This window comes from Mycobacterium sp., assembly GCF_035274705.1.
In the GTDB taxonomy this organism is placed as follows: Bacteria; Actinomycetota; Actinomycetes; order Mycobacteriales; family Mycobacteriaceae; genus Mycobacterium.
Genome location: NZ_DATENY010000005.1, coordinates 57672 through 102103 on the forward strand (window position 1 = coordinate 57672; position 44432 = coordinate 102103).

Sequence of the window (44432 nt, forward strand, 5' to 3'; positions counted from 1 at the left end):
CCCGACGGAGATGTCGAGGCTTTCGCGCAGGAAGCCCTTGGCCTGCTCGACGAAGACGCGACTGGTCAGCGCCGAGCGCAGCTGCGGCATCACGGTCGAGGGCGTGTGCGCGTGGTCCTGCAGTATCGCCACGGACGCGATGTGGGCCAGGGTCTGGCCGACCAGGAGATCGGCGTCGTTGAGTGCGCCGCTGCGGGTGCCGAACAGACCGAGCGCGCCCATGACGATGCCGGCGGCGCGCATCGGAACGGCATGCACGGAGGCGAAGCCGGCGTCGAGCGCGGCGGAGACGAAGCGCGGCCAGCGCTCGGCTTCGGCCGGGAGGTCGGCGACGGAGACCGGCTGACCGGTGAAATAGCAGTCCACGCAAGGGCCTTCGTCGGCTTGGAGCTGAAAGAGCTCCAACTCCCGGGTTTCCTCCGAGGTGGCCGCGAGCAACCGGAGCTGCTCGAGCGGGTCGGCGAGCAGGAGGCCGGCCGACTCGACATCGAGAAGTTGGGCGCAGCGCTCGGTGAGTTCGGTGAGCAGGTCGACGATGTCGAAGTCGTCGAGCAGGCTGTCGACGAGAGTCACGACCGCGTCCAGTACACGGGTTTCACGAGGGGTCTCGGTCATCTCGTACTCCGTCCTGGGTTTCGTAGGGCGTGCATTAGTCGGCCTCCAGCCGCAGGCGCCGGTCGAGGATGTCGCGGGCGACGTCAGTGGAGCTGCGGCCGGTGGCGTAGGCGTGGGCGCGCAGGCGCACCAGTGCCTCGGCGGGTTCGACGCCGAGTTGGGCGACCAGCATGCCGGTGGCCTGGCTGACCTCGGCGCGGGACAGCGCGTGAAGTTCGGCCCAGGCGTTGCTTTCTGGATCGTTGACCGCGGACTGAATGTCGTCGTTCATGAGGTCGAGCATCGGCACACCGGCGATTTCGGCGGCGACGATGGCGCCGGCAAAGTGTTCGCCCTTGAGTGAACCGGGCTGGGCGCGGAAGAGGTCGAGGGCGCCGACGTGTTCACCGGCCACGAGGACGGGCATCGCGAAGACGCCTCGAATGTGGTGCGAGAGCATGGCCGGGCCGTAGATCGGCCAGCGAGGGTCTTCGGGGTCGGCGAGGTCGGCGACGAGGACAGGGCCGTGATAGGCGACGGAGTCGAGGCAGGGGCCTTCGCCGAGCGTGAACTGGAGCTCGTCGTACATCTGCGCGTGGGCGCCGCTGGATCCGAGCGTTCCGCTGTTGGCGCCATCGAAGACGATCGAGATGGCGGCAGCGTCGATGTCGAAGAGCATCACGCAGGCCTCGCAGAGCCGGTCGGCGGCCTCTACCCCGCGCCGCCCGTCGACGGCGGCGAGGAGTTGGTCATGGATCGCCACATTTAACCGGACGAGGAAGAGTCAGTGTGGCGTGTCATCCCTCCACCCTCCCCTAGTTGGGGCGGTTTGGCGAGGATGGGTGAACATACCCGCCTGTTAGCGACACGTTTTCGGCGAGCCGTTCACGGCGGTGGAACCAATCCGAGAGATCGTTGCAGCATGCGAGTTGACGGACGGGATATCACCGTTTCAGGCAGCTTGCTGCAACCGCTTGCCCGGCGCACCAACGACATCCTGCGGCTGGTCCTCGCGGCAGTCTTTCTGGCCGTGGTCATCACGAGCTCGCTGATCACCCGCAACGACTGGAACGCGCTCGAGAAGTCGATCTCCCAGATCGTCGGGGTCCTGACGCCCACACAGTCCAACTTGGTGTATCTCGTTTACGGCCTTGCGATCCTGGCGCTGCCGTTCATGATCCTGATCGGGTTGATCGTCTCTCGGCAGTGGAAGCTTCTCGGCGCGTACGCCGGCGCGGGGTTCGTCGCGATTCTTGCCCTGTCGATCACCGGCAACGGGATCGCGGCGCCCAGGTGGCATCTCGACCTCTCCGAAAAGCTTGACACGGTCTTGTCGCAATTCCTGGACGATCCGCGGTGGATCGGGATGCTCGCGGCGGTGCTCACGGTGTCGGGTCCGTGGCTGCCCGCTCGCTGGCGGCGATGGTGGTGGGCGCTGCTGCTCGCGTTCGTACCGATCCATCTGGTGGTCAGCGCGGTCATCCCCGCACGCTCGCTGCTGGGTCTCGCAGTGGGCTGGTTCGTCGGCGCGTTGGTGGTGTTGGTGGTGGGGACTCCGGCGTTGGAGGTTCCGCTGGACGGCGCGGTGCGGGCGTTGGGCCGGCGTGGTTTCGTGGTCAGCACGCTGACGGTGGTGCGGCCGGCGGGCCGCGGCCCGCTCGTGCTGAGCGCGGCATCGGTGGACTCGGTGGCGATCGTCGAAATGTACGGCCCGAATCAGCGCAGTGGCGTTGCGCTGCGCCAGCTTTGGCGCAAGCTGCGACTGCGGGGTGGTGAAACCGCACCGCTGCAGGCATCGATGCACCGCGCCGTGGAGCATCGTGCGCTCATGTCGATCGCAATCGGCGCGGCGGGTCTCGCGAACGTGTCGACGATGGCCGTCGCGGCGCTCGACCGGGGATGGATGTTGTACGCGCACACGCCCGAGCGCGGAACACCGATCAGCGAGTCCGCCGCGACCACACCGGTGGCCGACGTCTGGAACGCCCTGTCGGCCCTTCACGACCAGCAGATCTCGCACGGTGATTTGCGCGGCAAGGAGATCACCGTCCACCAGAACCGGGTGTTGTTCGGTGGCTTCGGCTATGCCGAGTACGGCGCCACCGACGCGCAACTCCAGTCCGATCTGGCCCAACTCCTGGTCACCACGACGGCCGTGTACGACGCCAAGTCCGCCGTGGACGCCGCGATCGCCGCCTTTGGCAAGGACGCTGTGCTCACCGCGTCGGGCAGACTCACGAAATCGGCTGTACCCGAACGTGTCCGGGAGTCTGTCGCCGATGCCGGCGTGGTTATTTCCGCCTCACGCGACGAGGTGAAACGCCAAACCGGTGCAGACCAGATCCAAGCCGAGACGATTACCCGGTTCACCCGCAAACAGGTCATCCAGCTGGTGCTACTGGTGGCGCTCGTCTACGTCGCGTATCCATTCATCAGCACGGTGCCGACGTTCTTCCACGAGCTGCGGACCGCGAACTGGTGGTGGGCGTTACTCGGGCTTGGCGTGTCGGCGCTGACGTACGTCGGTGCGGCGATGGCGCTGTGGGCTTGCGCCGACGGGTTGGCGAGTTTCCGCAATCTCGTGATCATGCAAGTGGCCAACACCTTCGCGGCGACAACCACACCGGCCGGCGTGGGCGGCCTCGCGCTGAGTGTGAGGTTCTTGCAGAAGAGCGGCCTCGGCGCGGTGCGGGCCACCGCGGCGGTGGCGCTGCAGCAGACCGTGCAGGTGATCACCCACGTGGCGCTGCTGATTTTTTTCAGCGCCGCCGCAGGCGCCACCGCTGACCTGTCGCACTTCGTGCCGTCCGTGACGATCCTCTACCTGGTCGCCGGTGTGGCGCTGGGTGTCGTCGGCGCGTTCCTGTTGGTGCCGAGGCTGCGGCGCTGGCTCGAGACGGCGGTGCGGCCGCGCCTCAAGGAGGTGCTGAGCGATCTGCGTGCGCTGACGCGGGAGCCGAAACGGTTGGCGATGATCATACTCGGTTGCGCGGCAACGACTCTCGGGATGGCGCTGGCTTTGTGGGCGAGCATCGAGGCGTTCGGCGGCACGACGTCGTTCGTCACCGTGACCGTGGTGACGATGGTCGGCGGGACGCTCGCCGCGGCGGCGCCCACGCCCGGTGGTGTCGGCGCGGTGGAGGCGGCGCTGATCGGTGGACTTGCCGCGTTCGCGGTGACCGCGGCGATCGCCGTGCCGTCGGTCCTGCTGTACCGGGTGCTGACGTGCTGGCTGCCGGTGTTCATCGGCTGGCCGATCATGCGCTGGCTCACCAAGAAGGACATGATCTAGCCGCCTTTGGGGGCGAATTGACGCATCGGTAACGCCAGACGCTCTTGACGCGATTACACCGTCAGCAACTTTCGTCCCAGCTGTGGAGGCCGCGTGCAACACCGATGGAGAGCCGCCGTCGGTGCGATAGCGCTTGCGCTCGCCGCCGCAGTGGGCGGAGTCTCGCCACCGGTTGCGCGGGCTGAGCCTGCGCCGGCCGGGAAGGACTTCACCAGACCGGCGATCGTCATCCTCGGGTACGGCCTCAACCCCGACGGCAGCCCGCGCTGGATTCTGCATACCCGCGTGCTGGCGGGTCTGGCCGTTGCGCAGTTCTTCCCGCAATCGCCGATCATCGTGACCGGCGGCAACCCGAAGAACGGCAATACCGAAGCTGGCGAGATGCGAAAGATGCTGCAGTTCATGGGGTTTCCGGACAACCGAATCATCTTGGAGGACAAGGCCAACAGCACCGTCCAGAACGCGCGGTTCTCGGTGCCGCTCGCGAAGAAGGCGGACACCTCGGGCATCATCCTGGTGACATCCTCGACGCATCAGGGACGTGCCGACGGTGATTTCGTCGATGCGGGCGCCAATCTTCTCGCGACGGTGAGTTTCCCCGACGGGGACGCAGGCGTGAACGTCGCCCAGTTTGTGCGCGACGTTCTCAGCCCGGTCACCAATCTTGGCTAGCAGGCGCTTAGGGCTGCGCGGCGGTCCAGTCGTAGGGCAGGAACTTTCCGTCCAGGGTGACCACGACGCGATCACCGGCTGGATGCGGCTTCTTTTCGACGTTCACGCTGAAGTTGATGGCGCTCATGATGCCGTCACCGAACTGCTCGTGGATGAGTTCCTTGATGGCACCGCCGTAGACCTGAAGGACTTCATAGAAGCGGTAGATCGTCGGGTCGGTGGGCACCGCGGTCGGCAGCCCGCCGCGCATCGGCACGGAGGCCAGAACGGGCACGGCCGACTCGTCGAGCCCGAGCATGTTCAGGAGTGTCTGCGCCGCCTCGGGCGGAATGGGGTGCTGCCCGAGGAGGGCGGCCGTGGTCCAGACGACGGGCTTGCCGATGGCGTCGGCAAGCTGTTGCCACGTCAGGGCTTTCGCCAGACGGGCGGCGACAATCTGTTGAGTGATCTCGTCTCGGGTCATGCACCCATCATCGGCCGGACGCGCTGCGCGTGCGCGCCCGGCTTCACGGGCGCCTAAACGGCTCCCGTAGGACGGCTCCCGTCAAACGGTCAGCGATGCCCGCCGCCGTTGAACCCTGGCTCAGCCACCTCCGCTGGGGTGAGCTCGAAGGGGGCCGGCGCGACGACCGCGGGGGCGGACTCGTTGCCGCCCGACCCTTCGCCGCCGCCAGTGGGCGCACCGCCGATATCCGTCGTCGTCTCGCCCGCGACGTCCGGGGCGCCACTCGAGATCGGCTTCGGTGAGACCCAAACAAGCAGATCCTGGGTGCCGTCGTTGTATACGACGCTGTTGGGAGTGTCGCCCACGACATCGAAGTAGAGCTTGCCGGGAATTCCGCCACCGATGACGCGGTAGTTGGCTCCGCTCTCGGCGCGGGCGTTGAACAACGCGGCTATGGGAATGCCCCCGTCGTTGGTCACGGTTGCCTCATACAACCGGCCGTTGTGGAACACGGCGTCCGAACTCGGTTTCAGCCCTTGAACCGTGTAAGTGATCATCGGGTTACCGTAAGCATCGTTCAGTGACTCTTGCTGACCGTACGTCTTGATGTTGTTGGCGGCTGATGCCGGCACCGCCGTGATGGTGCTCATGGCGATTGCGGCCGCGGCGACGCCAACAGGTGCCATAAGTTTCTGGATCCTCACCCTTACTCCCCTTCCGTGTTCACGCTGTACCCAGCGCGAACGTTACCCCGGCACATCCGTTTGAGAACACAAATTGCGACGTCCTGAGTTCGGCACGTTGCGCTTGGGCCCCAGCGTACCGTTCGACCGTGCACGTTGACGTGATGACGGTTCCGCAGCCGTTGGACAAGATCGGCGACGTAGCCCGGCGTACGCAAGCGGCGGGTTTCGACGGTCTGCTGTTCGCGGAAACGGGTCGGACCGCATATCTGAACGCGGCGGTGGCATCGCAGGCGGCACCGGGGCTTGAGTTGTCGACGGGTGTGGCGGTGGCGTTTCCGCGGAGTCCGTTCGTGACGGCGGCGACGGCGTGGGAACTGCAGGAGGCGACGGGCGGAAAGTTCCGGCTGGGGCTGGGCACACAGGTGCGCACCCATGTCGTGAGGCGTTACGGGATGGCGTTCGAGCGTCCGGGGCCTCGGCTGCGGGATTACGTGCTGGCGGTGAAGGCGTGCTTCGTCGCGTTCCGGACGGGGACGCTGGATCACCATGGGGAGTTCTACGACCTGGACTTCATCAGCCCGCAGTGGAGCGCGGGCCCGATCGCCGCGCCAGATCCGAAAGTCGATATCGCGGCGGTGAATCCGTGGATGCTGCGCATGGCGGGCGAAGTGGCCGACGGAGTGCATGTGCATCCGCTGGGCGAGCCGGGGTATCTGGCGCGGCATGTCGTGCCGAATGTGGCTGCGGGAGCGGCGAAGTCGGGCCGGTCGCCGTCGGATGTTGCGGTGATCGTGCCGGTGATGACAATCGTGGGCGACAGCGACGAGGAGCGTCACAAAGAACGTGAGGCGGTTCGAGCGAGCATGAGCTTCTATGGAAGCACGCCGAACTACGCGTTCATCTGGGACGAGGCGGGGTTCGAGGGGACGACGGCGCGTATCCGGGAGAAGCAGAAGGCCAGCGACTTCAAGGGAATGGCGGCGCAGATTACCGACGAACACATCGCGACGTTCGCAACGGAGTCGACGTGGGATGGCTTGGCAGACGCGCTCGTCGAGAAGTACGGGGAAATCGCCACGCGCATCGTCCTATACAACGCACTGGGCGAGCGGCAGCGCTTCGAGCGATACGGCGCCGTAGGCCAAGCTATTCGCGACCGCTAGAGCCAATGACAAAGGCGTCTATGTTCTCGTCGTAAGCGACTCTTTCGTCCACGAATAGTTCACCTGCTGTGTGGCCGTCGTCCGCGACCGCCTGAGTTACTGCACCGCTGCGGCACGTGTCGCGACCATCGCTGGGCTCCTCTCTCGATTGCACAGGCGGCGCTCCCGAATATGGTGACCGCTACGGGCGTGTACCTCCCTCGCGCGGACCGGGGATCCACGTTAGGAGGTCCTGGACACCGTCGTTGTGTACGACACTGTTCGGGACGTCGCCCACAACGTCGAAGTAGAGCTTGCCGGGCACCGTGCCGCCGATGACGCGGTCGTTGGCCCCGCTCCCAACGCGATGCCGACTAATGCCGCGAGAGTTACCCGCTATGTGAGCGGGCAAACGCGGTTGGTGTGATCTCGCGTGCCCGCGCGCAGCTACGTTTGTCCCGTGGGATCTGCACCGGGCCCTCCAGCCGAGCGGGCAATCGTGCTCACCGACGAGTTCCGCCATGCGTTGGAGCTGCTGGCCGGCGGCAGGCATGTGTTTCTGACTGGCAAGGCGGGCACGGGCAAGTCGACGTTGATCCGCCAGTTCATGGCCCAGACCGACCGAGCGGTGGTCGTCGTCGCGCCGACGGGTATCGCCGCGCTCAACGTCGACGGCTACACCATCCACCGGCTGTTCGGCTTCCGGACCACGACGACGCTGGACGATGTCCGCGGCGGCGGGTATCGGCCGGGCCGCTTCGCCAAGACATTGGCGTCGCTGCAGACGTTGATCATCGACGAGGCGTCGATGGTGCGCGCCGACGTCTTCGACATGGTGGCGGCCGCGTTGTCACGGTTCGGGCCGCAGCCGGGGGCGCCGTTCGGTGGTGTGCAGATCGTGTTGGTCGGTGACCTTTATCAGTTACCACCGGTTGTTAGCGAGGGCGAGACCGAGTTCTTTTCGGCGGGCTTCTCAACCGCGTATGAGACGCCGTACTTCTTCTCCGCGAACAGCTTCCGCCGTGACGACTTTCCCACCGTGGCGTTGACAACGGTGTTCCGTCAGCTCGGAGACGACCGAATGACGGCCATTCTCAACGAGATCCGCGAGGGCGTGCTGCTGGGCCACGCGCAGGAACAGCTCAACGCGCGCGCCGACGCGGACTTCGTCCCGCCGGATGACGAGTTCTGGCTGACCTTGGCGCCGACGAACCGTCTGGTGACGGCGCGCAACCGCCAGCAGCTGGAACGGCTGCCGGGCGACGAGTTGGTCCACCACGCGCGGGTATCGGGTGACCTGTCGCTGTTCGACCCGCCGGTCGAGGAGACGCTGCGGTTCAAGGTCGGCGCGCAGGTGATGATGCTGAACAACGATCAGGGCAACCGCTGGGTCAACGGCACCATCGGCCGCGTGATCGGCGTCGATTACGACCGCTACGGAGCGGTCGTCGAGGTGGAGTTCGCCGACGGCTCATGTGCGGACGTCACGCCGTTCACGTGGGAGGCGACGCGGCCGGTGGTGGCGGGCGGCTCGCTGAGCCGGGAGGTGATCGGCTCGTACACGCAGCTGCCGTTCAAGCTGGCGTGGGCGATCACGATCCACAAGAGCCAGGGACAGACCCTGGAGCGTCTGGTGGTGGACCTCACCGGCGGAATGTTCTCGACGGGCCAGCTGTATGTGGCGTTGAGCCGGTGCACGTCGTTGGCCGGCCTGGTGCTGAAAAGACCTGTGCTGCCGAAGGATCTGAAAACCGATCGGCGCATCGCGCGGTTTCTGCGCACCTCGGTCGACGATAGCGGGGCGCGTCGGTATTGCGCGATCGGGATGCTGACGGTGGGTGACGAGGGTCGGATGTCGCGGCCGCGGCCGGTGGAGCTGGCGGTGGCGTTCGATGACGGCACGGCGGTGACGACGCTGGTCAACCCTCAGCGTGATCTGGCGGATGCCCGAACGGCGTTTGGGATCAACGTGTCTGATGTCTTGCTGGCGCCGACGCTGCGGGAGGCGTGGGCGGTGATCGCCCCGATGCTTGCGGGGTGCACCCCGGTGGGCGTCGGAGTTGACGAGACGCTGGGCTTGATCGACTTCGAGCTGAAGAGGCTGGGGTATGTGACGGCGATGCCCCTGGGTGTCGAGTTGCGCGGCGCCCGGGTGTCGGGTCGGACGGCGCTGGAGCGGGCACAGTCCGCATTGACTGCGCACAGTGGGTCTGATTCGGAGGAAGGGTCGTCGGCGTTCGCGGAACCTGAACCGGCGGAGTCAGTTTCGGGCCTGCTGGTGAGCCGGGATCATTCGGGGCGGACGCCGGCGGCCGATCATCTGCCTGGGTTGTCCGCGCTACTGCGGGTGAGCCGGGACGTCGGAGCAGTGCTGTTGGGAGCGTCGCCGTCAGCCGGTGTGGACAGTTCGTGGGACGCGGCGGCGCGGCAGTCGGTGGCCGATCAACTGCGCACCGCTGCGTCGCGAGTGCAGTTGCCCGTGGCGGTGCTGGAGAGGCTACGGGAGGCATCGCGTTTGTTGGGTGTCGAGATCGTCTCGGAGTCAATGTGTTTGGAAGGCGATGACATCGGCTCGGTGCTGACGCCGGGCGTTCGGATTTGCTTCACCGGTACGGCGCAGGACAGTACCGGACAGATCGTGGAGCGCTGGGAGATGGAGCAATTGGCCGCGTCGGCCGGGTTGACGCCGGTTAAGTCGGTGACCAAGACGCGCTGTGAGGTGCTGGTGACAGCAGAAGCGGGCACGCAGTCGGGAAAGGCCCGCAAGGCCCAGGAGTACGGCAAGCCGGTGTTCACGGCCGATGAGTTCCTGGCATGGGCAGCGAAGGTCTCGGCTGGCCGTTGAGTTGCCCGCGGCACCGACACTTGAGCCCTTCGCCGGACCAATTGCCGTTCTGGCGGCGTCAGCATGTGTTGACGCGCCACAAAAGCACGCTTGCGCCCAGTAGGACGAGACGCGCACGTCCACGAGGCTAACCCCACGGTGTTGCGCTGCTCGACGGATAGCCGCACACCGAGACCCGTTTTGCCGGGTCCGGCCCCGGTACCGTAGTGTCAATCTGGTTGATATCTGTTGAAGGGACGTATATCGTCCGTCAACGGTCAGCGCTCGTCGAAAGGGTCACGGATGCAGCGGCTTTCCATCGGAAGCCGATTGATGCGGCGGTGGATGCTTCTGGTGGCGGTGTTCGTCCTCGCCCTGGCGGGCTTCGCGGTGTACCGGCTGAACGGCATCTTCGGCTCGCGTGACGTCACGTCCACCCCCAGCGGGGCCGCGAATGAGATCGTTCCGTTCAACCCGAAGCACGTCGTCATGGAGGTATTCGGCACGCCTGGCACGGTCGCGACCATCACCTACCTGGACGTGAACGCCCAACCACAGCGGGTCGACGACGCGACGCTGCCATGGGCCTACGACACGACCACCACCCAACCGGCCGTCTTCGTCAACGTTTCCGCACAGGGCGACACCGACTCCATCGGCTGCCGGATCAAGATCGACGACGTCGTCAAGGACGAGAGAACGGTCAACACGTTGAACGCCTACACCTACTGCTTGGACAAGTCCGGATGAGCAACCATCTCGCCGAACGCCCAACGACGACGGATCGGGTCACCAAGTGGATTCGTCGGCTCTGTGTGCCGATCGTGTTGTTCTGGGTGGCCGTAGCCGCCCTGTCGAACGCGCTGGTACCCCAGCTCGAGGCGGTCGGCGCCGAGCACAACGTGGCGTTGAGCTCCCCCGAATCGCCCTCGCTGCAGGCTTTTCAACGCATCGGCAAGGTGTTCCACGAGTTCGATTCCGACAGTGCCGCGATGGTGGTGCTCGAGGGTGATCAGCCGCTGGGCGCCGACGCGCACCGCTACTACGACGAGCTGGTCAAGCGGTTCAACGCGGACACCAAGCACGTCCAGCACGTGCAGGACTTCTGGGGCGACCCGCTCACCGCCGCCGGCTCGCAGAGCGCCGACGGGAAGGCCGCGTACGTACAGGTGTTCCTCGCCGGCAACCAGGGCGAGGCGTTGTCGTTGGAGTCGGTCGAAGCGCTGCGCAACATCATCGCCAAAACACCTGCGCCACCGGGCATCCACGCCTACGTCGCCGGCTCGGCAGCCCAGATTGCCGATCAGTTCGAGGTGGGCAACGAGAGCACCGTGTTCGTGACCGCGTTGACCGTCGGGGTCATCGCCGTGATGCTGCTCATCGTCTATCGCTCGCCGGTCACCATGATCCTGGCGCTCGTCGCGGTGCTCATCGAGATGTCCGCGGCCCGTGGGATCGTCGCGTTCCTGGCGAACGTCGGGCTCATCGGCCTGTCGACGTATTCGACCAACATCCTCACGCTGCTGGTGGTCGCCGCCGGTACCGACTACATCATCTTCCTGCTCGGCCGATATCACGAGCGGCGCAACGAAGGCATGGACTCCGACGCCGCCTTCTACGACATGTATCGCGGGACGTCGCACGTGATATTGGGTTCGGGGTTGACCATCGCCGGCGCGGTGGCCTGTCTGTACTTCACCCGCCTGCCGTACTTCCAGAGCCTGGGGATTCCGGCCGCGATTGGTGTGCTGGTGTCACTGGTCGCCTCGTTGACGCTGGCGCCCGCAGTGCTGGTGATCGGCAGCCGCTTTGGTCTGTTGGACCCCAAGCGCAAGACCGCCAAGCGGGGCTGGCGCCGGATCGGGACGGCGATCGTTCGGTGGCCCGGGCCGATCCTGATCGCCACGATGGCGCTCGCTTTCATCGGACTGGCCGCGCTGTCCGGCTACAAGGTGAGTTACGACGACAGCCGGTACATGCCCGCCAGTGCCCCGTCCAATGTCGGATACGCCGCCGCGGAGCGTCACTTCTCAAAGGCGCGGCTGAATCCCGAACTGCTGATGATCGAAACCGACCACGATCTACGGAATCCCACGGACATGATCCTGTTGGAGCGGGTGGCCAAGGCCGTCTTCCACACCGACGGCATCGCGCAGGTTCAATCGATCACGCGGCCGCTGGGCACGCCGCTGGACCACACGTCGATCCCGTTCCAGATCAGTGCGAACAGTGCGGCTCAGATCAACAATCTGCCCTTCCAGCAGGACCGCGCCGCGGATCTGCAGAAGCAGGTGGGCGTCATCAACGACTCGATCGACGTTCTGCGGCAGCAGTATGCGCTGCAGCAGCAGTCCAGCGCCGTGACGCACGAGCAGACTGTGGCATTTCAGCAGACCGTCGCCGTGGCTCAGGACCTGCGGGACAAGATCGCCAACTTCGACGACTTCTTCCGGCCGCTGCGCAACTATTTCTATTGGGAGCCACACTGTTTCGACATCCCGATCTGCTGGGCACTGCGATCGCTGTTCGACGCGCTCGACGGCATCAACGCGCTGACCGATCAGTTGGCCAACGTCTCGGGGAGCATCGCCAAACTGGATGAGCTGCAGCCCAAACTGTTGGCTCTGATCCCGCCACAGATCGCCAATCAAGAAACCAACCGCGACCTGACGAAGACCAACTACGCCACCACGTCGGGGATCTACGACCAGACCGCGGCCGCGCTGCAGAACTCCACTCAGCTTGGCGCGGCGTACGACGCGTCGAAGACCGACGACTCCTTTTACCTACCGCCGGAGGCGTTCAGCAACCCCGAGTTCCTGAGAGGGCTGAAGTTGTTCCTGTCGCCGGACGGTAAGGCCGCGCGCATGATGGTCACCCATGACGTGGATCCGGCTACGCCCGAGGGTATTTCGCACATAGCGGCGATCAGGCATGCCGCGCAGGAGGCGGTCAAGGGGACGCCGTTGGCGGGGTCGAAGATCTATATCGGCGGAATGGCGTCCACCTACAAGGACATTCAGGAGATGGCGCACTACGACCTGATCATCGCGGGGATCGCGTCGCTGAGCCTGATCTTGCTGATCATGTTGTTCATCACGCGAAGTCTCGTCGCCGCGCTGGTGATCGTGGGCACGGTGGCGCTGTCGTTGGGTGCCTCGTTCGGCATGTCGGTGTTGGTGTGGCAGCACCTGTTGGGTGTCGAGTTGTATTGGGTGATATTGCCTTTGGCCGTCATCCTGCTGCTGGCCGTGGGGTCGGACTACAACCTGCTGCTGGTCTCCCGGTTCAAGGAGGAGATCCATGCCGGCATCAACACCGGCATCATCCGGTCGATGGCGGGCAGCGGCTCGGTGGTGACGGCTGCCGGGCTGGTGTTCGCGTTCACCATGGCGTCGTTCATCTTCAGCGATTTGCGCGTGCTCGGCCAGATCGGAACGACGATCGCCCTGGGCCTGCTGTTCGACACGCTGATCGTGCGGTCGTTCATGACGCCGTCCATCGCGGCGCTGCTCGGACGGTGGTTCTGGTGGCCGGTGAAGGTGCGCCAGCGGCCAGTGCCGCAGAAGTTCGGCGAGGATCGACAGCTGTCGCTGTTCTAGCCCGAGCTCTTCGCCGGAGCCGCCGACCGAGACGGCCCCAAACTTTCTTCTGAAAAAGTGTGGGAGTCGGGTCGGCCGGTTGCTCCTAGCTGGTGAACGTAGCCCATAAGGGGCTACGACCAGCCAAGGAGAACACATGAACACCATCACGACCGCCTCGCGGCACAAGTTGCTTTCTGCCAAGTTCGCCGCCAAGGCGACGATCGCGGGGTTGGCATTGGCCGCCTCTGTTATCGCCGTCGCGCCGGCGGCGCAGGCGGACCGCCCCAGCAGTCCCGACGGCACGACCCTCGGTGCGCAGTGCTACCAGATCGGGCAGGACTACGTCGATGGAGTCGCGGCAGTCAAGGCCGCCCACGCTGCGGGCGACCAGGCCGGCATGGACGCCGGCTGGGCGAAGATCCATGGCGCCGAGGACCAGTGGAAGGACATCTGTGAGGGCGTGTACGGCTCGCTCTACATCGGGCACGCCGCGACGCGTGACGGCGAAACCGGTCTCGGCACGACGCCGCGTTCACCTGTGACGGCACCGACGGCCGTCCCGCGCCCGGGGCAGAGCACACAGACGGGCATTCAGTAGCCGAACACTCGCAAGTTGTCGGCCCGCCACCACACTCGTTCCCGGTGGCGGGCCGACTTTTGTGCCGTCTAGCTGGCAAAACGAACTTCTTGAGATTTATTTTGAAAAAAGTGTGGGAGGCGGGACGGCTGGTCGGTCCTAACGGGTGAACGCAGCCCACCAGGGGCTACGACGACCTGAAGGAATTGATCATGACCAGCACCAACATCACACGGCAGCGGTGGATCGCAGCGACCGCCAAGATCGTCATCGCGTCCGGCGCAATCGCCGCTGGCGCCATGGCTCTCTCACCCGCCGCTCAGGCAGACGCGCAATTCGACGGGTTCAAGCAGTCCTGCACCTCCAATCCGGGTGCCTACGTCGCCGGCGCAGTGCGCGGCGATTACCACGAGTCCGTTGTTCCCGGCAGCTATGTAGACCAGATCTGCTCGCTATACGGCCCGCCCCAATACGTGTGGGTACTCGGCCATCCCGTCGAGGTTGTGAACAGCGCCAAACTTCTGGGCGTCTACACGAGGCGCATCGATACCCCTCCGCCCGGCCCGGGCCAGGTGCACCCCGGCTGAGCGACGGCCGCAACAAACTCGAGGAGTAGTTCATGGCCAGCACCAGAACCAAACGGCAGCGGTGGATCGCGATCACCCTCCTGATCGTCTTCGTCTTCGGCCGCATGGGTGTCGGCATCGTCGCTGCCGGCATGACGACCGCGCCACCGGCGTCCCACACGGACCCGCAGTTCGAAGCGTTCAAGAAGTCCTGCAGCACCGACCCGTGGGCCTATGCGTTCGGTGCGGTCCGCGGCGTTTACCACGAGCAAGTTGTTCCCGGCAGCTATGTGGACCAGATCTGCTCGTTGTATGGGCCGCCCAAAGCCTTGTTTCCCACCGGAAAGTGGCTGCGTGACTACACAAGGCGGGACTGCATCCAGCCCCAGGCCGGCGGCACCGACCTGGCGCCTGTCGCGGTTCCCGCGCCGCCGGCGCCCCCGATCACCGGTAGTCCAGGGTCTTCCCTGGGAATCCCGTTGATACGTCGATGATGGCGGCGCCGCGTTTGCCGGCCCGGTCGTTTGGGGCTCACCTTTTCATTGCGCAGTGCTGGCGAGGAGATCATGATGAATTGCCAATTATTTGCCAGGAGCCGGCCGGGGGCAACCTATGACGAGTACCCAACCGGCACCGGCGCTGTCCGATGACGACGCCACCCTTGCCCGTGCCGCCGCAGCCGGAAACCAGAAGGCGTTCGCGGCGATCTATGACCGCTACGCCGATCGGCTGCATGACTTCTGTGTCGGGATGCTGCGTGACCGCCACGCGGCCGCGGACTGTGTGCAGGACGTGTTCGTGATCGCCGCCAGCCGGTTGGCGCAGCTGCGGGAACCCGAACGCCTGCGTTCGTGGTTGTACGCCATTGCCCGCAACGAGGCGCTGGAAGTGATCCGTGCCAGGCGCCGCGAACTTCCCAGCGAGGAGCTGCCGGAGACGACGAACCGCGAGCCCGATCTCGCGACTCTGGCAGCACGCAGCGAGCTGGCCGACCTGATCAGCGATGCCTGCGGTGGGCTTTCCGAGCGCGATCAGGTGGTGCTCGAGCTGTCTTACCGCCAAGGGCTGGCTGGTCCGGAACTCGCTGAGGCCCTTGGCGTTACGCACAGGAACGCGAATGTTCTGGTCGAGCGGTTGCGTGACACGATCGCGCGGTCGTTGGGCGCCCTGCTTGTGTGCCGTCAGGTCCGCGCCAATCCGGCCAAGTGCCCGGAGCTGGCCGCGCTGCTCGCGCATTGGGATGGCCAGTTCACGGTGTTGATGCGCAAACGTGCGGCCCGCCACATCGACGACTGCCAGCAATGCGAGCGGCAGCGGGCGGGAATGGTCGCTCCGGCAGCACTTTTGGGCGCCACCCCGCTGCTGGTTCCGGCGCCTGCGTGGCTGCGCGAGCACACGCTGTCGCAAGGCGTGCAGGCTTTGCCGCCCGGTGGTCATGCCACCGCTGGCGCGACACAGACCCCAGCAAGCAACGAATCATGGTGGCCGCCTGATGATCTAGACACCACCGACCTTCCTGATGGCCCACTTGAAGCGCACCCGGATGGAGCATCGACGCCGCGCGGCGCAAAGAAGTACCTAAAGCGCCATGTCTGGGCGGTGGTCGGAGTGGCTGGGGTAATTGTTGCCGGCGGTGTGGCTGTAGTCGAGGTGCCACAGATGTATCCCGTGCATCCCGCCGTCTCGACTGACCATCCCACGACAGCATCGCCACCATCGGCGTCGGCCACCGCGACCGTGCCTAGGCCGTCGGGCAACGTCGCGAAGACCGGCTCACCGGTTCCGTCGACCACGCCGCCGGCAATGCCGATCACTACGGAGCCTTCCGGCGGCTCACCTGCGCCGGTGCAGCTGCCGGAACCGAGCGAGGTTGTAGAAACCCCGCCGCCCGGCGCGGGACGGCAGAGTAGCCCGTCGCCGAGCGCGTCAGCTAAACCCTCTGCGCCGCCGAGTGATTCAGGTGGATCGAACCAACCGTCTGGTGGATCAGGTGGACCGAGCCAACCGCCGAGTGGTTCCTCAGGCAGCTCCGGCTCAGGTCAGTCATCGGGTGGTTCGTCGCAGAGCCAAGGCGGTTCTGGTGGTGGGCCGGTTGGTCCGTCGACGCCCGCGGGCGCCGGAAAGACAGCGGCGCCTGGACACCTACCATCCGATGCAACGCGCGTCGGTGGCGGCTCGAATGACTGCGTCCCGCCGGCCTGCATACCGACCGGCGGGCCTGTCAAGTAGCCGTCACAACTGTCGGAAACATGCCGCGAGACTTTCGCGGAAAAAGTGTGGGAATTCAGATCGGTGATCGCTCCTAGCAGAGGAAGGCCGCCCGCAAGGCGGCGACGACACCTCAAAGGAGAACACCATGACCAACACGAATATCGCTCGTTGGCGTCGAGCCGCGGCGGGCACCGGGATCTTCCTCGCTGCACTTACGGGCGGCACCGCGGCCGCCGTACCGGCCAGCGCTGAGCCCAACGACGGCGGCGGGTTCGACCTCAACGGTTACCTCGCTTGCGTCGCATGGAACAACGACTACGTCTATTGCTGCGAGCAGAACCGCGGCTTTTGGTACCCACCCACTGCCCATAGAAGTGGGTTCTGCTCACCGATATACCTACCGCCAGACGCTTCCAGCCGACCCGCGCCGGGAGCGACGGCGAAACTGCCGCCCGACGCGAACACGCGCGCAGGCATTCAATAGCTGACCACTACCCGACTACTAACCAAAGCACCCTTAGGAGATCTCATGAGCGCTACACCCAAGCACAGCTGGCGGCGCCGAATTGCCTTGACAGCGGCCACGATCCTCGCGGCAATCCAAGTCGCCGCCGTTGCCCCCGCAATTGCCAACGCCGAGCCGAATAAGTCGTTTCTGCAGAATTACTACATGGAGTGCGCGAGGAACGCATTCTCGTCCTTCAAGGGCGACCTGCTGTCCTACGACCAATACCTTGAAGCTCTGTCGAATTGCTGCACGAACCTCGGCGGCATCTACAACGAGAGGACGGGTGACTGCTACTTGCCCGACCAGACCACAATTCGCTTCACCCAACCGCCCCTCGTGACGCCTCCGGGAGCCAGGGCGGTGCCGCCACCTGGAGCGAACACGCGCACCGGGATACAGTAGCGCCCCAACCGCTTTCGCTCTTGGTCACTCGACTTTGCGATGGGCGATCTGGAAGACGTTGCCGTGCGGGTCACGCACCATGGCCCGCCGGTCGCCGTACGGCGTGTCGAGTGGAGGTTCGATGCTCGTCGCGCCTGCGGCGATCGCCCGGTGGTATACGCGGTCGGCGTCGTCGACATAGACGTAGAGGAACGCCGGGAACGGTTCGCGCTCGCCGACTGAGGTGACCATGACAAGCGAGTCACCGATGCGCATTTCGGCTGGACGATCGGGATCGAATTCGCCTTCAGCGCCGAAGACTTCACGCAGAAACGCGACGGCGCCCGCGGCGTCAGCGACGACCATGCGCGGCATCACGGTGTGGTAGCCCGGAGGCGGGTCGATGTTCATCAGTCAAACACTTTCCAGCAGAGGTCATTTCGCAATCGTTGGTCGTCGAGAACGAGTTCGCGAATCGCGTCGGGAAGTTGGTCGCGCTGCCATCGGCGCTCGAATCGCCCGGCGGCGTCGGCTTCGTCGGGCGGCGCAGCGGCACGTGCGGCCTTGATGGCATAGGCGGCCGCGCCGAGCTCGTGCGCGGCGACGTGTGCAACGGCCGCGGCCTGGCCAGCAGCGTACGCGGCATGCCGTGGGGCACCGCGGAGATCTCTGGCCGCGCCCATCGCATGGCCGGCCGTCGCACGAGCCTGCATCATCTTGACCTCGCCGCGCACCCAGGCGCGGGCATGCTCGATCGCCTCACGCGGCCTTGGGTCCTGCGGCCGAGCCGACTCGAATAGGTGAAGCACATGCTCCGCACACGATGCCGCCCACAGTGCGAGCAGATGATGGTCCGAATCGGTGAGGGTCCCGCCGCGGCGCAGTGTGATGAAGCGAGGATCACGGATTTTTGGGAGGATCATGCAAATCGGTGTGCCTGGGCGATGCTATCGCACTGTACGGATGACGAAGGCATCGATGTTCTCGTCGTAATAGACCGTGTCATCCACGAATAGTTCCCCGACCGTGTGGCCGTCCTCCGCAACCGCGATGAAGGTTGCTTCCTCCTCGTCATATGACACCGACCCTTGCACGAACATCGCCGCGACCTCGTGCCCATCCGCCCCGAAAGCGACAAGCTTTAGGCCTCCCGCATCCTTGAGGTACTGCGCCGCTTCGGCACGTGTCGTGACCATGGCTGGACTCCTCTCTGCTGGTGATTGCACCAAGTATTCCGAATTAGCCTGTGCAGCAACCGGTCAAGCCATCAGAAGCGGCAGGGCGTAGGCCAGCGCAATGCCTGCATTGTGCGAAGCGGCAAAGTTCTGCGCATACGCGCGCGGCGCCACCTCCGAATTGAAGTAGCCGAGGCGATTGGCAATTCCGGAAAAGAACAGGAATTGGTCCGATGGCGCAGCGAGCCGTATGACGCCATGTGTCGTCTCCATCGAGCCGACCGGAGCGTTGACCTTGGCGTCATGCATGGCCTTCATGGCTCGCGGATCGGCCCAGACATAGTCCGCAGGTGTCGTCACGTTGACATCGCTCAACGCCACATAGTCGGACGAGACAAGCAGCACCGGCGGATTCGCCGCATTGAGCGGCGGCGGGAGGAAGCGAGACTCGCAAGCAGGCCGCAGCTCCCGATCGAGCATGGACAACACCGACCCCGGCGGCGCCGTGGTTGGGGCCAGGAGCTTGTCGAATTCTGGCCTGATCCAGTTGCTCTCCGGATTTGGCGTCTCGTGGGGGTTGTGAACGAACACCTGCGTCCCGACGACCGCGCAGCCGTTGAACGATGCGGCATCGGGAAACGACGCCGAGCCGAAGGCGACGACCAGGGTAGGTGCCGGCCCGTTGGCGACGACGGCGGGAATGACGCGGGCTTTCTCCTCGCTGCTCGAAGACGATCTTGCCGGGTCCGTCAGATCCTGAACGCACCACAGCTCGGCTGTGGCATTGGCGGTCCGCACAGCAAGTCGTGCGCTGACCTGCTTCGTCCCGCCGTTGTTCAGCTGGACCGTGACCTGCGGGGGCGGATCGAACGGTGGAAAATTGGACGGCACCGCGTGTGCATTGCGGATCACTGCGACCAGCGCATCCGTTTCCCAGGCCTTGTTCGCGAAAATCAGGATTCGTCCAGCCATGCGCGCCTCCATGAACTGCGGTGAATAACGACCGGCTTAAAGAGGGTCAGCCATATCGTGTTTACCGTCTTGTGTTGGGGCTTGGGCTCGTATTTGCCGTCTTGCGCCAGCTCGATTACTGGTTTGCACTCGGAGGCCAATACCATCGCTTGCGCTATGACCTACGATGCCCTGGCCGCTCCGCCGACCGCCGACACCTCGCCACCTGGCCGTATCTCCGCTGAGGCGGGCCGACGCAGAACCTTCGCCGTCATCAGCCATCCCGACGCCGGCAAATCCACGTTGACCGAGGCGCTGGCGCTGCACGCCCGGGCCATCACCGAAGCCGGCGCGGTCCACGGCAAGGCGGGCCGCCGCGCGACGGTGTCGGACTGGATGGAGATGGAGAAGGCCAGGGGCATCTCGATCACGTCGACGGTGTTGCAGTTCCCGTACCGCACATGCGTCATCAACCTGCTCGACACCCCCGGCCACGCCGACTTCTCCGAAGACACCTACCGGGTGCTGACGGCCGTCGACTCCGCGGTGATGCTCATCGACGCCGCGAAAGGCCTTGAGCCCCAGACACTGAAGCTGTTCCAGGTGTGCAAGCACCGTCGGATCCCGATCATCACGGTGATCAACAAGTGGGACCGTCCCGGCCGCCACGCCCTCGAGCTGATGGACGAGATCCAGGCACGGATCGGGCTGCGCCCCACTCCCCTGACGTGGCCGGTCGGCATCGCCGGAGACTTCAAAGGGGTGCTCGACCGCCGGACCGGAAACTTCATCAAGTTCACCCGCACTGCGGGCGGCGCCACCGCGGCCCCCGAAGAGCACATCGCGGCGGCCGACGCGCACACTACTGCCGGGGACGACTGGAATCACGCCGTCGAGGAGTCCGAACTGCTGTCCGCGGACGGCTCAGACTACGACCGTGAGCAATTCCTCAGCGGCGCTGCCACACCAGTCCTGTTCACCTCGGCGGCGTTGAACTTCGGCGTGAATCAGCTCCTCGATGTGCTCGCCGAACTCGCGCCACCGCCCAGCGGAGCACTCGACGTCGACGGGGCCCGGCGCGCCACCGAATCACCGTTCAGCGCCTTCGTTTTCAAAGTGCAGGCCGGTATGGACTCCGCCCACCGCGATCGCATCGCTTATGCGCGGGTGTGCTCGGGCACATTCGAACGCGGCGACGTCCTGACCCACGCCGCCACCGGCAAGCCGTTCGTCACCAAGTACGCGCAATCGGTGTTCGGTCAACAACGCGCCACCCTGGAGACCGCGTGGCCGGGTGATGTGGTCGGGTTGGCGAACGCCGCGGCTCTGCGCCCGGGCGACACGCTGTATCGCGATGTCCCCGTGCAGTATCCGCCGATACCGAGCTTCTCCCCCGAGCATTTCGCGGTGGCCCGCGGCACCGATCCGAGTAAGCACAAGCAGTTTCGCCGCGGGATCGAACAGCTGGAGCAGGAGGGCGTTGTTCAGGTGTTGCGCTCGGACCGCCGCGGCGACCAAGCGCCAGTGCTCGCCGCCGTCGGTCCGATGCAGTTCGAGGTGGCTGTGCATCGGATGGCCACCGAGCTCAGCGCCCCGATCTCGCTGGAGTCGCTGCCGTACCAGGTCGCGCGGATCGTGGACCCCGAGGACGCCGAGTTCATGGCCAAGCAGGTGTCATCGGAAGTCCTGACCCGCACCGACGGGGTCATGCTCGTGCTGTTCTCCACCCGGTGGCGGCTGGAAGGCTTCCAACGGGACAACCCCGACGTGAAGCTCGGGTCGTTGGTCGCGGCGGACGGATAGCGGCTACTGCGCGCGCACGGTTCCTGTCGTTGGAGTCGGCGACGGCGCCAGTGCTCAAGAGACCGTCGCGCCGAGCTCCGCGTAGACCGCGGCCTCGAAGCCGAGGATCGTCTCGACCATCTTGTCGTCGAAGAACGGCAGCAGCTGCGTCGCGATCACGGCGCCGACCCCCGCCTTGCGATCGATCCAGAAGAAGCTGTTGAACAGCCCCGACCAGTCGCCCGAGCCGGAGCTGCGCATGCCGGGCAGGTCGACCAGGTACAGGTGGAACCCGAGGCCCCAGCCCTGCGGCACGTCGAGCAGCTCGACCGGGTTGGACAGCTCGGGGATAGTTGGCTCCAGCTTCTTCGGCAGCGGCACCCCGTCGAGGTGGTCCCGCAACGCGAGCTCCACCGTCTCCTCTTTGAGGATGCGCGCGCCGTCGAGCTCGCCGCCGTTGACCCAGGCGCGCACAAAACGCCCGTAGTCGGCGATCGTCCCGTAGGACCCGTGGCCGCCTGCATCCCACTCCGGCTCGGCCGGCAGGTCGAGCTCGGTCGCCACCAGGCCGCCGTCCGGCGCCCTGAAGCGGATCGGAAGCAACCGCCCGCGCTGCTCGTCGCTGGGGGCGAACGTCGAGTCCGTCATGCCGAGCGGGCCGTAGATGTGCTCGGCGAGGTAGTCGGCCAGTGTCTGGCCGACTACGGCCTCGACGACCATGCCGACCCAGTCGGTGTTGACGCCGTACTCCCAGACCGTGCCGGGATCGTTGACCAGCGGTGCGCTGATGCTCTGCTTGATCCCCTGAAGCACGTTGGGGAACTCGTAGTCGGTGCAGTACTTCAAGAGCTTCTCGTTGACGAAGTGGTAGCCGCAGCCGGCCGTGTGGTTCATCAGCTGGCGGACCGTCGCCTGCGTCCTGGGCGTACGCAGGACCGGCTCACCGCCCTCGAAGCCATCGAGCACCTGGAGCTCGCCGAACTCGGGCACGATCGACGCCACCGTCGCATCGAGGTCGACGCGACCCTGCTCGACGAGCTGCAGTGCCGCCGTGGTCGCGACTGCCTTGGTCATCGACGCGTTGCGGAACATCGTGTCGGGCCCCGCGTCTCCAGCTGCACCCTCGTAGAGGACGCCGTCGCGGCCGACCACCGTGGCGGCGATGCCATGCAGCGACCCATCGGCGGTCACGGCGTTCAGCAGGTCGTCGATTCGCTCAAACCCCATCTGAAGCTCCTCCGCTTTTGGGGATGCGCCGAGCCATCATCGCACGGGTGGTGGGCACGCAGACAAGGTTCGGGAGCGACAAGTGTCTCCGGCGCGTATCGCCAGCGCGGCGAGATTGCGTGTACGGCTGTGGTTGCGGCCGAACCAACAACCGTGTGAGCAATATTCAGCAGCCGCACGCCGCAGCGTGTTTCGAGCTCTGCGCTTCTTCGCCCGCCGCGTCACGTCGGACCTGTTTGGCCCTGCGTGCCCGTCGTCCGTTACTCATATCGCGGACGCTACTCACGGGCAGTGACAACATCGCCCGAAGTTCAGAGCCGGACCAAGACCGCGCGGGCGGCGTAGCGGGCAGACAGCAGGCGGCGGGACCCCGATGACTTTCTGTCGGCTCAGCGGTCTTACTGAGAGCATGGGCAACCGAATGAACCGACGGAACGGAACTTGACATGGCGCGAACCAACCTCTCGATGTCGATCTCCGCCGACGGCTACGTCGCCGGGCCCGATCAGACCGAACAGAATCCCATAGGGGTAGGCGGCCTCGCCCTCCACGATTGGCATATCGGCCCCAGCAGTGATCACCCGATCAATCGCCAGGTGATTGCCGACATGATGGATGGCATGGGCGCAACCATCATGGGGCGCAACATGTTCGGTCCAATTCGCGGCGAATGGGCCGGCTCGGATTGGAGAGGCTGGTGGGGCGACACCCCGCCATACCACTGCCCTGTCTTCGTGCTCACCCACTACGCCCACGACCCGATCGAGATGAACGGCGGCACGACGTTCCATTTCGTCACCGACGGCATCGAATCCGCCTACGCGCGGGCCGAGGCGGCTGCCGGCGGGAAGGACATCTCAATTGCCGGTGGCGCATCGTGCGCCCGCCAGGCGATCAAGGCGGGCCTTGTCGACGAGATCGACCTGCAAGTGTCGTCGGTAATCCTCGGCTCGGGTGAGCGTTTGTTCGACGGCTTCCAGCCCGGCATACCCAAGATGGAGCTCGTCCGGGTGCTGCACGCCCCCGGCGTGGCTCACCTCCGCTACCGTGTCACGCGGTGAACAACTCGGGGGTAGATGTTGGTGCCTAGTCCCAGTCGGTTGAGTGCCTTTGCCACATGACGCACCAGGCCGCCAGCGCCAACGGCACCCGGCCCTCAAATGCTTTCCTCTGCATTTGCTGTGAACACTGAATTTCTTGTGCGCAGAGCCCCCGATCAGCTTCGTTATTCTGTTTCTAACGCATTTGGACGTCACTCGCGGGGGTCAAACGGTGTCAGATCTGCAGGTAACCGCATCGGAGTTAGTTGCGGTGTCAGCTGAGCTCAACTCGCTCTCCGAAAGACTGTGCTCAGGTCTGGGCTCGCTCGACAGCGACGTGTCCGGGCTCTTGGGTTCGGGCTGGACCGGTTCGGCGGCGTCGTCGTACTCCGGTGTCTGGCAGGAGTGGCATCAGGGGGCGGCGCAGGTCGTCGAGGGTCTGTCGCGAATGTCCGGGCTGCTGCAGGAGGCAGCCGCCCATTACTCCTCGACGGATACTGCGACGGCCGCCGACATCTCCGGAACGGGGCTGTGATGGGCGCGTTCAGCGTCGACCCGGCCGCCCTGCTGGCAGTGATTGACCGCATGACGGCGTTCGATTCCGAACTCGAAGCGCACCTGGCCCAGGCCGCCAACTCGGTCGCCCGGCTGGGGACCACCTGGTACGGCGACGGCGGCGAGGCCGAGCGAGCGGCACAAGCCCGGTGGGACGAGGGCGCACGCGAGATGCGGGAGGCGCTGGCACGATTGCGCCAGATTGCCGAAGGCGCACACGAAAACTATTCCTCGGCGGTGCAAACGAATATGCGCATGTGGGGTTGATGCGTGACCTCACCGATCGCAGTTGATCCGTCGGCGCTGGCGGCTGCCGGGAGGAACGTCAGCAGCGAGGGTGACGCGGCGGCCACCGCCACCCAGACGCTGTCGTCGGCGTTATCGGGCGCCGGTGCGTTGTTCGGGCACGACTCGGCCGGGATCGTCTTCGGGCAGGGCTACACCCATTCCGGCCAGGCATTGCTCGATGCGGCAGAGTCTGCGGTAAACGCCTGCCGCCGAGTGGGTTTCGGTATGCAGATGTCGGCGTCGAACTACGGCAAGGCGAACGCCGCATCCACGGTGGGCGGCGGCGAGTCACCGGTGCCGGCCCCGACAGAACCACCGTGCGTTGGTGGACTGACCATGCCGCCTCCCATGGGCGGCGGTGTCGCGGCTCCCCTCGGCTGGGCATTGGTGGAGCAGTTCGTCGGCGACGTCTGGCCCGACGGCAATCCCGCGCAGATGCATGCCGCCGCGACGGCGTGGCGCGGGTTCGCAGCGGCCATCGGCGCGGCCGCGGGCCCGGTGTCGGCGACTGGAACGGCATTGGGCGGCCAGCAGATTCCTGAGTCCGGCAAGATGGTCGAGGCCGTCGGCAACATCGGGTCCGGACTGAGCGATATCGCCGCGCAGGCACAGACTTTGGCCTCACACATCGACGCATTCGCAGCCAACGTGCAGGCAACGCAGGACGCGGTACGCGATCTGCTGCACCAACTCAGCCCAGGCGGCGTGCTGGAAACCATCGGCGGCATATTCACCGGCCACAATCCGATGGACAAGATCAAGCAGGTCGCCAGCGAGATCAAGACCGTGCTCAACAACATGAAGCGCGAGGCCGACGCGTCGAATCAGCTCTTCAGTCAGGGCATCAATGCTCTTGATTCAGCGACGGATTCGCTTGAAAGCTGGGCGAAGAAAGAGTTCATCTCGGTGTTCGGCGAGGGCGTCGGCAATGCGCTGTCGTCCGACTTCAATGCGTTCGTGGATCTCCCCGAGGGCGGACTGAAGTTCGTTGCCCAGACTGCACACGGCCTCGAGCAACTGGACCCGACGCGTTTCGCCTACGACACGCAAGGAGCATTGGACACCTGGAAAGGGTTGGCGGAAACCGCTGAAGCGGTGACCAATCCGGTGCATCTCGCGGGCGAGATCATGTCCGATCCACAAGGCAGCCTGAACACCGTCAAGGGCCTGGTGGACTGGGAAGACGTCGAAAAGGGTCATCCGTTCCGTGCTCTCGGCTACGACGTCGCCCAAGTCGGCAGCCTCGCTATCCCGGGCGGCGAGGCCGCGCCCGCCGTCGATGCAGCCAGCGCGGAAACACGGGTAGCAGCTGCCTCTGCGGGAGCCGAAACGCGCACGGCCGGCGCGGCTACGCGAGATGCCGGGGCGGCGGCCGCTACCCGGGCGGCCGGGGCGACGGAAGACGTCGCGACCAGGGCTGCGGAAATCAGCAGCAAGCTGGACAACGTCCAAATCCCCGAGAGTGCCGCACCCGGGTCCTCCGTTCCCGGGGGACGTGCGCCGGTCGAACCCCCTGTGCCGCAAGAGACTCCGCGGGTTGAGCCGACGCCGCGAGCGCCGGAGGTTCCGCATGGCGAGCCTCCTGTGGCTGCCGAACCGCACACGACCACACCAACCGAGCCTCATGTGGCGGCGCCGCACAATGACGCGCCGGCCGTGCCCGAAGCGCCGCGCGCGCCCGAACCGATGCCTCACTCCGCAGAGGCACCCAGTGTGCCTGCGGCTGAACCTCAAGTGCCAGCCACCACGGCGCCCAGTGCGCCGCATATGGAGGCACCCCCTCCGCCGAGTGCTCCCGAGATCCCTTCCGCAAGCCAGGGATTGGGTACAGCACAGCCGTTCGAGCATGCGGCCGCACCATCACAAGAACTCGCCTCTGTCGGCGCGGAAAACCATAGCGCGGAATCGGCTGTCAATGCGGGCGATCATGCACCGGTAGGTGTGGAGCACGGCCCCCGCGCTGGTGAGTCGGGATCTGGGCACGGCGGGTCTGGTGATGGGCATGGACACACCGAACCGGATACGCCAAACCACGAGATGGGACACCCGCCCGACAACGGGAGCGGACACGAACCGCCAGATCCACCAAACAACCCGCCGCACACCGGCCTACACGATCCACCGGTCAATCATGGCGTTGCCGGCGAGAGCCTGCCGGACCTGTCCCAGATAAACAACGAATTCCGCTTACCAGACGGATCGGTTGATCCCGCCCGCTTCCACGAATGGGCCGAGCGAGTATCAGACGCGTACCCCGAGATCACAAAGGACGGTGTCGAAGGTGTTTACGACTACACCACCCAAAACTACGAGGGGATGAACCCATACCTCCGCAGTATCGATCCCCTGTCCCCATATCAGCAGTCAATACTGGACGCAGACTCCATCGATCTCATGACCGACGCTCAACGCGCATCTTGGGAGGAGCGTGTCACTCACACTGACGAAGGCCTCGCTTCGCTGCCTCCATATCGCGCCGATCCCTCAGATGCCTTCTCGACGACTTGGCGTGGCATGCACGCGTCCGACTCTTTCCTAGAACAATTCAACGTAGGTGAGATCTTCCACGACCCCGCCTATCTCAGTACGTCGGCTGATGCTCGAGTCGCCGAAAACTTCGCTCTTAGCGCAAGTGCCGACAGAACACCTACTCTTTTGACAGTGGAAGGCTACGACGGTGTTGGTGTCAGCGCACTGTCGCGCTACGCCAACGAGTTCGAGGTCCTATTTCCCCGTGGAACTGATTTCGAGGTCATATCAAGAGAAATGGGCGAAGACGGTGTATTACGCATCGTAATTAGGCAGGTTCGACCATGACCAAATCCAACCTATCGCAACCAGGTGCTGTGGCCGATGCTCTACGGTCCCGGATGCTTGCCGGACATGGCCTTTCGGTGCCGTATGCGCGGAAATGGGAAATCGGCGGTTGCGAACCACTCCACTCGTTGTGGAGGCGGCCATACGACGGGCTTGCCGTGCTCGGCGCCGGTCTGGTCGAGCTCGGCGTTCCAATCGATGTTGTCGAGAACGGGATCCTCGTTGGAAATGGTTCTGCCGAAATGTGGGTCGCCGCCAATCGAAGCATGCATGGCGACGGCCCGCCGGATGCCTACCTGATCGGCCGGGGCGATGACAGGTCGGTCCTGTACACCGGCAACGCCCCAGAAGTGCTGATCGAGTTGCTCCGCTCCCTTTCCGCGCCTACGCCACCCATACCGACTTCCGACATTCTGCAAGTGGGTTTCCCTGGGATTGAGGACACGGCCGCCACTTATGTTGGTAGCTGGCAATGGAATGTGCACGGTGAGGCGCGCAACGAAGAGTTCCTCTGTCGCGCAGCCAATGCCACACTTGCAGCCATTAAGGCGAAGGAAGATGCGGAGCGGAATGAACCTGGCCGATAATCTTGCTCGCTTACCGGCGACACCTGGCATCACCTATCGGGGTATGGTCGGTCAGCCTCCGAATGCGGCATTCACTCTATCGGCCGTGCTCCCCACGTCAGGTGACCCACGGATCGCAAGCGAGAATTTCACCTCGGAGCGTGTAGCTGCGATAGTCACCATCACCGGCCGATTCATCGGCCCGTTGTCCCGCAATCCTGGCGAGATGGAGATCGCACTTCTGCCAGGAACGCTGCTCCTGCCGGTCGGCTTCACCGACGTTCCAGGCATTAAGAATCCCGTGATACTTCTCGCCGAGACTGGTTCGGCTCCCGGTCTCCCTGCGGATGGGGCTGAACTACGGCGTGTGGTCATTGAGCGAATCGCTGCCGCATTGGCACGGCCGCCAGTCAGCATCACTTCTCCTGGGCGGTTCACACCATCGCGATCCGCGCCATAGAACTAATACGCCGCTGCCCACCCGGATTTATGCTGACGGCGTGTCCGACGACTCCCGCTGGCGCAGCTGGCTTTACGAGACCCATTCGGCCGTAGAACTTCACGAGTGGGCCCTGCGCCTGCACTACTTTCGTTTCTGCCGCGCCTTCGGCGGCCACGCCAACGATGGTGACCAACTACGCGTCGCGCTGAACGCCCCAACCGAGACTGAGTTGCGCAACCTGTTCACTGTCTTAGGTGTCCCCGCACACGCAATCGCACCGGACACGCCGGATCCAAAACGCGGTACCGCGTACACGCTTGCTCAATACGCCGTCTTCCCGTCACGCATCGACCGAGTCCCCACCATCTCTCAGCCTGGCCGCGTTCAGATCGCCGGGCACAACGCCTTCGCATGGGCCCACGACGGTCGGTTGACCTTCTCGCTGTCCGACGACGACGCCCCATTTGACGTCACCGAGCGCACTGTCGACGCCGCCCTTGCCATCGAGAGGCGTCTGCTTCTGGTGGCGACCGAGGTCCTCGATCCGCCACTCGACAATCGCCACTGCATCTGCCCTAAGTACTACCCGGCGGTTTGGGCCTGAGACCGTTCGCGCCGCCCACCGGCATTTCGCGGATTCGTGGACAGCGGCGGGATGATCAAGATTGGTACGGCGTTCATCCCATGAAATGACGATGTGCCAGACGCGTTCGCGCGTGGCAAGTCGCGGGTCGGACCAGACCACTCCGAACCGTGGGCGGAGGTGCCAAGGTCTGCGCTCGATGGAGTGGTGCACTTCCGCGTCAGTGGAAAGCTCGCCTGGCATTCCGTTTCGCTGCGGCATCGGCTGCTGGATGGCCGTATCGTGGTGGAGTTCGTCGGCCCGCCCGCTGTATCCCGTGCAATCGGATTGATCGGCGTCAATACATGGGTTGGACGGCTTGGTCGCACCTGATGAGTTGAAAGACATTCATGTCGAGGAAACGCGTCGTGCCTAAGCGACTCGTGTTGCAGAAGCTGCTCACTGCACCTATCGCCGCGGCCATCGTGGAGTCCGGTTCTGACCAGGTCGGTGGTTACGTCGCAGCAGCCTCGGCAGCAGCCAGCCTGAGGACTCCGGCGGAGCTGTTGGCGGCATACGTTGTCGACGGTTCTCCACAATTCATAGATGTTGTGCGCTTCGAGCAACCCTGGTTGGCAACACTGAGCATGCCCGATGATCGACAGCGGCCGTGGCAGACCTTCCCCAACGGATTCTTGCTCGGCGACTCACTGGCACAGGTGTGGGCCTTGGGACGTACTCGATACTCGTATGGCGCTGAGTACTGGCGAATCCGTGCCGACGGTGAGCAGAAGTGCCTGTCGCGCTATGAAGGAGCCGCCCGCGGGTGGGTTGGCGCGCAAGGGTGGCGTCCGCCCAGTCCGATGGTCGGCACCCTGGCACGCTGGCAGGATCACGAGTTCTTCGCCGACGTTTTACCGGAAAGCGTTCTACTGACTGCGATCACCGACGACGGCCCAGCAGGGTTTGAGCAGATCCACTCGCGCGTTTGGTCTGCGACAGTACCGATATCTGAGTGTGAGGTGTTCGAAAAGGTTTTCACAGCCGAGTTGGAAGGCGTGCCGGTGCGTCTGTTGCGCAGCATGGGACGAACCGCGGAAGTGCTCTTACTCTCCGACGAGCCCTCGGACGCCGAACGGGTGGGCGCGGGGCTTGTCGAGCCTGGCGTCTACGAAGTGATAGTCGACGCCGGCCGCCTGACAAACGTACAGGGTTTGGAGAATCAGCTGGCACCGACGAACGGATGACGTCGGTGGCTGTCGCCGTCACAGCACCGACTGCTTCGAGAGCGCGCGGACGACGTCACCAGAGTTGAATCCGGTCATCTGGTCGATGACGGGCCAACCGGTCGAGCGCGCTTTGCATCACGCCGCCCGCGCAGGCAGGCGCCCATTGCAGGACCACTCAGATGTGCCCAATCGTTATCAAGAACAACGTTTTTCGTTATGAGGAAACGCCGTTCAACGTCTTGAAGGCGTCGTCGAGCTTACTGCACCATTTTCTTCACGTGCCGCGCTATGGGGAGTATCGCGCCACGCTGATCGGTTGGGCACGGCTGGAATGGGGAGGAACACATGCGCCAGCCAACTGTCGCGCTGGGGGCTGCGCTCATCTGCGTTCTGATCGCCGGGTGCGGCAGCACGATAGGCAATGCCGAGTCGACGACGCCCACGCGATCGATGATTCCGCGTCCGCTTGTCGAGCGCGAACTGGCCGGCTTGTTGCTCAACCCGGAGCAGGTGAACGTCGCTCTGGGGGCGGCCGGAATGTCGGTCACAGAAAAGCAGACCGCGATGTCAGACAACAGCACCACCATGGCGCCTCAGGAGTGCCTCGCGATCGACGGTGCGGCCGAGGCGCCAGTTTACGCCGACAGCGGTTACTGGGCCGAGCAGGATCAGAGCCTCAACGACGGCGACAACTTCAGGCACTATCTCAAGCAGGCAGTGGTGTTGTTCCCTACCGTGGAAAAAGGCGTAGCCTTCTTCGACGCCTCCGCCCAACAGTGACCAGCCTGCCGCCAGTACACCCACACGCAGAGCGGTTCGCAGTGGTCCGTCGGGCAAGTTTTTAACGCTAACGGCACATTGAGTACCGTTGCGACTCAACAGAACGCGGCCGCACCCGGCTGGGGCTGCGGACGCGCGCTGGCACACAGAAACAATGTCGTTATCGACGTCAATACGTGCAGCGCTGACCCCGCTGACTCGGCGGTGAAGATCGCCGACCAGATCGCCGGCAATGTGACTGCGCGGTGGTGAGGCTGCGGAACTCGAAGCCGGCGCCATATCGCCGTGGGTGTTGCACGTCCATTTTTCGCCCATTCCCGAGCAGGACTCACCCCCCAACTTGGCGACTGTGACGGTCGACGGGAGGTGACCCTCCGGAGGAATACATCATCACGGACCTATCAGACTAGGACGGAGTGACCATGGTCTATGAGGACACATTCTTCTCCAGGGAAGACAGATATTCGGTCGGCATCGAAGAAGACTCCGCCCAACACTATGTGTCGATTCCTGTGAGTAACGGAGTGTTCGACTACGAGGAGTATTACAAGATCACGGCAGATCAATACCAGGCCTTTCTCAACAACCGTGACGCGGCAATCGAATTTGTCGAGTCGTGCCGCCGACACGAACGCGACGCCTTACTGATCGACAAGCCTGGATGGAACCGTGGGACTCCAGTGTGAACCTTGTCGACGGCGCAGAGTCTCGCCTGACTGTCAGATTTCGCGCATCTGCTTGAAGTTCCGCGGTGTCCTGTTTCGGGACATCGCTGACAAGTGTATGTCTCGGGAGATCGCTGACACCTGACGGGATCCCGCAGGGGAACTGATGACTGAGATACCAGTGACTGGCGCGGTCGCGGAGTACCGCGGAAGGCGATTTCGGATTCTCTTCAGTGGCGATTACTGGGTGGCTTTGCTCGCCGATCCCGATGACGAGGTGCCAGACGCATTCGCGCGTGGCGAGTCCGGGGTGGGACCGGCCCAAAAAAATCGTGGGCGCAGGTGCCGAGGACTGCGCTCGATGGAGTGGTGCAAGTCCGCGTCAGCGGAACGCTTGCCGGACATTCCGTATCGGTGCAGCAGCGGCTGCCGGATGGCCGTATCGGCGTGGAGTTCGTCGGCCCTTCCGCCACAGCCCGTGCAATCGGATCGATCGGCGACCAGTACATGGGTTGGACCGGCTTGGTCGCACCTGACGAGTTGAAAGACATCCATGTCGAGGAAACTCGCCGTGTCTGACCGACTCGTGGTGCAGAAGCTGCTCACCGCTCCCATCGACGTTCGGGGAGCCCCGGGGTGGAGAGCAGCGCGACCATGACTCCGTCAGTACTGGCCGGGCTCACCGGGCATCTTGCGATTCATTCCTTGCCGCGAAGTCTGAAGTCTCAGGAGCGTCCGTCTTTGGTGTAAATGGCCGGTGGTGCGGGCGGTATTCTTGCCGCGGGAAGCAGTTTGCTGGCGAGAGGGCGAGTGGTGGTGTCGAATCCAAATGAGCCGTTGAAGGTTGATCCGACAGAACTGCACTTGACGGCGGACCAGCTCGACGGGCACGCGAGCGATTTCCTGACAGCCCATCAGACGGCGCATTCGCAAGCGAGCCAAGTGAACCTCGGAGCGGGCTTGTCGACTGCTGCGTTGCCGCACATGCTCGCCGCCTGGGAGACGGATAGCGCCCGATTCGCAAAGCGTTTCGCAACAAATGCAGAAGGCCACCGCGACGCTGCGACCCGCTACGTGAAGACCGATACCGCCAGCGCCGACGGGATCGACGACGCGGGTGCCGCGCTGTGAGCTGACCTGTGCCGCTGAACCTGAAGGAGCTACGAGAGTGGCCTCCTGAGATCGCCGATCTGGCCGGGGCTACCCGTTCAGCTGCGACGAACCACACGAATTCCGCGGACTTCTACCGATCCTTGGCGAAAGCCTCCATCTGGGAAGGCGACGGCGGAGACGCGGCCCGTGCGGCGATGGTGGCGAGCGCCGGTGAACACGACGCCGTGGCCGACAACCTGGGCACGGCGGCGACCGGCATGGACCACGCCCAGCAGCTAGCCGAGGCTGTTGCCCAAGAGATCAAGGACATTCTCGATTACGCCGCTTCGGCACCCGCGGTGCAGATCAACGAGTCCACTAATCAGGTACTCCCGCCAGACACCACCTATTTGGACGAAGAGGCGGCCGCGAAGGTCGCGGCCAAAGTCGCCGACTTGCAGGCGCGTATCGCCGCCGCCCTCACCCAGGGCGAAGGAGTGGATGCGGACCTGGCTGGGGCGATTGCGACGGCCACGGGAACACCGGCTCCCGTGCTGAAGACGGCGTCATCGGTCGGGGACCTGTTGGCGCCCAATACCGAGGAACGCAAAGCACCGCCTTCGGCGGACGGCCGGCAGCAGCCGGACAATCTGGACACTGCACTCGGTCAGCTCGCCGGAAAGCCCGGCCAGCAGCCTGCCCCTCCAAAGCCCGCAGCGGGCGACGCCCGTGCGCCATTGCCGTTGGACCCGAAGGCTGTTGAGACTTTCAAGTCGACTGCCCGGCAGATGATGCTCCGCGATGGTGTGCCGCCAGACCAGATCGAGCAACGGCTCGACGCGATGGTCGCCGCAGCCCAGAAGCCCCTGCCCGCGTACACACCGCCGAAGCCGGACAAGATGCCGCCGCCTGGTTTCGGTGATGGATTCGCCGACCGGTGGTTCGCCACCGAACAAGGCATCAAGAACCTGTTCGGGCAGGGCGGACCGGGAGCGCCCGGTGTTCTCGAATCCTGGGGTGACTTGATCAAGGGCACCAACAACCAGATCACCAACCCTGTCGGGACGGCGATCGACGAAGTCAAGGCGGCGGCGAACTCACCGAGTGCCGCCTACTACCTCGGCGGCAAGGCTGCGGACGGTATGGCCGCCGCGCCGGGCATCGTCTTCGGTCCTGAAGCCGCGTTCGGACGCGCTGCAGCACTCGACGACCTCGCAAGCGTAGGGGCCGTCCCTCATGAACTCATCGAACACCCCACTCCCACAGGGGCATTCGAGCACCACACGCCGGCGATCCCCTTCACAGGTGATCACACCCCACCTCCAGTTTGGGATTACTCCGATGGCTACGCGGAACACGCTCCGGCCGTCGCATCAAACCTCAACGACGCTTTCGTTAATGGTCAGCCGACGGTTGATCTTGCCCGCCAAGTCGCTGACCTTTCGACGCACCACATGCCGGGCCCGCCCGACACGGGCATTGCGGACCGAGTGGTGCTCGGCAAGTGGGCCGGAATGGACGATGGATACATCGGTGAAGCTCGGGCCAACGGCGGCATCTATTTCGACACGGGGTCAGATACCTGGGATGCCATCGGCCATGGACTAAGCAGGCCCGACACCGATGCCCTCGGATGGCAAGTAAACGAACAATTTCTCCGCACCCAAATGGAGAGTCAAGTCGGGCGCATCGATTACATCCTTGACCACGAAAAATACGCTTCTCTTGAAGACATGGCTATTGACCGTGCAGGATCGTTTTCCGCGATGGAGGTAGCATTTCTAAGTGAGAACGCAGCGTCGTATGGATACCAACGTGTGGGCGAATCTTGGGTCTATGTGGGAGGTGGACGACGGTAATGTCTAAATTTTCGGACGACACTCAATCGATCGTCGGACCAGTATTAGCAGAACTTGGTTTCACCCTCGACGAGATCGACGATAGTCCTGATGAGGAGCGGGGAGGCAGTCGGCACATCGTCTATTACCGCTCGAATGATTGCAAGATACAGGTTTACGAATCATCTCGCGAGGGCGAAATAAACTGCATGATTGCACCGTTAGATGCGCCGAATGACTTCGGATTACGAACCAAGAAATGGCAGTATCTCACCAGGTTCGCCGGCCGACCTGACGGGGTACCGCTTGCGGAGTTGGTTCGCCTAGCGAAGGCCGAATACGATTCATACACAAATCCTTTGGAGTGGGTGAGGGATCGTATCGTGAGAAATTACGAAGCTGCTCACGCTGGAATTCTCCAAATGTATGGGGGCTCTTAACCGCACCGGCTCCACGTATCCCCATTTCTGAACCGTCGGCCCCAATAAGGAGTCGGCCACTCGTGCGTGCGGAAGAAGGGCGGACGTGAACATGTTGCGCACACGAACATGCCATCGACAAGAACCAGATGCAGGACGGGACGTCTCGATCAAGCTCACATCATCGGCGCGAACGTTGGACAAGAAGACTCGCGCTGCGCGTCCGGCGCATCATCGAGCTCGCTACTGAGCTACATTCCCCCACCAGGTGAACCAGAGCCAGCCTCAATCTCGTTCTCAGAGAACGCAACTGATGGCCAGGCAGGATTTATGACGAGTCCGCTGTAGCCGTCCGCGCGAACCTTCTCGAGCACCTCAAGCGTCGTGAGCGCGAAGAAGGCATCTGACACATTGAAAGCGACGACCTCCGGGGCGCTGGTGAAACCGGCTAGGGCGGATGCCCCGTCGGCCAAGGCCGTCGAGCGAACCCTCACCTCGCCGGGGACGGTCGTCTCGTCGGCAGCCAGCAGCATCGGGCCGTCCGCCAGGAGCACCTGCAGGACATCCCGCCTGTCCGTCTGGCCGGCGTGCAGCGCGGCGAGCGCTGCCTTCAGTGGCTCATTGTTCGGGTTGCGCAGGGCGAAATCGATATCCGCGGCCGATAGCGCACACGTGGGGCCCGCTGGGTCGATGTAGAGCCAGGCATCGCGTTGTTGCCGCGCGAGCTCCAGCGCGCCCGTCGTCGGCGTGACCATCGACTGAGTGTGAGTGCCCGGCGGATACAAGCCGGCGATCTCGTCCTGTCGCGTGAATGCGAACAGCGCTCGGCCGCCGCCCGGCCCGGTACCGCCGCGGATCTGGATCCGAGATCCGCGACGAAACAAGCCGTCCTCGGGCGTGTCTGACCCAGTGATGTCGAAGAGCAGTTCGCCGTACATGCACGACCGGAGCACGTCGAGCGCGCGTCGCTGCTCGGGCTGGGCCGCGAACTCAGCGACAGCCCGGCGGACAGTCGCGTTGTCGACCAAATCCATGATGCAGCCACCCTGCCTACTTCGCATCCCGCCTGCAACCAGTCGCACTGACGGGCGATCCCGGGCCAGATAACGGCGACGCGATCCCGCCGATCGGTTCAATCGAACAACCTCGACGTCTAGCGACCCCAACGTCTTGATAAGGGCACCAGGAAGACCGGCTCCTGACGACGAGTGCTCCGCACAAATGGCTGCGCCTTAGTTGTGGACGGTCTGCTGACAATCAAACGATGTGCTATATGGCGCTCCCGCCGGCGAAGAAGCCGCGAAGTTTGGCGGCCGCACGTTGGGAGCGATGGGCGGTGGGTTCCTCGCAGGTGCGGGTTGGGGCTCGTTCGTTGGACCCGAAGGCACGCTCGTGGTTGGCTTCCTCGGCGCGCTGGGTGGCGGTATCGGAGGAGAGAAGTTCGTGAACTGGATGATGGGCAAGTAACACCATGTCGAACGTATTCTTCGTCCTCCTCGTCGCCTGCGCAGTGGTTGCCCTGGCCCAGCAGTACGTCAAGTACAGCCGTAGCTCGCAACGGCGCATCTACTGGGGCTGTGCATGCCTCGGGGCGGCCGCGGCGTTTCTCGCCTTCTATCCAGATTCCAAGAAAGGAATTGGGATGGGCCTGTTCTTCTTGGGCGTAATGATCGCCGCCGCGTATGCGTACACGCCCTACATCAAGATCGGCAGCAAGGTGTATGCCCTGACAGTGCAGGACAGCCGACCTGACCCCGACGAAAACTCCGCGCGGGCTCCCGACGCCGGCGTGACGGAGCAGGACCAGGACCCGGCTCCTGATGCATACAGCGGGCTGCTCTCAGCCACGAAGATGTGGTGGTTGCTCATACCGCTGCTGGTCATCTCGACGGGCAACGTATACGCATATGCGTCTGGAAAAGTCGTGTGGTGGGTCGCCGCTATAGGGTTAGCCTTCATCGTATTTCTTGCCGTTGCAATGGGATTCGGCGACGCGAGTTGGGGCTACGGGATCGCCCGCGGTCACCGCGTACAGTTTGTCATCGCGGCGATTGTCACCGTTGGCGTGTTTGCAGCGTTCTACCTGGCGGGTTATCAAACGGGAAAGCATTGGCCGTTGCGACGTGAACAGTCGATGGAGTACCGCGCCCACCCACGGCACCAAGAACCGGACTAAGGGTCGAGCCAGTGCCGGCAACCCAACCCTCTGCTCCGCGACAAAGCGACAGTGCAGTTCGACACCGCAGGATTGACGAAACCTGCCGTGGCGGGTGATTCCCCGATCGATGCGCAAGCTGGCCGCGGGATCGAGCGAGTCCGCGGAGGTCGACGAGTTCATCGGCGATCTGCGGGAGCGATACCGTCGTCGCCCGCGGCTTCAGCTGGAGGTCGATCGCCGCGGGCTGCCGTGACGTGCTCGACGCGCCGCAGTTGGCGGCTTCTCGGCCCCGGCGTCTCGTCCCTTCGGATGGTCCAGGCCGGCTGCTCATCGAATAGGTCGCCGAAATCCTTTCTGCGGTCATCGAACTCGATGCCTAGTGTCCGCAACTGTCAGGCGACGGTTCCGTCGCCCTTGCGGTGCCACTACGCGCTCGCTCATGGGCCATGCATGCCGTTGGGCTCGAAGTATCTCGGCTTTCGAATACGGCGAATCCGCTGGAGCGGACGAGCTGCGTAGGAAGCCGTAGCTGTACCGTCCTGTCAGTGGTGTGTGGCATCTTTCGCCCATGGAGCTATTGCAGTCAAGCAATCTCGAGACGGTCATCGCCGTGGTGTCCCTCGCAGTGAGTTTCGTTGCCACGATTGCGACCATCTGCATTCCGATCCTACTAGCACGCTTGGCCTCATCGGAGAATCGCCGGCTTACGGAATTGCAGGACTACCAAGCAGAGACTCTCGAGAAGCAGAAAGCGATCCATCAGCGTCAACGGCGTGACGCCTTGCTCGACCAACTTCGCGATTTGAGCGACCGTGTGCGGCTGTCACTTGTGTGGGAGGAGATCGCCGAGTTCGATCCGTGTGATCAGATACTTCTCAAGACAGCGATTCGCGCCAATCCGCGTGTAAATCTTCCTGGTTCAGGCCAGGGACCCATTACACGGGATCTCCTTGATGACACTGCGGTCAGTGCATACATCGAAGGGATGGAGCGCCGCTACGGCATTGCAACGCAATTCAAGACGTTCGACGGATTCAGCGGGTTCGTGTGGCAGCTCAAGGACCAGAGTCCGGCCCAGCTAGAAAAGCACAAGAGTGCCCTCGTCGCAGTCCTTGTCGGGCCGTGCGCAGAGGTGCAGCGACCCAGTCATCAATTTTTCCGGAGGCTCATCGCCGACACGCCGGAATTCGCCGTGCCACTTCTGTACGCGGTGGAAGACATGTCCTACGAACTCGGCGGGTTCCGACTCAACGCCCTGACAGGCACATTACTTGCAGTCGTGGACATCATCGAGGAGAGGCAAGGAGCCCCGCGTCTATTGGGCAACATGCGAGAGGACATCGCACACGGGCTAGCGTGGCTGCTCCACCGCGGAGTGCTGCGCTCCTTCGAGCACTGGAACCTGCGCGGATCTTCTGAGCCGGTGTCCGCGACGGTGGCATGGCTGATTCGCGTTGTCGGATGGGCAATGGATGGCGACTCTCACATTGGCATGCGAATGGTCGAGAAGCTGCATTATTCAATCGAGTCGGTTCCCGCAGAGGATCGAGGATGGGGCGTCGACGCCGAGGATGTTGCAGAAGGATTCTCGGCGATCAGACGTAAGGCGCCGGTCCTCTGGGAGCGACATGGTGACGAGTTGATGCAGGCCGCCGATGAGATGGGACCGTGGCGCGAGAACGGTGAGTTCGCGCAGACTGCATAGCCGTCGACGCCTAGCTCCACGGGACGACAGATTGGTGTCAAGACGCCCCTCCTGGCGGCAATAGGCTCGTTCGTGACGAAGGCAGAGCCATCGAGGAAGCCATGGATCATCTGAGAGTAGACACCGATCAGGCGTACAACACCTCGCGTGCCGTGGGCAACGACGCCGAGGAACTCCGCGAGGAGTTGGCCGGGCTGCAACGTGACTGGGACAACCTGTCCCGCGGGTGGTCTGGTGTCGCTTCGTCCGCGTACTCGGCGATCTGGAGCGAGTGGGTGGAGGGCGCCAGCAAGCTAGTCGATGCACTCGCCGAGTCGTCGCACAACCTGGGCGTCGCGGCGGTGTCCTACGCCGAGCAGGACGCCGGTTCAGCCGCAGCCCTCGGCTCGACACCGATTGACATGGGACTTTAATGCGCTATCGGGTCGAACTCGAAGAATTGCTGGCGTTCGTCGACCGACTGCAGTCCTTCGAACAACGAGCAGAGGCGATCGCGGCCCGGGTCGACGGACAGATCGCCGGCTTGCATGAGATGTGGGCGGGCAGCGCCGCGACAGCGCATCGCGCACAGCACGACGAGTGGATGTCCGGCGCAGCTCAAATGCGGGAAGCGGTCGCAGAGCTTCGCGCCGCCGCCCACAACGCGCATCAGCACTACACCGACGCTGCGCGGCTCAACGTGGAAATGCTGTCGTGACGATCCAGGACGTCGACACCGAGACGTTCTACGCCGTCGGAAAGGGCCTGTTCGAGAAGGCCGGCAAGCTCTACGACGCGTTCAACGTGAACGTCAGCATCCTCGGCGGAACCGGGTCCATGGCCGGCACCGACGATGCGGGTAAGTCGTGGGCGACGTCGTACGACGAGCGGGTCAAGGAGGTGCTGGGCGCGGTTAATGATCTGACCAAAGCGTTGGAGAACTACGGCGGCGTGGTGATGCAGGCCGGATACAACCATGCTGTAGCGGAACACAACGCCACACCGGGCAACCAGGGTCCCGCGCCGGCGATGCCGCCAGAGCCGGCGAGTACGACCGGTGTCTTGTCGGCACCGCCGTCGGCGGGCGGTCCGGGGCGGGGTCTTGTGGACGCCATTGGGTTGATGCAGCAGGTTGGCTTGCCGGTGCCCGATGGTGACACCGACAAGGTGTCGAAAGCAGCGGACACGTGGAATCGGCTGGCGACCGTCTACCAGACGAAGACGATCGCGGAGGGGCTCGACGTCGACGCCCGCACCTTCCGAGATACGCAGTCCCCCGAGGTTGAGTACATCGTGAGAGACCTTGAGGAACTGCGCGACGCGATGACATCCGTAACGGACGGATGCGCCGAGCTGTCGCAGTCGTGCAAAGACTACAAGTCGGCGCTCGACGATCTGCGTAAGCAACTCGAGGACATCCTGAAGGAACTGGCGACCGAACTCGCCGTCACTGCGGTGATCGGCATTGCGGCGTCGTTCGTCTCTTTCGGTGGCGCTGCCGTCGCGGGCTCACTCAAGGCGGCCGAGTCGATCACGAAATACGCGCGCATCATCTCCGAAGCCGTTGGTGCGTGGAAGATCTCGAAGAACATCGCCACTGGCGTCAAGAAAGCCAAGGACATCGTAGGCCTGCGCGCGAAGCTGCAGCGCATCATCAACATGGGGCGAAAGGGGAAGCCGCGAACTCCCGGCGTCAAGATTCCAGATACTGCTCCGAAGTCGATCAACGGCTACACCAAGCACGCCGAGGACCAGATCGCTGGGCGCGATGGCGGGATTGGCGTTCGCAGAGATGCGCTAGAGGATGCTTTCAATCATCCTGTCCGCGACGTGGAGCGCCTCGTAGACAAAGAGGGCCGAGTGAGCTTTAAGTACACCGGTGAGAATGCAACCGTCGTCGTGAACGAGCAGGGCAAAGTCATCACCGGTTGGGCCAACAACAGTACGGGAACGGCAGGAGGCGCAGGTGGATAGCCGCTTCAGTTTTCTCAGCACCGCTCACGCGGACCTACTCAACGAGATCCTTGCTCGTCGCAGCCCAACACTTCTCGAGCGGGTTCGGGAAGCCAACTTCGTGTCACGCTCGGACGCCGAGCAGATCATCTCGGTCATCAATGACGAGTTCACCGAAAACCTAGACGACGACTGGGAACCGACCGATTATGGCCAGGCTGTCGGCGCCGTGCTCGCGCAGTTCAACGCTGCCCGCGTCAATGAGTGGCCGTAGGCCTCCTGATAATTCGCGGCTCGAACTGCGTCTCTCGCCGAGGTCGGTCCGCCGGCGGGCGGAATGGTGGACAAAACTCGCGGCGTTAGTTGAAACAGGCAGCGCTGCCCATCCGGTGGCGTGTCTTCGTGCCGACGCTCCCAGGTCGGCGCGCGACAACGACGCCGGAGGGCACAACGATGTGCGGGATATTCGCCGGGATGACACGTCACGGCCTTTCCAGTGACCGCTGCGATGCGGCGCTCAAGCTCCTGGAACATCGCGGGCCGGACGGCACCGGCATCTGGACGTCGCGTGATGGGCAGTGGACGCTCGGCCACACGCGGTTGTCGATCATCGGTTTGAGGAACGGCAGCCAGCCCATGACCAGCCCAGATGGCGCGGTGCATGTGGTGGTGAACGGCGAGTTTTACGGCTACCGCGAGCTGCGCGAGGATCTGCGATCCGCGGGTTATCGCTTCGCCACGGACAGCGATAGCGAGATCGCTCTGCACCTCTATCGGGAGCGCGGCATGCAGGCCGCGACGCTGCTGCGCGGTGAGTTCGCGGTGGTCATCGCCGACGAACGGCAACGCGCGATGTATGCGATCCGCGACCGCTTCGGGGTCAAGCCGCTCTACTACGCGGCGGTGAACGGAGAAGTGTTCTTTGCGTCGGAAATCAAAGCGTTGTTGGCACTGGGTGTGCCGGCTGCGTGGGACCTTGAGGGCGCTACGGGCGGCATGGGGCGATCTCACGAGAAGACCGAATTCGCCGGGATCAGCACCGTGCCGCCGGGGTGCTATGCGATCGCCAGGGACGGAGTTGTTCGCATCTATCCGTACTGGGATTGGGAGATCCCGACTGCCGAGCAGATGCGGGAAGACACGCGAAGCGAGGCCGAGGTTGTCGACGAATTCCGCGAGGCTCTGGCCGATGCGGTGCGGGAACGGCTGGTCGCCGACGTCGAGGTCGCGTCGTATCTGAGTGGTGGCATCGACTCGTGCGCCGTCCTCGGGCTCGCGCAGCAGGAGATGGCTCGGCCGATCCGCGCGTTCACGCTCACGTTCGAGAACCCGCTCTATGACGAAGCCAGCGTCGCCGAAGCTCAGGCCAAGCATGTCGGCGCGACGTATCACCCGATTCCCATCACCGGGCGGGAGATCGCCGAGTCGTTCAAGGAGGCGATCTGGTATTCCGAAACGCAGATGTTCAACGGCCACGGTGTGGCCAAGTATCTGCTCAGCCGTGCCGTCAGCGCCGCGGGCATCAAGGTGGTGTTCACCGGTGAAGGCGCCGACGAAATGCTGGGCGGCTATCCGTACTTCCGGGTCGACGCGCTGAGTGACAACGCGGCGTTGAGTGCCGGTGAGAGAGCGGCGCTCCTGGATGAGATGCTCGGCGCGAATGCGGCGACGCGCGCGTTGTTGATGCCGGAGCAGGTGAGCAGCCCGGAGATGCAAGCGGTGGAGCGCAGGCTCGGCTGGCTGCCCGCGACACTCAATGTGCCTGCAGCCCAGGCGAATAGCGTGGCGCCGTTGTTCCGCGACGACCTCCCGGCGTCGGTTCGGGAGTTTCAGCCGCTGGTGTCGGCGCTGGATCGCCTGCCGCTTGCGCAACGCGTCGCTGGCCGCGACCGGCTGAATCAGATGCTGTATGTCAATTCCAAGACGGTGCTGCCGAACTTCATTCTGAACTATCTCGCCGATCGGATGGAGATGGCGCACTCCATCGAAGGGCGGGTGCCGTTCCTGGACCACCGCGTCGCCGAGGTCGCGGCGCGCGTGCCGGTGGGCATGAAAGTGAAAGGCATTCGGGAGAAACATGTTCTGCGCGAAGCGGCGAAGGACGTGTTGATACCGGAGGTGTACGACCGGCAGAAGCATCCGTTCACGACGCCGCCGACGCGCGACACGAACGACCCGATGCTCACGTTCTACCGGGACACGTTCGCATCGCAGGCCGCGAAGGACCAGCCGATCTACGACATGAAGAAGGTGTCGACGGCTTTAGACCAGCTGCTCGAAGTCCCCGACGATCAACGCATCGCGGTGGAAGGCGGTCTGCAGCGGGTAGCGAGCGTGATTGTGATGCAGGAGCTGTTTTCCATGGCGTGAAGCGGGGCGAGCTCTCACTGAAACACTTTGCACGACAGGGCCAGTCGAGGCGTTCCAGGAACGTGGGTAAGTTCACCTGCAGGATGGGCGCCTTGTTCGGCAAGTCGGTGTTGGTGTGGCAGCACCTCGTGGGTTCGAGTTGTGTTGGGTGATCTCCCCTTGGGGCTTTAATCCTGCCGATGGCAGTGGAATCGGACTACTACGTGCTGTCGGTGGATCCGAGCAGGCCAGGGCCAAGGCGCACCGACGCGCTGGCCAAATACCGCTTCTTCCCCTGTGCTGCACCCGATTAGTTTGATTTGCTATTGGCTGGAATGAGGCCACACGGAAGGGAATCCGCAACATGGACGATGATTTCAGAGCACGGGAAGTATGGTTCGACATCCCGGCGGGGAGTGTGCCGGATATGGCTTGCGGCGGGGCGCGCAACGGCGTGCCTGACTACGTCGGAACCGAATACTTCCGCCCCGAGTACTTCACTGTGGAGTTCAACGATGATCGGATGACAGAGCTGAGGCTATGGGGCCGACAGATCAAGAAGGACGGATCGCTGGGTGTCCGCCACATTGACTACTTATGGCAGTGGGGCTGACGACTAGTCAGATAACCGGGGCGACTCCTCGATGCGATTGTTGTCCCAGGGCATGTCGGCGATGGCGTCTACGTTTGCGTCATGCAGATCGTGGGATCTGTCGTCTAGGAGTGAAGATGCGAAAGCGCAGGGTCACCAAGCAGCAAGTCGAGGCCAGCAAGCGAGGCAAGGCGAAGGTTGCAGCGCGGGAGGCGCGTGACGTCGCGTACCGCACGGCGCTGGGCGTCGCGAAGGACGGGAAGCTGCCGAACAGCATCGGCAACACCGCCTCTGCTGGCGGCGGCCGGGACCGCCGTGGTAAGGCGAACGGCGGCATCGGAGACTCTCCAGACCAACGCCGGGGAGCAGCCACTCGCAACCGCGCGAAGCTCATCGGCTAGGCCCCCCGGCGGATATGTGCCCGGTGCCGTGCGCGGGCCCTTCTCCAAGGCAAACAGCCACAGTCCGGCCGCAAATGGACCGCCTAGGTGCCTATGGCTAGCTCGAGCCAGGGCGCGACGTCATTCACGTTCTGCATTCCCGAACAACGCGCTCTGAGCACGCTGCGCCCCACAGTGTGGGCGCTTGGGACGCTAAATCCAATGCGCACCCTCGGCGCACTCCGCTATCGAATAGCAACTCACACAACGCATCTGCGCTTCACTAGACTACCGAGCGTCTTAACGTACTACGCACCGAGCCATCGATCCAGCACTTTCCATGCCCTCGATAGCAAGTGGTTAGACCTCTCGAGCACAAACTGTGCGTTCCATTCGCCGGAGTACT

At 64.0% G+C, this 44432-nt stretch carries 47 protein-coding genes and 1 pseudogene (1 of these 48 only partly in view); 37 read left to right on the forward strand and 11 right to left on the reverse strand.

Annotated features, from left to right (window positions below; translation table 11 throughout):
• Positions 1-615, reverse strand: the 5' portion of a protein-coding gene (locus VJV41_RS01085) for a GAF and ANTAR domain-containing protein (protein ID WP_325330207.1). Its footprint begins 141 nt before the window's first position; the window shows 615 of its 756 coding nt (coding positions 1-615); its start codon is at positions 613-615; the stop codon falls past the left edge of the window.
• A 34-nt stretch (positions 616-649) separates the two neighbouring features.
• A complete protein-coding gene (locus tag VJV41_RS01090) occupies positions 650-1357 on the reverse strand; it encodes a GAF and ANTAR domain-containing protein (protein WP_325330209.1) in 708 nt (235 codons plus the stop codon).
• A gap of 159 nt (positions 1358-1516) precedes the next feature.
• Here VJV41_RS01090 and VJV41_RS01095 point away from each other — a divergent pair, with 159 nt between their 5' ends.
• Both VJV41_RS01095 and VJV41_RS01100 read left to right on the forward strand, forming a co-directional pair.
• A complete protein-coding gene (locus VJV41_RS01095; RefSeq protein WP_325330211.1) occupies positions 1517-3886 on the forward strand; it encodes a lysylphosphatidylglycerol synthase transmembrane domain-containing protein in 2370 nt (789 codons plus the stop codon).
• Positions 3887-3979: 93 nt separating this feature from the next.
• A complete protein-coding gene (locus tag VJV41_RS01100) occupies positions 3980-4558 on the forward strand; it encodes a YdcF family protein (RefSeq protein ID WP_325330213.1) in 579 nt (192 codons plus the stop codon).
• 7 nt (positions 4559-4565) lie between these two features.
• Here the strand turns inward: VJV41_RS01100 and cynS are convergent, their stop codons facing one another.
• Both cynS and VJV41_RS01110 read right to left on the reverse strand, forming a co-directional pair.
• The gene (gene cynS / locus VJV41_RS01105) at positions 4566-5021 is read right to left on the reverse strand and encodes a cyanase (protein ID WP_325330215.1); all 456 of its coding nucleotides are present in this window, start codon (positions 5019-5021) and stop codon (positions 4566-4568) included.
• A gap of 89 nt (positions 5022-5110) precedes the next feature.
• Positions 5111-5707: a DUF1942 domain-containing protein gene (locus VJV41_RS01110; protein WP_325330217.1), complete on the reverse strand. Its 597-nt coding sequence runs from the start codon at positions 5705-5707 to the stop codon at positions 5111-5113.
• A gap of 128 nt (positions 5708-5835) precedes the next feature.
• Between VJV41_RS01110 and VJV41_RS01115 the strand changes: the two genes are divergently transcribed.
• The gene (locus VJV41_RS01115) at positions 5836-6852 is read left to right on the forward strand and encodes a TIGR03617 family F420-dependent LLM class oxidoreductase (protein WP_325330219.1); all 1017 of its coding nucleotides are present in this window, start codon (positions 5836-5838) and stop codon (positions 6850-6852) included.
• A 181-nt stretch (positions 6853-7033) separates the two neighbouring features.
• Here the strand turns inward: VJV41_RS01115 and VJV41_RS01120 are convergent, their stop codons facing one another.
• Positions 7034-7384, reverse strand: a complete 351-nt coding sequence (locus VJV41_RS01120) for a DUF1942 domain-containing protein (RefSeq protein ID WP_325330222.1) — start codon at positions 7382-7384, stop codon at positions 7034-7036.
• Between VJV41_RS01120 and VJV41_RS01125 the strand changes: the two genes are divergently transcribed.
• From VJV41_RS01125 to VJV41_RS01165, 9 genes are all read left to right on the forward strand, one after another.
• A complete protein-coding gene (locus VJV41_RS01125) occupies positions 7292-9676 on the forward strand; it encodes an AAA family ATPase (protein WP_325330224.1) in 2385 nt (794 codons plus the stop codon). The two genes, VJV41_RS01120 and VJV41_RS01125, sit on opposite strands and share 93 nt — an antisense overlap.
• Before the next feature lie 282 nt (positions 9677-9958).
• The gene (locus VJV41_RS01130; protein ID WP_325330226.1) at positions 9959-10405 is read left to right on the forward strand and encodes an MmpS family transport accessory protein; all 447 of its coding nucleotides are present in this window, start codon (positions 9959-9961) and stop codon (positions 10403-10405) included.
• Positions 10402-13257, forward strand: coding sequence for an MMPL family transporter (locus VJV41_RS01135; protein ID WP_325330228.1), 2856 nt, complete (start codon positions 10402-10404; stop codon positions 13255-13257). Before VJV41_RS01130 ends, VJV41_RS01135 begins: the two co-directional genes overlap by 4 nt.
• Before the next feature lie 136 nt (positions 13258-13393).
• Positions 13394-13837, forward strand: coding sequence for a hypothetical protein (locus tag VJV41_RS01140; protein WP_325330230.1), 444 nt, complete (start codon positions 13394-13396; stop codon positions 13835-13837).
• Between the two features lie 191 nt (positions 13838-14028).
• Positions 14029-14403, forward strand: coding sequence for a hypothetical protein (locus tag VJV41_RS01145; protein WP_325330232.1), 375 nt, complete (start codon positions 14029-14031; stop codon positions 14401-14403).
• Positions 14404-14435: 32 nt separating this feature from the next.
• The gene (locus VJV41_RS01150; protein ID WP_325330234.1) at positions 14436-14876 is read left to right on the forward strand and encodes a hypothetical protein; all 441 of its coding nucleotides are present in this window, start codon (positions 14436-14438) and stop codon (positions 14874-14876) included.
• 118 nt (positions 14877-14994) lie between these two features.
• Positions 14995-16611 carry an RNA polymerase sigma factor gene (locus tag VJV41_RS01155; protein ID WP_325330235.1) on the forward strand — a complete coding sequence of 539 codons (1617 nt, stop codon included), beginning with the start codon at positions 14995-14997 and terminating at the stop codon, positions 16609-16611.
• Positions 16612-16738: 127 nt separating this feature from the next.
• Entirely contained in the window at positions 16739-17077 is a 339-nt protein-coding gene (locus VJV41_RS01160; protein ID WP_325330237.1) for a hypothetical protein, read from the forward strand.
• A gap of 45 nt (positions 17078-17122) precedes the next feature.
• Entirely contained in the window at positions 17123-17503 is a 381-nt protein-coding gene (locus tag VJV41_RS01165; protein WP_325330240.1) for a hypothetical protein, read from the forward strand.
• 24 nt (positions 17504-17527) lie between these two features.
• On the opposite strand, the gene VJV41_RS01170 is transcribed toward VJV41_RS01165, so the two are convergent.
• The 4 genes from VJV41_RS01170 to VJV41_RS01185 all read right to left on the reverse strand — a co-directional run bounded on the left by VJV41_RS01170 (position 17528) and on the right by VJV41_RS01185 (position 19629).
• The gene (locus tag VJV41_RS01170; RefSeq protein ID WP_325330242.1) at positions 17528-17893 is read right to left on the reverse strand and encodes a VOC family protein; all 366 of its coding nucleotides are present in this window, start codon (positions 17891-17893) and stop codon (positions 17528-17530) included.
• A complete protein-coding gene (locus VJV41_RS01175) occupies positions 17893-18405 on the reverse strand; it encodes a putative immunity protein (protein ID WP_325330244.1) in 513 nt (170 codons plus the stop codon). The genes VJV41_RS01170 and VJV41_RS01175 overlap by 1 nt, the downstream gene beginning before the upstream one ends.
• 24 nt (positions 18406-18429) lie before the next feature.
• A complete protein-coding gene (locus VJV41_RS01180; protein WP_325330246.1) occupies positions 18430-18678 on the reverse strand; it encodes a hypothetical protein in 249 nt (82 codons plus the stop codon).
• A gap of 63 nt (positions 18679-18741) precedes the next feature.
• Positions 18742-19629: a hypothetical protein gene (locus tag VJV41_RS01185; protein ID WP_325330248.1), complete on the reverse strand. Its 888-nt coding sequence runs from the start codon at positions 19627-19629 to the stop codon at positions 18742-18744.
• 156 nt (positions 19630-19785) lie between these two features.
• Between VJV41_RS01185 and VJV41_RS01190 the strand changes: the two genes are divergently transcribed.
• Complete coding sequence (locus VJV41_RS01190) at positions 19786-21411, forward strand: peptide chain release factor 3 (RefSeq protein ID WP_325330250.1); 1626 nt, start codon at positions 19786-19788, stop codon at positions 21409-21411.
• Between the two features lie 54 nt (positions 21412-21465).
• On the opposite strand, the gene VJV41_RS01195 is transcribed toward VJV41_RS01190, so the two are convergent.
• Entirely contained in the window at positions 21466-22617 is a 1152-nt protein-coding gene (locus tag VJV41_RS01195; RefSeq protein ID WP_325330252.1) for a serine hydrolase domain-containing protein, read from the reverse strand.
• Positions 22618-23063: 446 nt separating this feature from the next.
• Here VJV41_RS01195 and VJV41_RS01200 point away from each other — a divergent pair, with 446 nt between their 5' ends.
• The 13 genes and pseudogenes from VJV41_RS01200 (at position 23064) to VJV41_RS01260 (ending at position 34512) form a co-directional block, all read left to right on the forward strand.
• Positions 23064-23678, forward strand: coding sequence for a dihydrofolate reductase family protein (locus tag VJV41_RS01200; protein ID WP_325330254.1), 615 nt, complete (start codon positions 23064-23066; stop codon positions 23676-23678).
• A gap of 211 nt (positions 23679-23889) precedes the next feature.
• The gene (locus VJV41_RS01205) at positions 23890-24192 is read left to right on the forward strand and encodes a WXG100 family type VII secretion target (RefSeq protein ID WP_325330257.1); all 303 of its coding nucleotides are present in this window, start codon (positions 23890-23892) and stop codon (positions 24190-24192) included.
• Entirely contained in the window at positions 24192-24479 is a 288-nt protein-coding gene (locus VJV41_RS01210; protein ID WP_325330259.1) for a WXG100 family type VII secretion target, read from the forward strand. Before VJV41_RS01205 ends, VJV41_RS01210 begins: the two co-directional genes overlap by 1 nt.
• Positions 24480-24482: 3 nt before the next feature.
• Positions 24483-27317, forward strand: coding sequence for an ADP-ribosyltransferase (locus tag VJV41_RS01215; protein WP_325330261.1), 2835 nt, complete (start codon positions 24483-24485; stop codon positions 27315-27317).
• Positions 27314-27904 (forward strand): hypothetical protein, encoded by a 591-nt coding sequence (locus VJV41_RS01220; protein WP_325330263.1) that lies wholly within the window; start codon positions 27314-27316, stop codon positions 27902-27904. Before VJV41_RS01215 ends, VJV41_RS01220 begins: the two co-directional genes overlap by 4 nt.
• A 479-nt stretch (positions 27905-28383) precedes the next feature.
• Positions 28384-28929, forward strand: a complete 546-nt coding sequence (locus tag VJV41_RS01225; protein WP_325330265.1) for a hypothetical protein — start codon at positions 28384-28386, stop codon at positions 28927-28929.
• A 93-nt stretch (positions 28930-29022) separates the two neighbouring features.
• The gene (locus tag VJV41_RS01230; RefSeq protein ID WP_325330267.1) at positions 29023-29280 is read left to right on the forward strand and encodes a hypothetical protein; all 258 of its coding nucleotides are present in this window, start codon (positions 29023-29025) and stop codon (positions 29278-29280) included.
• A gap of 35 nt (positions 29281-29315) precedes the next feature.
• Positions 29316-30134, forward strand: coding sequence for a hypothetical protein (locus VJV41_RS01235; RefSeq protein ID WP_325330269.1), 819 nt, complete (start codon positions 29316-29318; stop codon positions 30132-30134).
• Positions 30135-30461: 327 nt separating this feature from the next.
• Positions 30462-31148: pseudogene (locus tag VJV41_RS01240) on the forward strand (sensor domain-containing protein).
• A 170-nt stretch (positions 31149-31318) separates the two neighbouring features.
• On the forward strand, positions 31319-31582 hold the full coding sequence (locus VJV41_RS01245) for a hypothetical protein (protein ID WP_325330303.1): 264 nt from the start codon (positions 31319-31321) through the stop codon (positions 31580-31582).
• 321 nt (positions 31583-31903) lie between these two features.
• Positions 31904-32140, forward strand: a complete 237-nt coding sequence (locus VJV41_RS01250; protein ID WP_325330271.1) for a hypothetical protein — start codon at positions 31904-31906, stop codon at positions 32138-32140.
• A gap of 171 nt (positions 32141-32311) precedes the next feature.
• Positions 32312-32692, forward strand: coding sequence for a type VII secretion target (locus tag VJV41_RS01255; RefSeq protein WP_325330273.1), 381 nt, complete (start codon positions 32312-32314; stop codon positions 32690-32692).
• An 8-nt stretch (positions 32693-32700) separates the two neighbouring features.
• Positions 32701-34512, forward strand: a complete 1812-nt coding sequence (locus tag VJV41_RS01260; RefSeq protein WP_325330275.1) for a hypothetical protein — start codon at positions 32701-32703, stop codon at positions 34510-34512.
• A 649-nt stretch (positions 34513-35161) separates the two neighbouring features.
• Here the strand turns inward: VJV41_RS01260 and VJV41_RS01265 are convergent.
• Entirely contained in the window at positions 35162-35944 is a 783-nt protein-coding gene (locus VJV41_RS01265) for an SseB family protein (RefSeq protein ID WP_325330277.1), read from the reverse strand.
• A gap of 232 nt (positions 35945-36176) precedes the next feature.
• Here VJV41_RS01265 and VJV41_RS01270 point away from each other — a divergent pair, with 232 nt between their 5' ends.
• The 11 genes from VJV41_RS01270 to VJV41_RS01320 all read left to right on the forward strand — a co-directional run bounded on the left by VJV41_RS01270 (position 36177) and on the right by VJV41_RS01320 (position 44047).
• Positions 36177-36377: a hypothetical protein gene (locus VJV41_RS01270; RefSeq protein WP_325330279.1), complete on the forward strand. Its 201-nt coding sequence runs from the start codon at positions 36177-36179 to the stop codon at positions 36375-36377.
• A gap of 4 nt (positions 36378-36381) precedes the next feature.
• On the forward strand, positions 36382-37086 hold the full coding sequence (locus VJV41_RS01275; RefSeq protein WP_325330281.1) for a hypothetical protein: 705 nt from the start codon (positions 36382-36384) through the stop codon (positions 37084-37086).
• 109 nt (positions 37087-37195) lie between these two features.
• Entirely contained in the window at positions 37196-37321 is a 126-nt protein-coding gene (locus tag VJV41_RS01280) for a hypothetical protein (RefSeq protein WP_325330283.1), read from the forward strand.
• A 315-nt stretch (positions 37322-37636) separates the two neighbouring features.
• Positions 37637-38773 carry a hypothetical protein gene (locus VJV41_RS01285; RefSeq protein ID WP_325330285.1) on the forward strand — a complete coding sequence of 379 codons (1137 nt, stop codon included), beginning with the start codon at positions 37637-37639 and terminating at the stop codon, positions 38771-38773.
• A gap of 101 nt (positions 38774-38874) precedes the next feature.
• Positions 38875-39186, forward strand: coding sequence for a WXG100 family type VII secretion target (locus VJV41_RS01290; RefSeq protein WP_325330287.1), 312 nt, complete (start codon positions 38875-38877; stop codon positions 39184-39186).
• A complete protein-coding gene (locus tag VJV41_RS01295) occupies positions 39186-39470 on the forward strand; it encodes a WXG100 family type VII secretion target (protein WP_325330289.1) in 285 nt (94 codons plus the stop codon). The genes VJV41_RS01290 and VJV41_RS01295 overlap by 1 nt, the downstream gene beginning before the upstream one ends.
• Positions 39467-40726 (forward strand): hypothetical protein, encoded by a 1260-nt coding sequence (locus VJV41_RS01300; RefSeq protein ID WP_325330291.1) that lies wholly within the window; start codon positions 39467-39469, stop codon positions 40724-40726. Before VJV41_RS01295 ends, VJV41_RS01300 begins: the two co-directional genes overlap by 4 nt.
• Positions 40719-40979, forward strand: a complete 261-nt coding sequence (locus VJV41_RS01305; protein WP_325330293.1) for a hypothetical protein — start codon at positions 40719-40721, stop codon at positions 40977-40979. The genes VJV41_RS01300 and VJV41_RS01305 overlap by 8 nt, the downstream gene beginning before the upstream one ends.
• Before the next feature lie 179 nt (positions 40980-41158).
• Positions 41159-43075: an asparagine synthase (glutamine-hydrolyzing) gene (asnB, locus tag VJV41_RS01310; protein ID WP_325330305.1), complete on the forward strand. Its 1917-nt coding sequence runs from the start codon at positions 41159-41161 to the stop codon at positions 43073-43075.
• A gap of 343 nt (positions 43076-43418) precedes the next feature.
• On the forward strand, positions 43419-43667 hold the full coding sequence (locus VJV41_RS01315) for a hypothetical protein (protein WP_325330295.1): 249 nt from the start codon (positions 43419-43421) through the stop codon (positions 43665-43667).
• Positions 43668-43783: 116 nt separating this feature from the next.
• Positions 43784-44047 (forward strand): hypothetical protein, encoded by a 264-nt coding sequence (locus tag VJV41_RS01320; protein ID WP_325330297.1) that lies wholly within the window; start codon positions 43784-43786, stop codon positions 44045-44047.
• Positions 44048-44432: the final 385 nt, after the last annotated feature.

Bases quoted from the DNA above. Each gene is read 5' to 3' on its own strand.
- VJV41_RS01165 (WP_325330240.1), top strand. From the start codon at position 17,123: ATGAGCGCTACACCCAAGCACAGCTGGCGGCGCCGAATTGCCTTGACA.
- VJV41_RS01320 (WP_325330297.1), top strand. From the start codon at position 43,784: ATGCGAAAGCGCAGGGTCACCAAGCAGCAAGTCGAGGCCAGCAAGCGA.
- VJV41_RS01190 (WP_325330250.1), top strand. From the start codon at position 19,786: ATGACCTACGATGCCCTGGCCGCTCCGCCGACCGCCGACACCTCGCCA.
- VJV41_RS01185 (WP_325330248.1), bottom strand. From the start codon at position 19,629: ATGGCTGGACGAATCCTGATTTTCGCGAACAAGGCCTGGGAAACGGAT.
- VJV41_RS01155 (WP_325330235.1), top strand. From the start codon at position 14,995: ATGACGAGTACCCAACCGGCACCGGCGCTGTCCGATGACGACGCCACC.
- cynS (WP_325330215.1), bottom strand. From the start codon at position 5,021: ATGACCCGAGACGAGATCACTCAACAGATTGTCGCCGCCCGTCTGGCG.
- VJV41_RS01095 (WP_325330211.1), top strand. From the start codon at position 1,517: ATGCGAGTTGACGGACGGGATATCACCGTTTCAGGCAGCTTGCTGCAA.
- VJV41_RS01295 (WP_325330289.1), top strand. From the start codon at position 39,186: ATGCGCTATCGGGTCGAACTCGAAGAATTGCTGGCGTTCGTCGACCGA.
- VJV41_RS01280 (WP_325330283.1), top strand. From the start codon at position 37,196: ATGCGCAAGCTGGCCGCGGGATCGAGCGAGTCCGCGGAGGTCGACGAG.
- VJV41_RS01135 (WP_325330228.1), top strand. From the start codon at position 10,402: ATGAGCAACCATCTCGCCGAACGCCCAACGACGACGGATCGGGTCACC.
- asnB (WP_325330305.1), top strand. From the start codon at position 41,159: ATGTGCGGGATATTCGCCGGGATGACACGTCACGGCCTTTCCAGTGAC.
- VJV41_RS01275 (WP_325330281.1), top strand. From the start codon at position 36,382: ATGTCGAACGTATTCTTCGTCCTCCTCGTCGCCTGCGCAGTGGTTGCC.
- VJV41_RS01140 (WP_325330230.1), top strand. From the start codon at position 13,394: ATGAACACCATCACGACCGCCTCGCGGCACAAGTTGCTTTCTGCCAAG.
- VJV41_RS01120 (WP_325330222.1), bottom strand. From the start codon at position 7,384: ATGCCTGCCGCCGGCCAGCAGCTCCAACGCATGGCGGAACTCGTCGGT.
- VJV41_RS01315 (WP_325330295.1), top strand. From the start codon at position 43,419: ATGGACGATGATTTCAGAGCACGGGAAGTATGGTTCGACATCCCGGCG.
- VJV41_RS01245 (WP_325330303.1), top strand. From the start codon at position 31,319: ATGGTCTATGAGGACACATTCTTCTCCAGGGAAGACAGATATTCGGTC.
- VJV41_RS01170 (WP_325330242.1), bottom strand. From the start codon at position 17,893: ATGAACATCGACCCGCCTCCGGGCTACCACACCGTGATGCCGCGCATG.
- VJV41_RS01180 (WP_325330246.1), bottom strand. From the start codon at position 18,678: ATGGTCACGACACGTGCCGAAGCGGCGCAGTACCTCAAGGATGCGGGA.
- VJV41_RS01200 (WP_325330254.1), top strand. From the start codon at position 23,064: ATGGCGCGAACCAACCTCTCGATGTCGATCTCCGCCGACGGCTACGTC.
- VJV41_RS01255 (WP_325330273.1), top strand. From the start codon at position 32,312: ATGGCCGGTGGTGCGGGCGGTATTCTTGCCGCGGGAAGCAGTTTGCTG.
- VJV41_RS01175 (WP_325330244.1), bottom strand. From the start codon at position 18,405: ATGATCCTCCCAAAAATCCGTGATCCTCGCTTCATCACACTGCGCCGC.
- VJV41_RS01150 (WP_325330234.1), top strand. From the start codon at position 14,436: ATGGCCAGCACCAGAACCAAACGGCAGCGGTGGATCGCGATCACCCTC.
- VJV41_RS01160 (WP_325330237.1), top strand. From the start codon at position 16,739: ATGACCAACACGAATATCGCTCGTTGGCGTCGAGCCGCGGCGGGCACC.
- VJV41_RS01285 (WP_325330285.1), top strand. From the start codon at position 37,637: ATGGAGCTATTGCAGTCAAGCAATCTCGAGACGGTCATCGCCGTGGTG.
- VJV41_RS01220 (WP_325330263.1), top strand. From the start codon at position 27,314: ATGACCAAATCCAACCTATCGCAACCAGGTGCTGTGGCCGATGCTCTA.
- VJV41_RS01290 (WP_325330287.1), top strand. From the start codon at position 38,875: ATGGATCATCTGAGAGTAGACACCGATCAGGCGTACAACACCTCGCGT.
- VJV41_RS01130 (WP_325330226.1), top strand. From the start codon at position 9,959: ATGCAGCGGCTTTCCATCGGAAGCCGATTGATGCGGCGGTGGATGCTT.
- VJV41_RS01195 (WP_325330252.1), bottom strand. From the start codon at position 22,617: ATGGGGTTTGAGCGAATCGACGACCTGCTGAACGCCGTGACCGCCGAT.
- VJV41_RS01145 (WP_325330232.1), top strand. From the start codon at position 14,029: ATGACCAGCACCAACATCACACGGCAGCGGTGGATCGCAGCGACCGCC.
- VJV41_RS01265 (WP_325330277.1), bottom strand. From the start codon at position 35,944: ATGGATTTGGTCGACAACGCGACTGTCCGCCGGGCTGTCGCTGAGTTC.
- VJV41_RS01210 (WP_325330259.1), top strand. From the start codon at position 24,192: ATGGGCGCGTTCAGCGTCGACCCGGCCGCCCTGCTGGCAGTGATTGAC.